At 63.8% G+C, this 57,671-nt stretch carries 42 protein-coding genes, 2 tRNA genes and 1 pseudogene (1 of these 45 cut by a window edge); 38 read left to right on the top strand and 7 right to left on the bottom strand.

Features of this window, described 5'->3' with window-relative positions; genetic code table 11:
* Both CAP13_RS00450 and CAP13_RS00445 read right to left on the bottom strand, forming a co-directional pair.
* Window positions 1-331: the 5' portion of a hypothetical protein gene (locus tag CAP13_RS00450; RefSeq protein ID WP_085829720.1), read on the bottom strand. The gene continues 749 nt to the left of window position 1, outside the view; 331 of the gene's 1,080 nt are visible here — the first part of the coding sequence; the start codon lies at window positions 329-331; its stop codon lies beyond the left edge, outside the window.
* A gap of 117 nt (window positions 332-448) precedes the next feature.
* Window positions 449-847: a NusG domain II-containing protein gene (locus CAP13_RS00445; RefSeq protein WP_085829719.1), complete on the bottom strand. Its 399-nt coding sequence runs from the start codon at window positions 845-847 to the stop codon at window positions 449-451.
* Window positions 848-1,222: 375 nt separating this feature from the next.
* Here CAP13_RS00445 and CAP13_RS00440 point away from each other — a divergent pair, with 375 nt between their 5' ends.
* Both CAP13_RS00440 and argJ read left to right on the top strand, forming a co-directional pair.
* Complete coding sequence (locus CAP13_RS00440) at window positions 1,223-2,437, top strand: iron-containing alcohol dehydrogenase (RefSeq protein ID WP_085829718.1); 1,215 nt, start codon at window positions 1,223-1,225, stop codon at window positions 2,435-2,437.
* Between the two features lie 266 nt (window positions 2,438-2,703).
* Window positions 2,704-3,966, top strand: coding sequence for a bifunctional glutamate N-acetyltransferase/amino-acid acetyltransferase ArgJ (gene argJ, locus CAP13_RS00435; protein WP_085829717.1), 1,263 nt, complete (start codon window positions 2,704-2,706; stop codon window positions 3,964-3,966).
* 133 nt (window positions 3,967-4,099) lie between these two features.
* Here argJ and CAP13_RS00430 read toward each other — a convergent pair whose 3' ends face one another.
* Together CAP13_RS00430 and CAP13_RS00425 are read right to left on the bottom strand one after the other, a co-directional pair.
* Window positions 4,100-5,776 (bottom strand): Mur ligase family protein, encoded by a 1,677-nt coding sequence (locus tag CAP13_RS00430; protein ID WP_085829716.1) that lies wholly within the window; start codon window positions 5,774-5,776, stop codon window positions 4,100-4,102.
* A gap of 275 nt (window positions 5,777-6,051) precedes the next feature.
* Window positions 6,052-6,124, bottom strand: a tRNA-Val gene (locus CAP13_RS00425).
* Between the two features lie 977 nt (window positions 6,125-7,101).
* Between CAP13_RS00425 and CAP13_RS00420 the strand changes: the two genes are divergently transcribed.
* From CAP13_RS00420 to CAP13_RS00275, 32 genes and pseudogenes are all read left to right on the top strand, one after another.
* A complete protein-coding gene (locus CAP13_RS00420) occupies window positions 7,102-8,007 on the top strand; it encodes an HAD family hydrolase (RefSeq protein ID WP_085829715.1) in 906 nt (301 codons plus the stop codon).
* A 70-nt stretch (window positions 8,008-8,077) separates the two neighbouring features.
* Window positions 8,078-8,965, top strand: coding sequence for a glutamate racemase (gene murI, locus CAP13_RS00415; protein ID WP_085829714.1), 888 nt, complete (start codon window positions 8,078-8,080; stop codon window positions 8,963-8,965).
* 107 nt (window positions 8,966-9,072) lie between these two features.
* Complete coding sequence (gene rph, locus CAP13_RS00410) at window positions 9,073-9,807, top strand: ribonuclease PH (RefSeq protein ID WP_085829713.1); 735 nt, start codon at window positions 9,073-9,075, stop codon at window positions 9,805-9,807.
* An 81-nt stretch (window positions 9,808-9,888) separates the two neighbouring features.
* A complete protein-coding gene (rdgB, locus tag CAP13_RS00405; RefSeq protein WP_085829941.1) occupies window positions 9,889-10,527 on the top strand; it encodes an RdgB/HAM1 family non-canonical purine NTP pyrophosphatase in 639 nt (212 codons plus the stop codon).
* The gene (gene dtd, locus CAP13_RS00400; RefSeq protein ID WP_085829712.1) at window positions 10,524-10,970 is read left to right on the top strand and encodes a D-aminoacyl-tRNA deacylase; all 447 of its coding nucleotides are present in this window, start codon (window positions 10,524-10,526) and stop codon (window positions 10,968-10,970) included. The genes rdgB and dtd overlap by 4 nt, the downstream gene beginning before the upstream one ends.
* 230 nt (window positions 10,971-11,200) lie before the next feature.
* Window positions 11,201-11,497, top strand: a complete 297-nt coding sequence (locus tag CAP13_RS00395) for a Veg family protein (RefSeq protein ID WP_085829711.1) — start codon at window positions 11,201-11,203, stop codon at window positions 11,495-11,497.
* 4 nt (window positions 11,498-11,501) lie between these two features.
* Window positions 11,502-12,401 carry a 4-(cytidine 5'-diphospho)-2-C-methyl-D-erythritol kinase gene (gene ispE / locus CAP13_RS00390; RefSeq protein WP_085829710.1) on the top strand — a complete coding sequence of 300 codons (900 nt, stop codon included), beginning with the start codon at window positions 11,502-11,504 and terminating at the stop codon, window positions 12,399-12,401.
* A 37-nt stretch (window positions 12,402-12,438) separates the two neighbouring features.
* Window positions 12,439-12,515, top strand: a tRNA-Pro gene (locus tag CAP13_RS00385).
* A 625-nt stretch (window positions 12,516-13,140) separates the two neighbouring features.
* Complete coding sequence (locus CAP13_RS00380) at window positions 13,141-16,062, top strand: AfsR/SARP family transcriptional regulator (RefSeq protein WP_179184862.1); 2,922 nt, start codon at window positions 13,141-13,143, stop codon at window positions 16,060-16,062.
* An 87-nt stretch (window positions 16,063-16,149) separates the two neighbouring features.
* Window positions 16,150-17,481, top strand: coding sequence for a coproporphyrinogen III oxidase family protein (locus CAP13_RS00375; protein ID WP_085829708.1), 1,332 nt, complete (start codon window positions 16,150-16,152; stop codon window positions 17,479-17,481).
* Window positions 17,482-17,705: 224 nt separating this feature from the next.
* Window positions 17,706-19,478 (top strand): aspartate--tRNA ligase, encoded by a 1,773-nt coding sequence (aspS, locus tag CAP13_RS00370; protein ID WP_085829707.1) that lies wholly within the window; start codon window positions 17,706-17,708, stop codon window positions 19,476-19,478.
* 652 nt (window positions 19,479-20,130) lie between these two features.
* On the top strand, window positions 20,131-21,594 hold the full coding sequence (locus tag CAP13_RS00365) for a purple acid phosphatase family protein (RefSeq protein WP_085829706.1): 1,464 nt from the start codon (window positions 20,131-20,133) through the stop codon (window positions 21,592-21,594).
* Window positions 21,595-21,606: 12 nt separating this feature from the next.
* A pseudogene (locus tag CAP13_RS10435) lies at window positions 21,607-21,693 on the top strand (immunoglobulin-like domain-containing protein); the annotation flags it as partial.
* Between the two features lie 3 nt (window positions 21,694-21,696).
* Window positions 21,697-22,095, top strand: a complete 399-nt coding sequence (locus tag CAP13_RS09785; RefSeq protein ID WP_245798840.1) for a hypothetical protein — start codon at window positions 21,697-21,699, stop codon at window positions 22,093-22,095.
* Window positions 22,007-26,818: a GH92 family glycosyl hydrolase gene (locus CAP13_RS00360; protein ID WP_425429814.1), complete on the top strand. Its 4,812-nt coding sequence runs from the start codon at window positions 22,007-22,009 to the stop codon at window positions 26,816-26,818. Before CAP13_RS09785 ends, CAP13_RS00360 begins: the two co-directional genes overlap by 89 nt.
* The gene (locus tag CAP13_RS09780; protein WP_085829704.1) at window positions 26,746-27,117 is read left to right on the top strand and encodes an FIVAR domain-containing protein; all 372 of its coding nucleotides are present in this window, start codon (window positions 26,746-26,748) and stop codon (window positions 27,115-27,117) included. Before CAP13_RS00360 ends, CAP13_RS09780 begins: the two co-directional genes overlap by 73 nt.
* Window positions 27,118-27,841: 724 nt before the next feature.
* A complete protein-coding gene (locus tag CAP13_RS00350; RefSeq protein ID WP_245798839.1) occupies window positions 27,842-30,463 on the top strand; it encodes a YhgE/Pip domain-containing protein in 2,622 nt (873 codons plus the stop codon).
* Window positions 30,460-32,619, top strand: coding sequence for a YhgE/Pip domain-containing protein (locus tag CAP13_RS00345; RefSeq protein ID WP_085829702.1), 2,160 nt, complete (start codon window positions 30,460-30,462; stop codon window positions 32,617-32,619). Before CAP13_RS00350 ends, CAP13_RS00345 begins: the two co-directional genes overlap by 4 nt.
* Before the next feature lie 637 nt (window positions 32,620-33,256).
* Window positions 33,257-34,351 carry a Gfo/Idh/MocA family protein gene (locus CAP13_RS00340; RefSeq protein ID WP_085829701.1) on the top strand — a complete coding sequence of 365 codons (1,095 nt, stop codon included), beginning with the start codon at window positions 33,257-33,259 and terminating at the stop codon, window positions 34,349-34,351.
* 5 nt (window positions 34,352-34,356) lie between these two features.
* Complete coding sequence (gene vsr, locus CAP13_RS00335; RefSeq protein ID WP_085829700.1) at window positions 34,357-35,178, top strand: DNA mismatch endonuclease Vsr; 822 nt, start codon at window positions 34,357-34,359, stop codon at window positions 35,176-35,178.
* Window positions 35,179-35,610: 432 nt separating this feature from the next.
* On the top strand, window positions 35,611-36,714 hold the full coding sequence (locus CAP13_RS00330; protein WP_085829699.1) for a DNA cytosine methyltransferase: 1,104 nt from the start codon (window positions 35,611-35,613) through the stop codon (window positions 36,712-36,714).
* The gene (locus CAP13_RS00325) at window positions 36,695-37,330 is read left to right on the top strand and encodes an Eco29kI family restriction endonuclease (protein WP_085829698.1); all 636 of its coding nucleotides are present in this window, start codon (window positions 36,695-36,697) and stop codon (window positions 37,328-37,330) included. Before CAP13_RS00330 ends, CAP13_RS00325 begins: the two co-directional genes overlap by 20 nt.
* Window positions 37,331-37,759: 429 nt before the next feature.
* Window positions 37,760-38,539 (top strand): ABC transporter ATP-binding protein, encoded by a 780-nt coding sequence (locus CAP13_RS00320; RefSeq protein WP_085829697.1) that lies wholly within the window; start codon window positions 37,760-37,762, stop codon window positions 38,537-38,539.
* A complete protein-coding gene (locus CAP13_RS00315) occupies window positions 38,529-40,682 on the top strand; it encodes an FtsX-like permease family protein (protein WP_085829696.1) in 2,154 nt (717 codons plus the stop codon). The genes CAP13_RS00320 and CAP13_RS00315 overlap by 11 nt, the downstream gene beginning before the upstream one ends.
* Before the next feature lie 695 nt (window positions 40,683-41,377).
* Window positions 41,378-43,495, top strand: coding sequence for a formate C-acetyltransferase (gene pflB / locus CAP13_RS00310; protein ID WP_085829695.1), 2,118 nt, complete (start codon window positions 41,378-41,380; stop codon window positions 43,493-43,495).
* A 90-nt stretch (window positions 43,496-43,585) separates the two neighbouring features.
* On the top strand, window positions 43,586-43,837 hold the full coding sequence (gene grcA3, locus CAP13_RS00305) for an autonomous glycyl radical cofactor GrcA3 (protein ID WP_085829694.1): 252 nt from the start codon (window positions 43,586-43,588) through the stop codon (window positions 43,835-43,837).
* 237 nt (window positions 43,838-44,074) lie between these two features.
* Window positions 44,075-45,133, top strand: a complete 1,059-nt coding sequence (locus tag CAP13_RS00300) for an NAD(P)-dependent alcohol dehydrogenase (protein WP_085829693.1) — start codon at window positions 44,075-44,077, stop codon at window positions 45,131-45,133.
* A 144-nt stretch (window positions 45,134-45,277) separates the two neighbouring features.
* Window positions 45,278-46,462 carry a GTP-binding protein gene (locus CAP13_RS00295; protein WP_085829692.1) on the top strand — a complete coding sequence of 395 codons (1,185 nt, stop codon included), beginning with the start codon at window positions 45,278-45,280 and terminating at the stop codon, window positions 46,460-46,462.
* A 153-nt stretch (window positions 46,463-46,615) separates the two neighbouring features.
* The gene (gene pflA / locus CAP13_RS00290) at window positions 46,616-47,401 is read left to right on the top strand and encodes a pyruvate formate-lyase-activating protein (RefSeq protein ID WP_425429813.1); all 786 of its coding nucleotides are present in this window, start codon (window positions 46,616-46,618) and stop codon (window positions 47,399-47,401) included.
* A 212-nt stretch (window positions 47,402-47,613) separates the two neighbouring features.
* Window positions 47,614-48,678: a GTP 3',8-cyclase MoaA gene (gene moaA / locus CAP13_RS00285; protein WP_085829690.1), complete on the top strand. Its 1,065-nt coding sequence runs from the start codon at window positions 47,614-47,616 to the stop codon at window positions 48,676-48,678.
* A 53-nt stretch (window positions 48,679-48,731) separates the two neighbouring features.
* The gene (moaC, locus tag CAP13_RS00280; RefSeq protein WP_085829689.1) at window positions 48,732-49,910 is read left to right on the top strand and encodes a cyclic pyranopterin monophosphate synthase MoaC; all 1,179 of its coding nucleotides are present in this window, start codon (window positions 48,732-48,734) and stop codon (window positions 49,908-49,910) included.
* 41 nt (window positions 49,911-49,951) lie between these two features.
* A complete protein-coding gene (locus tag CAP13_RS00275) occupies window positions 49,952-50,446 on the top strand; it encodes an S-ribosylhomocysteine lyase (protein ID WP_085829940.1) in 495 nt (164 codons plus the stop codon).
* Between the two features lie 597 nt (window positions 50,447-51,043).
* On the opposite strand, the gene CAP13_RS00270 is transcribed toward CAP13_RS00275, so the two are convergent.
* The 3 genes from CAP13_RS00270 to CAP13_RS00260 form a co-directional block, all read right to left on the bottom strand.
* Window positions 51,044-52,447, bottom strand: a complete 1,404-nt coding sequence (locus CAP13_RS00270; protein ID WP_085829688.1) for a PTS transporter subunit EIIC — start codon at window positions 52,445-52,447, stop codon at window positions 51,044-51,046.
* A gap of 73 nt (window positions 52,448-52,520) precedes the next feature.
* Window positions 52,521-53,933, bottom strand: coding sequence for a 6-phospho-beta-glucosidase (locus CAP13_RS00265; RefSeq protein ID WP_085829687.1), 1,413 nt, complete (start codon window positions 53,931-53,933; stop codon window positions 52,521-52,523).
* Between the two features lie 177 nt (window positions 53,934-54,110).
* On the bottom strand, window positions 54,111-55,013 hold the full coding sequence (locus CAP13_RS00260; RefSeq protein WP_245798838.1) for a MurR/RpiR family transcriptional regulator: 903 nt from the start codon (window positions 55,011-55,013) through the stop codon (window positions 54,111-54,113).
* Between the two features lie 825 nt (window positions 55,014-55,838).
* On the opposite strand from CAP13_RS00260, the gene CAP13_RS00255 reads away from it, so the two are divergent.
* From CAP13_RS00255 to CAP13_RS00240, 4 genes are all read left to right on the top strand, one after another.
* Window positions 55,839-56,168: a hypothetical protein gene (locus CAP13_RS00255; protein WP_085829685.1), complete on the top strand. Its 330-nt coding sequence runs from the start codon at window positions 55,839-55,841 to the stop codon at window positions 56,166-56,168.
* Between the two features lie 15 nt (window positions 56,169-56,183).
* Entirely contained in the window at window positions 56,184-56,369 is a 186-nt protein-coding gene (locus CAP13_RS00250) for a helix-turn-helix transcriptional regulator (protein ID WP_245798837.1), read from the top strand.
* Window positions 56,370-57,057: 688 nt separating this feature from the next.
* Window positions 57,058-57,369: an Asp-tRNA(Asn)/Glu-tRNA(Gln) amidotransferase subunit GatC gene (locus CAP13_RS00245; RefSeq protein WP_085829683.1), complete on the top strand. Its 312-nt coding sequence runs from the start codon at window positions 57,058-57,060 to the stop codon at window positions 57,367-57,369.
* The coding region (locus CAP13_RS00240; RefSeq protein WP_245798836.1) for an amidase family protein at window positions 57,369-57,671 on the top strand (303 nt) is incomplete at its 3' end. The genes CAP13_RS00245 and CAP13_RS00240, both read left to right, overlap by 1 nt.

Raw genomic sequence — 57,671 nt, 5'->3', positions numbered from 1 at the left:
ATTCGAGCTCAGCGAGCATACGCCGGGCATCCCAGTTGGAGCTGTCGAGGTTCACGGCCTCAGCGAGGTAGCCTTGGGCGAGGTCCTCCTGATGGGTGATCTCCTCCTCGGTGGCGGCGAATGGAGCCCGGTAGTCGATGACCTCGGCGGCACGGGCGGTGAGGTGGAAGGAACGGTCCCGATCCGTGCGTATGAGCCGGGCCGTGTCCTCTTGGAAGACCGTCATCGCGCGCTCGATGTAGAAGGGGTTCTCAAGAGGCAGCACGCGCTCACGGCGCATGTTCTCGAGTACGAGGCGCAGGCAGTCCTCCTGGATGGGGTCGAAGGCCACGACGCCTCCCTTCCGTCGCGACGGCGGAGTCGACATCCCCGCCGGTTAAGTTCGTTTACTATACCCCGTCATGCGGACGCGCACCGCGCCGCAGGGCCGCGACTTTCCGATGAATGCTCAGCTCAGGCGCGCGATGTCATCGGCGCGTTCGGCGACCTGCACGACCACGCCGTGCGGCAGGCAAACGATCTGCTCGCCGGCCTTACTGATGGGCGCATGCTGCACGCAGAGCTGGTTCTCGCAGTCCGCCTCGACGACCTCAACGTGGCCGTCATGAATGCGCACCACGTTCTCGCCATGATCGGCGTCCGCACCCTCGCCGGTGCCGGGGGTCTCGACCGTGAACTCAATATCATCCGTGATCTGGTTCACCTGGTAGAACCCGCTTTTCGATTGGGTGACCACAACGAGCGGAGAGGGGCTCGCGGCCGTGTTGCCGCCTAGGGCGAACCACAGGGCAGCGCCTGCGAGGACCACGCTGACCACCACGATGAGCACCCGGTCTCCGATCTTCATCTCGCCTCCGCTCCCTGGGGCCCTTGTGTGCCGATGACCCAAGATACTAGCAGCTGGCCATCGGTTGCTAGGCTTCGCAGCCAAGGACGAGGGCCGCGCATCGTATGAAACAACACCGGGAGTCGATGGGCCGATGGCCCAGCTCGGATCCGGGCATACGCCTATCCGGCAAAAGTGTGGGCACCTAACCGTACTTTGCAGGCAAATATGCCCACGGAGTAGCTATTTGTAGCGCCCCTAAACAACTATGGTGATACAATTTCTACACACATCGTGGGGGCGGAGCCGTTTCCGCCGCACCGCATTTGGTCATTACGGGGCCGCATCGGTGCCCCGTTTCTCAGGGGTTTCGCCCCTGGAGTGGAGGGGATCCATATGGGACAGTTCACCAACCCGCGCGACCTGTATTTCGGCGAGGGGGCGCGTCACGAGGTCAAGAAGCTCAAGGGCGAGCGCGCCATGATCGTCACCGGCGGCGGCTCCATGCGCCGCGGCGGGTTCCTGCAGGACATTGAGGCCGATCTCAAGGAGGCCGGTTTCGCGGTCGAGATCTTCGAGGGCGTCGAGTCCGACCCTTCAGTCGAGACGGTCATGAAGGGCGCCAAGGCCATGGAGGCCTTCCAGCCCGACTGGATCATCGGCCTCGGCGGCGGTTCGCCCATCGATGCGGCCAAGGCCATGTGGCTCTTCTACGAGTACCCGGAGGAGACCTTCGAGCAGGCCGTCGTCCCGTTCAGCTTCCCTGAGCTGCGCCAGAAGGCGAAGTTCTGTGCCGTCGCCTCCACCTCCGGCACGGCCACCGAGGTCACGGCCTTCTCCGTGATCACCGACTACGAGCGCGGCATCAAGTACCCGCTGGCCGACTTCAACATCACGCCCGACGTCGCCATCGTCGACCCCGAGCTCACCTACACCATGCCGCAGAAGCTCTGCGCCCACACCGGCATGGACGCCCTGACCCACGCCATCGAGGCCTACGTCTCCACCGCCGCCTCGATGTTCACCGATGCCAACGCGCTCCATGCCATCCGTGAGATCGTCGAGTGGCTGCCGAAGTCCTATCAGGGCGACCATGAGGCCCGTGCCCACATGCACGAGGCCCAGTGCATCGCCGGTATCGCCTTCTCCTCGGGCCTGCTCGGCATCGTGCACTCCATGGCGCACAAGACCGGCGCCGCCTTCTCGGGCGACCACATCATCCATGGCTGCGCGAACGCCATGTACCTCGGCAAGGTCATCCAGTTCAATGCCAAGGACGACCGCGCCCGCACCCGCTACGCCTACATCGCCCGCGAGGTCCTGCACCTTGCCGGTGAGACCGAGGATGAGCTCGTGGCCGCCCTCGTGCAGAAGATCCGCGAGCTGAACGACGCCCTGAACATCCCGCAGGGCATCAAGAATTACGGCGCCAGCGGCGTCAAGGCCGAGACGTCCGTCATCGACTACGAGGAGTTCGTGTCGAAGAAGGCCGAGATCGCCGAACTCGCCATCGCGGACGCCTGCACGCTCAGCAACCCGCGCACGCCCACGCAGGAGGAGATGGAGCAGCTCCTCGAGTGCGTCTACAACGATCAGGACGTGGACTTCTAAGGAACCCTCCAAAGAGGAACCTCCCCTGATTGGGTGTCGATGCCCTCCTTGCGCCCCGACTGCTTGCAGCCGGGGCGCTTTCTTACCGCAGCGCACCTGATCAGCGCTGATGGCCTCGTGGCAAGCCCGGTCGCCGCGCAAGCGGCCTCCCTCGGCTGAGGGGTGTTCGTGCGTGAGTTTTTTCGTCTACATATTTCTGTGCGCGCGTCTCGCTACACTGGAAGATGAGAGCCAACCGGCCCGCACCGATGAAGGAGTTCCGACATATGGATCTTGAACAGTTCGACAACGCGCTCAGGCCCGTCACCGATGGCGGCGTCACCTCGCCGGCGGGGTTCCGGGTCGGTGCGGTGGCGGCGGGGATCCGCGCGGGATCGTCCGCGCCCGATCTCGCGGTGCTCCTGACCGAGGAGCCGGTGCCCGCCTCGGCGGTCTTCACCACGAGCTCCTTCGCCGCCGCACCGGTGCGCGTGAGCCGCGCCAACCTTGCACATGGCGGGGGAGCGGGTCTGGTGCAGGCCGTGGTCCTGAACGCCGGTAACGCGAACGCCGCCACGGGGGAGGCGGGCCTTGCCTGCGCCCGCGAGACCTGTGAGATCGCCGCGCAGATCCTCGGCTGCGATCCCAGTCAGGTGCTCGTGGCCTCAACCGGCCCCATCGGCGTTCCGCTTGGCATCGAGCCGTTCGACACGATGCTGCCCGAGGTCATCGACGCAGCCGGCCCTCAGGGCGGAGCGGACGCCGCGCGGGCCATCATGACCACGGACACGCACCCCAAGGAGTGCGCGATCAGCTACGCGAGCAAGGTCCTCGCCTATGCGGACCGCACCTTCACGGTTGGTGGCATGTGCAAGGGCTCGGGCATGGTCATGCCGAATATGGCGACTCTGATCGCCGTCATCACCACGGATGCCCCGGTCTCGCAGTCCTCCCTGCAGCGGATCCTGAAGGAGTGCGTCGCGCGGACGTTCAACAAGGTGACGGTGGACTCCGATAGCTCCACGAACGACACCTGCATCATGCTGTCGAGCGGCGCGGCCGGAGCGGACGCGCCGACGATCGAGCCGGGCACGGAGGCCTTCGAGGAGCTCTCCTATGTCGCGCTCCAGGTTTGCGAGACCCTGGCCCGCCAGATCGCAGCCGACGGCACGGGGGCGTCCAAGCTTGTGACCGTCCGGGTGTCCGGCGCGGTGAACGCCGACGACGCCGACGCCACGGCCCGCGCGGTCGCCACCTCGCCGCTGGTGAAGGCACAGATCGCCGGGCGCGTCTGCGCTGTGGGGCCCGTGTTGGCAGCGCTTGGGCGCAGCGGGGCCACATTCGAGCAGGAGGATGTGGACGTCGACCTCATGGGGATTCCCGCCTGCCGCGCGGGCGTGGCGCTCGCCATCGATGCCGATGAGGCGGCGCGTCGTTTCGAGGCGGGGGAGATCGTGATCTCGATCGACCTCGGGGCCGGAGAGGCCGAGACGACGATCTGGACGTGCGACCTCACGGCCGGCTACGTGGAGCATGCCGCACGTCGTTAACCGTTTGAGGGCGTATCGGGCCCAGCGACGTGTGACCGTGCGTTGACCGACGCTGTATTGAAGACCGAGCGGTATCGAACGTCGGCGGCCGGCTGGATCCCGGTGGCAGTTCAGCGCCGTTGGTCGGTTCCGGCTAGGCCTCGAACTCCTCAAGCGCCTGCGCGAGCGTGATGCCGTCGGGAACATAGGGCTCGTGCACGCCGTTCCTGAGCATATAGGGATCGCTGCCCTTGCCGGTCACGATCACGAGGGCCGGTCGGGCCGTCTCGCGCACGCAGGTGCGGATGGCCTCGACGCGGTCAAGGATAATCTGGCAGGGCACCTTCCCTTGGCGGTGCACGGCAGCGGCGATGGCGTCTGCGATGGCAGCGGGGTCCTCTGGGCCAGGGTCGTCCTCGGTGATCACGATGCGGTCGGCCAACCGGCCGGCGGCTTCGCCCATGGTCTCGCGTCGATCTACGCCCTTGCCGCCCGTCGCTCCGAAGACCACGGCGAGCTCGCGATCGGGGAAGGTCTTGTGCAGGTCGGTGAGGAGGGTCTCGAGGCTCATGCCGTTATGCGCGTAATCGACCACACCGAGGATGCGCCCTGAGGCGATGGGGTAGAGCTCCATGCGGCCGGGTACGCGGACATCCTGGAAGCCATGAACGATGTCCTCCTCCTCGACGCCCAGCGCGAGGGCACAAGCGATCACCGCGAGGGCGTTTGAGACGTTGAAGGCAACGGGTGTGGCAATCTCGATCTCGCGGGTGAACGACGGGGTGCGGACGCGCGCCACGATTCCCCGCTCCGTTGCGGAGAGCGCTTCGGCGAAGACGTCGGCGCGGGGATCTTTGAGCGCGTAGGTGATCAGATCGGGGCAGGCGCGGGCAGCGCCGAGCACGCGGTCGACATGGTCCATATCGAGGTTCACCACGGCCGTGCGTGCCTGTTTGAAGAGCTTGAGCTTGCTTGTGAAATAGTCCTCGAAGTCAGGGTGCTCAATGGGGGAGATGTGGTCCTCGCCGATGTTGATGAAGGCTCCTACGGCGAAATCGACACCACGGGTGCGTTCGTATTTGAGGGCCTGGCTCGAGGCTTCCATGACCACGTAATCGAGGCCGGCCGTGCGGGCATTCGCGAGCTGGCGCTCGAGCTGGAACGATTCGGGTGTGGTGAGCGAGGACGACCCCGAGCCCACGCCATCGAAGTAGTCAACGGTTGAGAAGAGGCCGGCGGGCGTCGCGTGGATGCGGCGTGCCCGGGCGTCCAGGAGGTGCTTCAGGTAGTAGGCGCAGGTGGTCTTACCCTTGGTTCCGGTGAATGCGCAGACCGAGAGGTCGCCGGAGGGATGGTCGTAGGCGGCGTCGGCGAGGAGGCCCAGGGTGATGCGGATATCGGTGACGCGCACGAGAGGGATGCCGACGTGGTAGTCAACCTCAGACACGTAGGCCACCGCCCCGGCCTCGATGGCGGAGAGCAGGTAGGCGCGTTTGAAGGTCGCCCCCTTGCACACGAAGAGGGTGTGCGGACACACCTCGCGCGAGTCGTCGGTAGCGAAGTCGATGAGCAGGTCTTGAAGCCCCTCCACGTTGGCGCGGCGTGCCTTGTCGCTCTCGTGCGCATCGGGGGCGCCGGCATGAGCGGTATCCGAGGGGGATGCACCGCGTCCGTTGCCTATGGTGTCGCCGACGGCGCCGTCTTTTCCCGCCGCGCCGCAGATTCCGCTTTCTGGGTGTGCGGGGAGCGAGATGTCCGCAAGGATGCCTTCAGTATCCAGCAGCCGCACATATGAGGCGAGGCTTCGGGGGATCTGCGTGGCTGCGGGCATAGGCCCTCCTTCAGGGGAAGCGGTTGCGATCCTTCAAGGATACCGCGTGCGATTTCAAGATGCGGCATCATCCGATTCCCGCCATCGGCGATCCATGACGGGACGGCCCGCGCGCGTGGAGGCAGGGGGCATTGGCCTGCGTCGGCGGCCTGCGTCGGTCTGCACGACCTGGTGACCGGGATGGCCCGCGCACGTGGGCCGAGTGGCTGTTGCGCCGGATATTGGTGCGAAGGCATGAGAAAGGCCCCCGTGTGGGGGCCGTGTTCTTCAGAGGGTGGGCGATGAGGGATTCGAACCCCCAGCCTTGTGCGTGTAAAGCACCTGCGCTAACCGTTGCGCCAATCGCCCGGGCCCCGACAGTATACCTGAACCGGATGAGCAGGTGGATGGCCATACGGTTGGCGGTGGGGCCTCGCCCCCCTTGACCCCAGTTTCATCGCTACGTTTTCTCCGGGCTTGTCACAACGCGTTGTACGGGCTCGGGCAGGCACCACATCGAGGGCCGGATGGGCCGGCACGGCGCGGGCGCAGCCTGCTTGCTGGTGCCGGGTCCATATCCTAGATGCAGGGGGCGTCACACAGATTGCCCTCGCGTTGGTATGTCCTCAGATGCACAGAGGTATCTGCAATCACCTATACGTGTGGATGCCTGAAGAAGCACCGAATCAAGCTGGATTCGAAGCTGCGGGAGGGTCGTCTAGTAGAAAATGTCAGATCTGAGTCTATGCAAGGCATGGTTCGGCTGAGATGGCGTACATTCGCGTGTCTGGCCCTAGAAGGAAGATCAAAATGAGAGACATATGCTTATAGTTATTTCTTTGCGACGCGCGGTTCAGTGACTGGAAGCCAAACTTTCCCCGCCCCGGTCTCTGGGATGACGCAGATCTGACATTTTCTACTACTAAACTCGTGCCTGTAAAAATCGAGAATTATAGAACAAAATATTATGAATTAAAAACTTATAAATTTGAATAATAAACCATTCAATTAGATATGACTATTTGTTCTAGGAACCCGATGCCGGTGGCATACGCAAGCGCAGCGCCACCGGCAATAGCCCAAACCAATGACCTGTCTATAGTGGTCCAAACCGAACCGATGCGACTACCTTTGGTAGTCTTTGGTAGTTCAAGCTGGTGGTGTCATAACCATTCCATTCCGCCTTCCGCCTCCGAGGGCCATCACTTAGATTGCCCAACCCGTGCAAGTCGAAGGCACCTCCTGTTCAGTCGGTTGTTTCGCTGCCCGGATGGATCGACCGTCTATAAAGCGCGTGTCCCGTGCAATCCGGGTATGATGGTGGGCCGAACCCAAAAGGAGGATCCATGCCGTATTCCGTCTTGCCAGAGCGCGCCGACGGTGAGCTCCGTGCGCGCCTGTCAAAAGTCCGCTATGTCTTCACCGATATGGACGGCACCATGCTCGCACCCGGCTCGACCGCTCTCGCCGATGCCGATGGCCAACCGAGCCTCGCGCTCGTCCAGGTGCTCGTCGATCTCAAGCGCGCTGGGATCGAGGTCATCCCCTGTTCAGGCCGTAACCGGTCGATGCTCCACGAGGACGTCCGCATCCTTGGGCTCAACGCCTACATCGGGGAGATGGGCGGCCTCCTCATGATCGACCATAAGAAGAACGACTGGCGCTATTTCACCGCCGACATGGCGTACGACCCTTCGTGCGGGCTTTCCCCGCACGAGGTCATCGAGCGAACCGGGATCTGCGAGGTCTTCGCCACTCGCTGGCCCGGCCTGCTCGAATACCACAACGACATGTCAAACGGCTACAAGCACCGCGAGGTCACCGTCGGGCTGCGCGGCGAGATCCCCGATGAGGAGGCTGAGGCCGTTCTAGCCGAGGCCGGGGTCGGCCTCGATTGGGGGGACAACGGTTTTCTGAACTACATCTCGGCCCCCACCACGCTCCGGCTGCCCGCAGGCGTCCGCGGGCGCGCCTTCAATATCTCTCCCGCGGGCCTCACCAAGGGTCGCGGCATAGAACGCTTCTGCGAGCTGCGCGGCATCGATCCCGAGACGGCCGTCGCCCTGGGAGATGCCCGCTCCGATTTCGCCATGGCAGATGCTGTGGGGACGTTCCTCCTGGTGGAAAATGGCCTCAAGAATCCTGGCGCCGCGGAGTTCATGGCGGAGCGCAAGAACGCCTACGTGACCCGCGGCCGCATCGTCGACGGTTGGGTGAGCGCGATGCGGACCATCCTCGAGGCCCAGGCGTAGGGCCGGCCGGGGCGATATGCGGTTACGTGGCCGTATCGCGCCTCCGCCCCCTGTCTGGAAAGGAGCGAGCATGAACACAGCCGCAGCCGGTGATTCCCGGCCCATCGGCGTCTTCGATTCGGGCCTCGGCGGCCTCACGGTGGCACGGTCCATCGCGACGGGCCTGCCACGGGAGTCCATCCGCTACTTCGGTGACACCGCGCGTTGCCCATACGGCATCCGCTCTGCGGACGAGGTTCGCACCTTCGCCCTCGAGGCTGCTCGGTGGCTCGAGACCCGCGACGTGAAGATCATCGTCATCGCCTGCAACACGGCCACAGCCGCGGCCTTGAGCACGCTCCAGCGCCTGCTGCCCGTACCGGTCATCGGCGTCATCGCGCCGGGCGCGCGGGCGGCCATCAACAGCACGCGGACGCGCCGCGTGGGAGTCCTCGCGACCGAGCTCACGGTTGCGAGCGGGGCATACGCCTGCGCTATTCAGGAGCGCGATGCAGGCGTCACGGTCTCGAGCTGCGCCGCCTCGAGTTTCGTCGACATCGTCGAGCGCGAGCTCGCGACCGGCGCCCATGTGCAGGAGCGGTGGCTCGAGGGCCGCGACATTTTCGATGTCCCCTCCGTGCACGATGAGGTGGCACGCACCGTCGCTCCGCTTCGCGAGGCGGGGGTGGACACCGTCGTGCTTGGCTGCACGCATTTCCCGCTGCTCGCCGGTCCCATCGGTCGGGCCCTTGGCCCGGGGGTGCGCGTGGTGAGCTCGGCGGAGGAGACCACCGTCGAGCTCGAGGATATCCTCGCCCGCCGTGATCAGCTCGCGCCGGCGGACGCCGCGCCGGAGCACCGGTTCGCCACCACGGCAGACAACATCGCCGCTTTCGCCGCAGCGGGGAGCTTCATCTTCGGCAAGCCGTTGAAGAGTGTCGAGCAGGTGGGTATCACCGAGCTTGAGGAGCTCCGGTGAGTTCGCGGCCAGAGCGGCACAGTGCCGGCGGGCTTGCGCCAGAAGGCCCGAGTGCAACGAGATCATCAGCCGGCCGGCGTTCCGGCCGCACATAGGAAGGAAGATGCATGGAGAGGATCGAGGTGCCCCGCGCGGACGGTCGCGCGGTTGACGAGATGAGGAAGGTCACGCTCACCCGCGACGTCATGAAGCACGCGCTCGGTTCGTGCCTCGTGGAGTTCGGCGACACGCGCGTGCTCTGCGCCGCCACAGTTGAGGAGGGCTTGCCGGCTTGGCGCCGTGCGAGCCATGCCGGATGGGTCACGGCCGAGTACGCCATGCTGCCCGCATCGACGAACCGCCGCACCCGCCGTGAGACGGGATCGCGCAAGGGACGGTCCATGGAGATCGAGCGGTTGATCGGGCGAAGCCTGCGCGCGGTGGTGAACCTCAAGGCCCTCGGCGAGCACACGGTCACAGTCGACTGCGATGTGCTCCAGGCCGATGGCGGCACGCGCACGGCGAGTGTGACCGGTGCCTGGGTGGCCCTCCACGACGCCCTCATGGCCTGGGTCGAGGCGGGCAAGATCGCGCGCCTCCCGCTCATCGGCCAGGTCGCCGCCGTCTCCGTGGGTGTGGTCGACGGCGCGTGCCTGCTCGACCTCGACTACGCCGAGGACTCGCGCGCTGAGGTGGATATGAACGTCGTCGCGACCGATACCGGCGAGATGGTTGAGCTCCAAGGCACCGGCGAGCGCATCACCTTCGACCGCGCCCGTCTGGGCACCCTGCTCGACCTCGGCGATGCGGGGATCAGGAAGCTCATCGCCCTGCAGAACGAGGTCACCGCTTTCCAGGAGTAACAGTATCAGGATGCGCCGATCGCACCCGACCGCCCGCGCAATGGGCCACCTAAGAAGGAGTCAGCTGTGGAGGCTGTTGACATGAGCACCCTCGACCCGGCCCGCACGGTCGTGGTCGCCACCGGCAACGCCCATAAGCTTGTTGAGATCGAATCCATCCTCGCGCAGGTCCTCCCGGATGTGCGCTTCGTCGCCTTAGGGCAGCTCGGGGACTTTCCCGATCCGGAGGAGACGGGGGAGACCTTCCTCGAGAACGCGCTGATCAAGGCTGAGTCGGCTGTTGCCGAGACGGGCCTCACGGCTATCGCCGACGACTCCGGTCTTGTGGTGGACGCCCTTGACGGAGCGCCCGGTGTGTACTCGGCGCGCTATGCCGGCGTCCACGGCGATGACGCCGCGAACAACGAGAAGCTCCTGTGGAACCTGGCGGATGTCGCTGATTCCGAGCGGACCGCGCGCTTCATGAGCGTGATCGCCCTCATCAGCTCCGATGGCATGGTGCTCACGGGAACGGGCTCATGCGAGGGAAGGATCGGCTATGTGCCGCAGGGCGAGAACGGTTTCGGCTATGATCCCCTGTTCCTGCCGGATGAGACACCGGGACGGACGATGGCCGAGCTGGAGCCTGCGGAGAAGAACGCCATCAGCCATCGTTTCCACGCGCTCACAGACCTTGCGGCCAGGCTCGCGCCAGGTGGCGCGGTGGGACCGACGGCATGAGGGCCCACGTCCAGCGTGTGAGAAGCGCATCTGTTGAGATCGCAGGAGAGACGGTCGGCTCCATCGGCCGCGGCTACCTGGTTCTGCTCGGCGTGGGCGCCGGGGACACCGAGGCCGCAGCGGACAAGCTCTGGTCAAAGCTCCGAGACCTGCGCATCAACGAGGATGATGAGGGGAAGACCAACCGCTCCCTGGCGGAGGCGGCGGGGGAGGTCCTCGTGGTGTCGCAGTTCACGCTGTATGCGGACTGCCGGCGTGGTCGCCGCCCCTCCTTCACCGCAGCCGCTCCGCCTGCTGAGGCCGAGCGTTTGTACGAGCACTTCGTCTCACTGGTGCGGGCGGACCTGGGGACGGTTGAGACAGGGCGTTTCGGAGCGAATATGCAGGTGAGCCTTGTGAACGATGGCCCGTTCACGGTCTTGCTCGATACCGCCGAGCTTTGAGCGGCAGGTACGCGCGCGGTCCTGTCTCTGAGAGGCGCCCCGCGCATTCAGCGGCAACCGTCGACGAGCAGATGATGCAGGAGGCCGTAGACATGAACCCCCGTGCATTCAGCGGCAACCGGCCCCTATGATCTTGACGTGCAGTTGACCACATCCATATACAGCCCTGTTATACTGATTAGCTACCAAAACTATAGTAAGGCGTATTCTGCCTGTATGGAGGCTTGTCTATGGAGGAGCAGGAAGTAAACCACGTTGAAGACATCCACGAGCGCTTGGCTGAGATGGTCGGCGATCGCGTGCGCGTGAAGGCCAACATGGGGCGCACCCGTGTGATCGAGCGCATGGGCGTCATCAAGAACGTGCACCCTGCGGTGTTCATCGTCGAGGTCGACGAGCGCCGTGGTCGCAAATCTCGCCAGTCCTACCAGTACGTGGATATTCTCACGGGTACGGTTGAGCTGTTTGATCCCGAGAGCGGCGAGCACCTGTTCACCCCGCTGGGCAACCAGCTCGAGGAGCACTAAGCCGATGCCCCGAAAATTCCTCCTGATCACCGCGCCCGCGAAGATCAACCTGTACCTCGGCGTGCATCCGGGGTGCGAGGAGGACGGTTACCACCGGGTCGATACCGTCATGACGGCGATCGACCTTGCGGATACCGTGGCGATCTCCCCTTCCCATGAGCTTGCTGTGCATACGGTTCCGCCGGCGGATTTCCCCATGGAGTCCAACACGGCGTATCGTGCGGCGCGGGCGATGGGGGAGGCCTTCGAGCGCGAGGCCTCGTTCACGATCCTCATCGACAAGCACATTCCCATCCGTGCGGGCCTCGGCGGACCATCCACCGATGCGGCCGCCGTGATCCTCGGCATCTGCCAGCTTTGGGATATCGACCCCGCCGATCCTCGCATCGAGGAGGTTGCCCGCGCCATCGGCGCTGACGTGCCGTTCTTCCTCTATGGCCCCCCGGCGTATCTAGACGGGCGGGGAGACACCCTACGGGAGCTCTTCCGCCCGCTCACAGGCACGCCGGTGGCGCTTGTGAAGCCGAGCGCCGACGGCAGCGGCGTCACCGCCGTCGCGGCATACCGCGCCTTCGATGAGGACCCTGCGGAACCATCGCCTCTGGAGCCGCTGCTCACCGCCATGCGCGAGCACGATGAGACGGCTATTTTCGAGCATGTCGCGAACAACCTGGGACCGGCCGCGGTGCGCGTTTCACCCGAGGTGGGTGAGGTCCTCACCTGGCTGCGCGAGCAGCCGGGGGTCCGCGTCGCGGATGTCTGCGGTTCCGGTTCGATGAGCTTCGCCGTCTGCGAGACGCAGATGGACGCCGAGCGCATCGCGATCGCGGCCCTCGATGAGATGGGCTGGTGGGGCCAAGCGGCGAAGATGGAGAAATCCGGTCCGTATATTGCCGTCGGCTAGCATCGCCAGGCGTCTTCTGCTACTATATTCGGGCTTTCGGGTTGTGGCTCAGTTTGGTAGAGCACCGCGTTCGGGACGCGGGGGTCGCTGGTTCAAATCCAGTCAACCCGACCATTGTTTGTATACGGTCTGGCAGAGCAGCTGCCGGACCGTTTTTTCTTGGCGGTGCAGATCGAGCGGTGCCGGTGCGCATGCCATCGGCTTGCTCCGGACAGCACATATGGCTATCTGTTGTCAACAGGATTCCGAGAAACTGGGCTATATCTAACAGATAGTCGTTCATTTTCTTCTATTTTGTAGTACGTATATAATTAGCAACACAGATGCTCCCATTCATCGCTCAAAACCGTCCTGCCACCGGTTCCCTCAGGAGGGGTTGGCAAAGCATCAGGTAGAGTGGTGTTGCGCAACAGTGCGCATACACGAAGACCGAAAAGGGGAATCAGCCGTGTGATGAAAAGCCAATCTTGCCCTTTGCGCTTAGATTGCGATTGATCTGGCTCAGACCTGACAAAGCCACCTTCAGGAGAGAACTTCTTCCCTCAGATCTCGTGTGCGTGCCGTAGCGTTCTGTACACGTCACACGGAGGAGGTCTCGATGGGCAAGGGTGCGAACACGCGGTGTCAGTCAAAAGGGACTGGCGCGCAGCGTCGGGAAACTGTTCGGGAAGCGGGGAGCGAGAACGCGCTGCCGCCTCCGTTTCAGGGCGCTCCTGTTTCCGTTGCACGCGAGGAGCTGGTGGGAGATGTCATTCGCCAGTCCGCTGCGGCCGGTATCGCATTCATCTGCGCGCCAGAGGGGTTTGGGAAGACCTCGTTGCTGTTGCAGGTGGCCGATGCGGTGCGCGCGGACCTCACGCGCGGCACGGTCCGGCTCATCAGCGGGGCCCGCAAGGAGACGGCTGATCTCATCTGCGAGCTCAAGTCCCTCGGGCAGGAGCTTTCCGGCGCCCGTGAGCCGTTTCTCCTGGTGGATGAAGTTCCCCCGCTTTCCGGTGCGGAAATCAAGGCCTTCGTAGCGGAGCTTCGCGATCTTCGCGAAGGCGGGGTCATCGCTGTGGTGTCGTGCACCCCTGCCAATCGGGCCCTTGTGAATGCCTTGGGGGATTCCCATAAGGCCGGCAGCGCCGCACTTCTCGTGAAGCCGGGTGAGTATGCTCGATGGGCGAAGGCGTTCTCCATATCCGGCGCGATCGATGGCTACGGGCTCACTCGCGGGATCCCCCTGTTGATGCCTGCCCTTGCGGCGCTGTCCCGCGGAGAGGGCGGGGAAGCTCCGTTAGATGAACGCACGGCCACGCTGTACCGCGCGGTCGTTGAGGAGGCGGACCGTAGCCGCGGGGCGCTGAGCAGACTCATCACCTTGCTGCTGCTGATCGGCGATGGGTCCTTCGCCGACCTCGAGCGGTGCGGCATGCGGGTGCACGGCGGCGTGCTCAGCAGGCTGCAGCGCGAGTACCCGGTGTTCTTGGTTGGTTCCGAGGAGCGCACCTTCTCGTGTTTGGGCAAGGGGAGCGGCCCCGCCCTGAGGGCCCTGCGGCGGGATCTGGCGAAATCCCATCCCGACATGCTGCTCAAGGCGGTGCGCATCGAGATTAAAGCGCGACGGGTCGATCGCGCGATCGCGCTCATGGAGATGGCATTCGACCTCGAGCAGGCGCTCGAGGTCATCGGGGGCTCGCCGGCCGCGTTCGCCTGCGCCGGGCGCGCCGACTTCGTTCGCATGGTGATAGGCGGTATCAGCGCTGAGCGCGCGGCGAGCGTCGATGTCGGCACGGTGCTCGCCCTTCACCTCTCATCGCTTTTGGTGGGTGAGTACCGCATGGCCCGTTCGACCTGCCGGGAGCTCAGCCGTCGGGCCCATGAGATCGAGGAACAGGTTCCAGCTGCCGACTGGGGAATCGCGCTCGCCTTTCGGAAGGTATGGGGGTCCTGCGCGCGTATCGACCTGCCGCAGCTTGGCGAGGACTATCTGCGGCAGGCTCACGGCAAAGTTGAGCAGCAGCTGCTGGAACACGTCCGCACCTATCGTGGCTTCTTGGAGGGGCTAGGCGGCCGGTCTCTCGAGGCGCCTATCGTGGCGACAGGGTCTTCAGGCGGGCAGACGGGCTCCGTGGACGTCCCGCAGCTCCTTCGTGAGATCGACGCCGTGCTCATCGGTGCTCTCAGCCAGGATCCGCCAGACGGCCGTATCGAGAATCGTAGTCTTGAGCACATGGTCAGCATGCTGACCGAGCGGAGGCTCATACCGCTTGCGACCCGCGTTCGTGCGGCCGCCTCGCTCAAACGCTTGCTTGCCGGCCTTCCCGTGGTCGATGAGCGCGCGTTCAGCGACATGGTCACCGTGGCGGTTCGGGAATCCGATGTGAGCACGCAGCTGCTGTACATGATCGCAGAGGGCTGGCAGTGCGCCGTGTTGGGGCAGTTGGTGAACGCGCGGTTCAGAGGGCAGCAGGTGCTGAAATTCGCTGAGCCGCACCAGGGTTTCCTGAGAGGGTGGGCGAGCCTGCTCGAGCAGGTCGCCACCTTGCTCAACAGCTCCCGCGTGATGATCCGCGAGGAGGCTGATGTCCTGGATCTTTCGAGGACGACGGATGACCCGGCTGAGGCGTGGTCCATCGCGCTGATGCTGTCCGCGGCGGATTACGATTCTGATCTCTCGGTCTGGTACTCGGTGCATCGGGAGGTGCTGCTCGAAGCCGGCTTCAGGCCGCTCGCGCGCCTCGCCCTGAGCGTCATGGGTAAGCGTGCCGACCCTATGCGCCGCCTGCTGCCGAGCGCGATAGCGGCCCAGTACCTATTCGCGCATGAGCGTGCGGAAGGGGGAGGGCTCCCGGCATCGCCCGCACGGCTCACCGTGGTTGAGGGCCTGGCAGACCTCGGTCAGGTGAGCATCAGGCTGCTCGGCGGATTCCAGGTGAGCAAGAACGGCCACCATCTGACAGAGCGGTTATGGGGGAGGAAGCGCTCCGGCGTCCTGGCCGCGCGCCTCACCCTTGCGCTCGGCGCCTTCGTCGGCAGGCATGTCCTGGCAGACGAGCTGTGGCCTTCAACCGAGCAGCGCCGGGCGCTTCAGAACCTCTACACCGCGACCTCGGCGCTGCGATCAGCGTTCGGCCAGGCGAAAGGAGGTCCGCAGTACATCCTCTCGCAAGGTGACGGCATCGGTCTCAACACCGAGTACATCGCATCGGACGTCGCCGAGTTCGACCTCCTCGTGCGGAGCATCCTGCTGCAGCGGGCGGGCACATCCCCGCAGGTGGTCATCGATGCTTGCTTGAAGCTGGAGAAGCTCTACCTCGGTCCCCTGTACACGCCCGGGTTTGGGGAGATCGCGTTTTTCACGCGCATGCGGAGGGTCTATGAGTCGAAGTACATCGACTGCTTGATCCAGGGTATCGACGCCGCGATGGGGGAGGGGGACACGGCCGTCGCGTCGTGGCTCGCGGATGCCGCCCTCGGCCAGTGCCCGGGACGCGAAGACGTCCTGCGCCGTTCGATGCAGGTCCTCGATAAGACGGGACGCCGCCGCGAGGTCGTTGATCTGTACTCGTCCCACCTGTACTATCTGCGCGAGGACCGCGCCGGCGAACCTGAGCAGGAGACGCAGCGGCTCTACGAGGAGATCATCAACACATCGGGTCTGAAGGCGTTCGTATGATGTCCCGCTGAGGAGAGCCTTGCGGCATGCCGTGGTGGAAGAGGTACCATACCAAGCGTTGCGAATGAGATGCTGAATGGAGCAGATGTGATTTCCGAGCGCATGCTGACACGGGTGATCAAGACGATGGCCAAACGCGAGCTGAGGCTCGAGCCTGCGACCGAGCGCACGCTTCCGGGCCCGAAGCCCGGCCTGCGCTACATGCTCTACATGCACATCCCGTTTTGCCAACGGCTCTGCCCCTACTGCAGCTTCAACCGCTACCCCTTCCGCGAGGAGGTGGCACGGCCGTACTTCAAGAACCTCCGCCGCGAGATGCTCATGCTCAAGGATCTCGGTTACGACTTCGAGAGCATCTACTGCGGCGGTGGCACGCCGACCATCATGATCGACGAGCTCTGCGAGACCCTCGACCTCGCTCGCGACACCTTCTCTATCAAAGAGGTCTGCTCTGAGACGAACCCCAACCATCTGACGGGACCCTACCTGGAGAAGATGGAGGGCCGCATCCAACGGCTCTCCGTCGGCGTGCAGAGTTTCGATGACACCCTGCTCAAGCAGATGGACCGCTATGAGAAGTACGGGAGCGGCGAGGAGATCTTCGAGCGCATCCAAGAGGCGCGGGAGCACTTCGACATCTTGAACGTGGACATGATCTTCAACTTTCCATCGCAGACGGAGGAGGTTCTTCGCCGCGATATCGAGCGGATTCGGGAGAGCGGATGCCAGCAGACCACCTTCAGCCCCCTGTATTTCTCGAACGCCACCACCAGGCACATGCTGGATACGCTCGGTCACCCCAACTACGAGCGGGAGTACGAGTACTACAAGATCCTCGACGAGGAGCTCGCCGGCGGATCTGATCCCGCCTTTGAGCGGCGTACGGTCTGGACGTTCAACCGTACGGGGCGGAACCTCCATGCATGCGGTGAGAGCGCGGCGTCTGTCGATGAGTTCGGTGTCTCCTACGAGGAGTACCCGGCGATCGGTTCGGGGTCGGTCACGCACCTCGATGGAACCATCTACGTGAACACCTTCTCGATCAAGGAGTACAACGAGGCCATCGAGTCAGGCCGGATGTCGCTCATGGGCAAGACGAAGATGAGCCGCCGTGATCTCATGCGCTACCGGTTCATGCAGGACCTCTACGCCCTGCGCCTGGACAAGGAGCGGTTCAAGCGTGATTTCGGGGTGAGCGTGGAGCGTGGCCTGCCGATGGAGATGGCCTTCATGCAGGCGAACGGCGCGTTCCAAACGAACAACGACCGCGAGCTGACGCTCACGCGCCGCGGCCGCTACTACGCCCTCGTCATGCAGCGCCAGTTCCTCTCCGGATTGAATGAGCTGCGTGACCAGGCAAGATCCCAGCTCACCGGGCCGGAGCGCGAACTCGTTTTCGCTGACGGCACGGTGCGTTAGGCCCGGCGGGCGCAAGGAGGCGGGCGTCGAGCGCGATTCGCACGGTGCTCTCATTGCGCCCGCCGCAATGTTAAAACTGGGCCGTGGGTCCGGCGGGGGTGTCGCTCACAGGCCGCCCGCGCTATCATAGGCGGTCATGTGCGGCTCCGCTGTCTACGCAGCCGCGCGGTCTGTAACATCGTCGCCCGCACCGGCACGGGGCGGCACGGACTTCGGAGGTATCCATGGCGGACACCCATGCAATGCACACGCACACCTGCGGCGAGCTCACGGCCGAGCACATCGGGAGCACGGTCACACTCACCGGTTGGGTGTGGCGTCGCCGCGATCACGGCGGCCTCATCTTCGTCGACCTGCGTGACCGCGCGGGCGTCACGCAGATCTCCTTCGATCCCGAGCACTCCGGCGGCACCGCGTTCCACACCGCCGAGACCATCCGCTCCGAGTGGCCCGTCAAGGTCCGGGGTACCGTGCGCCGCCGACCCGAGGGCATGGAGAATGCGAAGCTCGCCACGGGGGACATCGAGGTCCTCATCTCCGAGATCGAGATCCTAAACCGCTCCAAGACCCCTCCGTTCCAGATCGAGGACCACATCGAGGCCGGTGAGGACATTCGCCTGCGCTACCGCTACCTCGATATCCGTCGTCCAAAGATGATGGCCAACCTGAAGCTGCGCTCCGATTTCATCTTCGCCATCCGCGAGGCCCTGCACCGTCGTGCCTTCATGGAGGTCGAGACCCCGAGCCTCTTCAAGTCAACGCCCGAGGGTGCCCGCGACTTCCTCGTACCCAGTCGTATCCAGCCTGGTCACTTCTACGCCCTGCCCCAGAGCCCCCAGCTCCTGAAGCAGCTCCTCATGGTGGGCGGCGTCGAGCGCTACTACCAGGTGGCGAAGTGCTTCCGCGATGAGGATCTCCGTGCCGACCGCCAGCCCGAGTTCACGCAGGTGGACATCGAGATGAGCTTCGTCAACCAGGATGACGTCATGGCGGAGCTCGAGGATGTCCTCTCGGACGCCTTCGCCGCGATGGGCGTCGAGATGCCCACGCCGCTGCGCCGCCTGAGCTACTGGGACGCGATGGAGACCTACGGTATCGACAAGCCCGACACCCGCTACGGTATGCACCTGGTCGACGTCACCGATATCTTCAAGGGCTCGTCGTTCAAGGTCTTCGCGAGCGCGGCGAACACCGAGGGTTCGGTTGTCAAGTGCATCAACGCCAAGGGTGCCGGCACCTGGGCCCGTGCCAAGATCGACAAGCTCGAGCCCGTTGCCCGCGAGCTCGGCGCCCGCGGCCTCGCTTGGATCGCCTTCCGCGAGGACGGCAGCATCAACAGCCCCATCGTCAAGTTCTTCTCCGAGGAGGAGATGGCTGCCCTGCGCGAGCGCGCTGAGGTGGAGCCCGGCGACCTTGTGATGTTCGCCGCCGGTCCGCGCCTCGAGAGCTGCGAGATCCTGGGCGGCATGCGCTGCCATATGGCGGATGCCCTCGACATCCCGCGCGAGGGCCACGATTTCCTCTGGGTCGTGGACTTCCCGCTCTTCCACTGGGACGAGGACCGCGGCGCCTATGCGGCCGAGCACCAGCCCTTCACGCAGCCTGTCGAGGACGATATCGACCGTCTGGACACCGATCCGCTCTCCGTGGGGTCTCGCACGTACGACTTCGTGATGGACGGATTCGAGGCGGGCGGCGGCGGCATGCGTATCCACGACGCCGCGCTCCAGGAGCGCATCCTCGAGAAACTCGGCTTCACCCCTGAGGGCGCCCGCGAGCAGTTTGGCTTCCTGATGGACGCCCTCGAGTTCGGCGCTCCCCCGATGGGCGGCTTCGCCCTCGGCCTCGACCGCGTCTGCATGTTGCTCGCCGGCGCGGACTCCATCCGCGAGGTCATGGCCTTCCCCAAGACGAGCTCAGGCTCCGACCTGATGAGCGACGCTCCGAGCGAGGTCTCGGCGCGCCAGCTCAAGGAGGTCTCGCTGCGTCTGCTGTAGGGACGTCTGTGCGCAAAACCCGTCTGTGCGGCGCCGGGGACAACACCCTGGCGCCGCATCTTTTGAAGGCGCGTGCTGCCAACCTGAATACGCTCGATCCCGCTCGCGGCGATGCACCCGGCGCATGCGGATACGTTGCCGCGGCGCGGCGCGGAGGGTGGGGCGGAGGCCGGATCTGAGCGGTCTTAAACCATCCGTCGTGCGCGGGGTTGGCTGCTGGGCCGAGGATCCGGCGTCGAATCGCCGCTCGGCACCGGAATGGAAACTTATGACTTCCTAAAGAACAGCCATGCGCCGAACCGTATGGATGTCCGATAAATTATCCCGGAATATCGATGCGGCATAGCCCGTATTTCACGTGGTCTATGCCGTGTACATGATCTCAATACGGTTGCGCAACAAATAAATAAACACGAACTATTTCAGGGCAAGGTAGCCTCCATCTGCAGAAACGCTGAAGTATCGCTGATGATTCCCTTACGTCTGGTCACCAGACTTGAGCACGCACATGTTCAGTTGAGGCGCGTGGTCGATATCGCGATGTCCGCGTGCCGCAGTAAGGGGGTCATATGAGGTTGCAAGAGGACGGCGTGCTGGATCCACGAGGGTCTGGATCGGCGTCCTGGTCATTCTGGCGCTTGCGCTCACCGCCGTGGGTGCTGGGTCATTGCTCGGTCCTGAGCGGGCTGGAGCAGACATCGCCGCAACCTCCGCAACCGAAGAGTCCAACCCGTCTATCGATGCCCCGAATGTTCGCGACGTCTCCCTTGAGGTGGGCGCCACCGAGACCTCGCGGAACCTTTCCTGGTTGAGCACCTCAAGCGAGACCTCCTATGTCGAGTTCGTCGCTAAGCCGGCGGCCTATGAGGACGGAAGCTCGTTCCCCGAGGAAGGGGCCGTGCGCGTTGCGGCCACGGGCACGGAGGCGCAGCGGACCGGGTACACCGCCTACAAGGCGACCATCACCGATATCCAGGAGAACACCACCTACCTCTACCGCGTCGGTAATGATGCGGCGTGGTCGCCGATCGCGGAGTTCACGAGCAGCGCCCAAGGGGCCTCGTCCACGTTCACCTTCCTGCTCGCCGGCGACCCGCAGATCGGTGCGAACTCGACCAGCAGCGATACCGCTGGCTGGTCCGACACGCTCAGCCTTGCCGACGCGCTCAATCCCGCGTTCATGATCTCCGTCGGCGATCAGGTGAACGATAAACAAAGCGACGATCAGTACGACAACTACTTCTCAGCGGCGGGCCTCACCTCACTCGCCCAGGCGGTGAGCGTGGGAAACCACGACGTCGGCAACACCCGCTACTCCGACTACTTCAACCTGCCGAACGTCTCGAGCCTTGGCGCTCGGACGGACACGGGCTCGATGTCCGGTGACTACTGGTTCACCTACAACGGGGTCCTGTTTATGGTGCTGAACTCCAACAACGAGGGCGTGGCGATGCACCGCCAGTTCATGCAGGAGGCGATCGCCCAGAATCCCGACGCCACGTGGAAGATCGTCGCCTTCCACCACTCGGTGTTCAGTCTTGCGCGGCATTACGGGGACAAGGACGTCGTGGATCTCCGCAACACACTTCCCCAGATCTTCTCCGAGCTGGGTATCGACGCGGTCCTCATGGGCCACGACCACTATTTCACGCGGACCTACATGATGAACGGCACGACGCCGGTCGTCCCCGAGGGCAACGACGTCTCCGCCGGTGAGCCCGTCCCGACCGAGGTTCGCAACCCGGCGGCTGGCGAGGTGCTCTACCTCACCGCGAACTCGTCCTCAGGCTCCAAGTACTACCCGATGAACGAGAATCTCTCCACTTCGGCGCTTCCCGGGTATGTGGCCGCGCAGGACCAGTCAAGCCGTAAGAGCATCACAAGCGTCATCGTCAGCGCGCAATCGCTCTCGCTTGACACGTACTACGCAGACAACGGCGAGCTCACGAAGATGGACAGCTTCACGATCAAGCGGACCGATGCCCCGGCGATCACCGCGCCCGCCGACGGTACGCTTGAGGCGTCCTCAACCTTCGACCCCATGGAGGGCGTGAGCGCGGCGAGCGCCGAGGGGGATGATCTTACCGACCTCGTGCATGTGAGCGTGACCGATTAGGACGGATCCGAGATTCGTTATGTCGACACCGATGAGCCGGGTGTCTACACCATCACCTACACGGTCACCTTCGAGGGGCAGACCCAGACCGCGACTCGCACGGTGACCGTTCCCGCCGCGAGCGACGGCTCGGGCACGGGTGGTGACACCGACAACGGCAATGGCACGGATAACGGCGGCGACACCGGCGGCAACACCGGTGGTACGGACGATGGCACCGGCACCAACGGCAGCACCGATAGCGGTACGGATAACGGCGGCAACACCGGTAACGGCACGGATGATGGCACGGGCTCATCGGATGCAGGCGCCGGCAACGCGGACTCCGGTTCCGCCGACACGGGGTCTGACACCGCGTCTTCCACGAGCTCCGCGCAGAAGACCACCAAGCGCGATCTGCCGAAGACGGCCGATGCAACCCCGATCGTCGTTCTCGCCACCCTCGCCACGGCGATCATCTTCATCGCCCTCGGCTCCCGGCGCCGCGCCGTGCGCCGCTAACGAAGCGAAAGGAACCTCCATGACGCTTTCATCCAGGACGTTCAAGCGCCGCATCCTGCCGGTTGCCATCGTCCTCGCACTTGTCGCCCTTGCCGGCACCGCGGTCCGCACCTGGGCCCAGCCGGTGAGCCTCACCTCGCTCGTCGACCCCTTCATGGGCACCGAGGTGGACAACGGGCAGCAGACGCCGGCGGCGATCTCACCGTACGGTATTGTGAAGCTGAGCCCCGACACCTACCCGCATGCGACCGACGATCATGCCGGTTACGATTACAGCAAGGACAAGATCTCGGGTTTCTCGCACACGCGCATCGAGGGCGTGGGCGGCCAGGGTGCCGGCGGCGACGTGCTGATCACGCCCACCTACGTCACCTACACCGGGAAGCCGACACTCGAGAGCCGCGCCCAGTCGTTCAGTCACGATCAGGAGGAGGCGTCGCCCGGATACTATGCGGTGGACCTCACGCCCAACACGGGCCAAGACGAGGGCACCGCACAGTCCTCGATGGGATCGATCAAAGCTGAGATGACCACGACGACGCGAACGGGCTTCCAGCGCTACACCTTCCCCTCAGCGGGAACGGCCTCGATCGTCCTCGACCTCAACTACACCTACCACGGCACCGACGTGCGCGACGCCATCCTGAACGTCGAGACGCTCGATGACGGGACGGTGGCCCTCTCCGGTCGGTTCTCCGGCCGCAACGTAAGCGGCCATGGAAAGTACACCATGTACTTCTACACGGTGATCGACACGCCCGTCACCAGCGTGCGCACCTGGAACGGCAACACGCTGACGGACAGTCGCGAGCTCACCGGCAACGATCTCGGTGCCGTGCTCGAGCTTGCGGTCTCCAAGGGCCAGCAGGTCCAGGTGAAGACCGCCATCTCGCCGATCAGCGCGGAGCAGGCCAAGATCGATATGAAGACCGAGGACTCCTCATGGGACTTCGACCAGGTGCGCTCGCAGGCCGACACCGCGTGGAATGAGATGCTCGGCAAGGTCTCCATCCAGAGCAGCCAGACGAGCGACCCGGACGGCACACGGCTTCGCCTCTTCTACACCGAGCTGTACCGCATGTTCACGACGCCGGTGAACGCCACGAGCACGAGCGGAACCTACCGCGGCACGGATGGCAAGGTCTACACGGCCGCGGGCTACACGCATTACGACTCCTGGACCATGTGGGACGACTTCCGCAAGTACCCGATGATCGGCCTCATCGCCCCGGACGTGTACGCCGATATCATCAGGTCCGTCGCCGACATGTTCGTGACGGGCATCAGCACCTGGGGCAACGACACCCAACCGGTGCTCACGGTGCGAAACGAGCATGCGATCGCCATCCTCGCGGACGGCATCGCGAAGGGCTACATGGACATCCCCAACCTCGAGGCGGCATACGAGGCGGCAAAGGCGTTCGTCGCCTCGTCGTACGATTCCGTCGCCGACACCCTGGGTTACGTGCCGGGGCGCGTCGACAAGACCGTCGAGTGCGCTTACGACTACTGGGCCCTTGCGAAGATCGCCACGGCTCTCGGCCACACCGACGAGGCGGCGCAGTTCTCCGAGTACGCGATGAGCTACAAGAACATCTACCGCGCCGATGCCGTCACAGCGGCGGACGGGACTTCGGTCGGCCTGCTCTGGCCGAAGGACGCCTCGGGTGCCTGGATGAACGCCGATCCCGAGAGCTATAGGGCGAACGGCCTCTACCAGGGCACGATCTGGCAGTACACCTGGTGGGATTCGAACGATGTGGGCGGGCTCATGGAGCTCATGGGTGGGCAGAGCCAGATGCTCTCTGCCCTCTCCACCCTCTACGGCGCCAAGGGCGAGGACGCCGACGGCAGCAGGATGCTGCACTCGAACACCAACGAGATCGACCTGCAGACCCCGTACTACTTCAACATCGCCGGCAAGCCCAGTGAGACTCAGTACTGGGTGCGCCAGATCTACACGGGCAAGACCTGGAACCGCTATAGCGGGACCGGCGAGTACCGCCCCGCAAGCTATGAGCAGGTCTACCGCTTGGCACCCGACGGGCTCCTGGAGACCATGGACGACGACGCGGGCACGATGGCCGCGATGTACGTGGCCGCGGGCATGGGCATCTTCCCGCTTGCGCCCGGCGATACCACCTTCCAGATCGGCTCCCCGTTCTTCGAGAGCATGACGCTCGACGTGGGTGATGGGAAGACCTTCACGATCCGCGCCGAGGGAACCTCGCCCACGGCGATGTACATTCAGTCGGCGCAGCTGAACGGCTCCTCGTTCGATCGCACCTGGTTGGATACGGGGGAGATCTCCCGTGGCGGCAAGCTGGTCCTCCAGATGGGCGAGCAGCCCAGCGACTGGGCGTCCGATGGCGCTGCGGCCCCCTCTGCCTCGAACTCCGACACCGTATCCGCCTACACCTCGTCGCTCTCGCTCGACGCGAGCACGATCGAGGCTGCCGACGGCGTGGTGGACGCCAGCGTCAAGGCCACCCTGTCCGGTGAGGCGGCCTTCGCCGATGCTGACGCGGTGGCTGCAGGCGTCACCCTCTCGGGTGTGCCCGAGGGTGTTGAGGCCACGGTCACCCGCACCTCCGACACTGAGGTGTCGATACACCTCGCAGGGACGATACGCGACATGACATCTGAGAACGAGACCTTCCCCGTGCGCATCTCCCTCGCCGACGAGGCCCTCGCAGGCGCTGCCGCGGCGGAAGTCGAGAACCGCGCCGACACCGCGCTCGGCGCCCTCAGGATCGTGTCCCGCCTGACGCCGACGTCCCTGACCGTCACCGCGCCCACGACCGTCGACTACCGCGTGGGCGACACCCTCGACCTCACGGGCGGTTCGGTGAGCATCGCGTACGGCACCTCGTCCTACACGCGGACGCTTGCCCTCTCGAGCGACGAGCTCGAGATCGGCCAGCTGCCTCGTGAGACAGGGAAGGGGACCGTCTCCGTCTCCTACCAGGGAGTGAGCGCAGGCTTCGAGGTCAACGTCAGCTCAGGCACCTTGGGCGCGAACGGCGAGGTCGCCTCGTACACCTTTGATAGCTCCGCCGGCGGTCGCGTGTCCGACACGAGCGGCAACGGCTACGATGCGACGCTCGTCAACGGGGCTCAGGTCTCGAATGGCGTCCTCAAGCTTGATGCCGACGCGAGCCAGTACCTGAACGTGCCGGTGGGGGTCCTCGGATCCCTCGGTGACGACGCGACGATCTCCGCGTGGGTGAACCTCGCCTCGACGGAGAACAACCAGATGCTTATCGGGGCCGGGTCCGACAAGAGCAACTTCTTCGTCGTGGCCCTGAACAACCTGCTGCGCAGCGGTCTCAATCTGGCGGGCGCCGGTGAACGCCGCACGGCAGCGCAGAACGGCGTCTCAGCTGGGTTTGGGGCGTATGTGACGTACGTTCAGAGCGGCCAGGTCGCGAAGCTTTACCTGAACGGGAAGCTTGCGGCAACCGGCACCGCCGACAGCAGCCTCGCCGGGGCCGTGGCGGATCCCAGCTCGTTCTTCCGCGTCGGCGGCATCGACTTCTGGGGCGACCCGTATTTCGATGGGTCCATCTCGAGCTTCACCGTCTACGGAAAGGCGCTGAGCGATCAGGAGGTCGCCTCTGAGATGGCGCGCACCGACAGCCGCCTCGCCGATCTTATCGCCGAGGCCCAGTCCCTGCTCGACGGCGGCACCCTCGGCGCCGATCAGGCTGCAGCCTTGACATCCGCCCAGGACGCGGCCGCAGCGGTCGCGAGCTTCGACGGTGCCACATCAGACCAGGTGGACGCTGCGGCTGAGGCGCTGGCGACGGCGATCTCCCGGGCCACCTCGGGTGTGACCGCGCAGCGCTCGGCCTATGAGACCCTGCAGGCCGAGGAGCGCGACTCCTGGAGTGGTGGCAACCTCAAGACGGAGACGAGCACGGATTCGACCTCGAACACGACGATCAACAATGTCGGGGCGACCTACGACGGCGCCTGGCTCGGCTACGCAGGTCTCGATTTCGGTTCCAAGGGCGCCTCGACGCTCACGGTGCGCTATGTGAACAACTCGGCGCGCTGCGGGAAGAACGGCCGCATCGAGATCCGCCTGGATTTGCTTGACAGCGATCCGATCACGACGGTGTCGATCCCGGCGACAGGCACCAATTGGAACGCGTACGAGCAGGTGACCGCCGCGCTTCCCGAGACGGTGACGGGCACCCACACCGTGTACTTCACCCTGCGGACGGACGGCGGCAACGGTGGGTTCGTGGCAAATGTGGACTGGTTCGCCTTCGGCCGCAACGACGCCTTGGAGCGGCTCACCTCAGTGCTCACGCGTGCCCGCGCCCTGCTTGCGAACGGCACCTCCTACCTTGATGCCGACGTGAGCAGGCTCAACGCGGCGATCGGCGTGGGCGAGGCGCTGCTGTCCAAGGATGGCCCCGCCGCTTCCGAGCTCGACGCCGCGCGCCTCGCGATCGAGACGGCGATGGGCCGCATGCATGCCGCCGTTGACCTCACAGCGCTCGCGACCGCTCTCGCCNAAGGGGTGCCCCCGCCGCTTCCGAGCTCGACGCCGCGCGCCTCGCGATCGAGACGGCGATGGGCCGCATGCATGCCGCCGTTGACCTCACAGCGCTCGCGACCGCTCTCGCCGACGCGAAGGCGGTGGACTCCTCCCACTGGACGAAGGCGTCGGCTGACGCGCTCAGCGCCGCGATCTCCTTCGCGGAGAGCGTGACCGCCCAGGGCGACGCCGCCTCGCAAGCCGCGGCCGACCTCGCGAAGACGGCGCTCGAATCTGCGATGAGCGGCGGAACCGAGGTCGCGGAGGCGGACAAGCTCGTGCTCGACGCGCTCATCTCCCAGACCTGGGCCATCGGACCGCGCGGGTTCGCCGCTGAGCCCTACGCGGCCCTGCAGACCGCCATCGATGCGGCTAAGAACGTGTATGGGGATCGCTGGGCGAGCCAAGATGAGGTCGACGCCGCAGTGGCCGCGCTCAAGGATGCCCGCGCGGCGCTGACGGCGGGGCAGTAAGCCGGGATGTGATGCGGCGCGGGCTTGCGTGAGGTGCGTCCAAGCCCCCGCCGCCCATCGAGGGCGAAGCCGCCGTGCCAGGCGACGAGTTGGGCGAGCGCAGCCCTGAACGGCTTCTGCGCGTCGAGCATCTCGGTGCCTGGCGGTGCGCACGGTGTTTGTTTCCGTGCCATGTGCAGGCCCGATCATGCAGGTGGCATGATCGGGCCACGTGCGTCGAGAGGCGCGTGCAGCAATCGATATGCGTGAATCGGGCGGCCGCCGAGGTCGCCCGATTTGCATTTTTGAGAGATATGCCTAGGGGGATCGCGCGCCCTTAAAGTATCGGCGAGGAATACGCAGGTCAGAACAGGTGCATTTTTTCGAGCTATGCACCGTGGGATTCATAGCTCGCCCGTTTCACCCGCAAATCTATGCATAGCGGCAAAAAATGCAAAACAGGTTCACCTGTTGCCGCCACTGTTTGTGGGTATCAAGGTAGCGACCCACTGTTTCGCATGACCTCAAGTCCAGAACTCAAGGTGGACGTACGGATAACGAGGATGCCCTTACGTCGTCCACCTCGCGTTTCTCTGAGTAAAAATACATTTGTTCATTTTCTTGAGGAGCATGAGGAGGTGCTATATTCTGGCATTATCGCGCCGTCGCTCGAACGGGCCTTGCGCGACCCAAGCGACGTCGGACGCACGCACCGGCACAGCGAGTCTAATCAGGATGGTTGACCGTGAACAAAGCAGGCAGGATCTTCAAGCGCGATATCGGCCGCCTTCTGCGCAACCCCGTCGCGCTCATCGTGACCATCGGCGTCTGCGTCATACCCTCGCTGTACGCGTGGTACAACATCGCGGCAAACTGGGATCCGTATGCGAACACGGCGGGTATCAAGATCGCCGTGGCCAACGAGGACGCAGGCGTCTCCAACCAGTACGTTGGCGAGCTCAACGCCGGTGCCGAGGTGGTCGACGAGCTGCACGACAACCACCAGCTGGGCTGGACCTTCGTTGACGCCGACGAGGCCCGCACGGGCGTGGAGCGTGGAGACTACTATGCGGCGGTGATCATCCCCGCTGATTTCAGCGAGAACCTGACGAGTATGCTCACGGGTACCTTCACGCAGCCCACACTCACCTACTACGTCAACGAGAAGAAAAACGCCATCGCGCCGAAGGTGACGGGCACGGGCGCCTCCACCATCCAAGAGCAGGTGAACGCCACCTTCGTCTCTACGGTAAGCGGGACGGTTGTCGAGCGCCTGAAGGCGGTCGGGGCCGATGCTGAAGCCTCGGGTGATGCGGCCGTCACGGGCCTCGCCGACAGCGTCTCCTCAGCGCGCACATCCCTGCAGGATATCAGGAGCTCGCTCTTCGATATGCAGGGCACCGTGGGGGCCACGAAGGAGGCCATCTCCTCGGCGAAGGACACGCTTACCTCCCTCAACGGGCAGTTGCCCGGCCTGCGCGACGCCCTCACGCAGGGGGACACCCTGCTCACGAGCACGCGGACGAGCGCACGAACCTTCTCAACGTCGCTCGCGGCCGCCCTTGCCGACGGCGGCGTGGCGCTCGGACAGGCCTCGGCACGAACGAACACCGCGGTGGGGAAGATCAGCGGCACCATCATGCAGGCCGGGGCTACAGTCGATGCCCATCTCGAGCAGACCCAGGGGGCCGTGGACGATCTGAGCGCGCTCATCGCCCGCATCGAGGCGTCCCCCGCCGCCTCGCTACCTGCGGTCGAGCGGCTCGTCTCCGATCTCACGGCGGCCCGCGATGAGATGCAGTCCGTTCACGACGCCGCGGCCACGCAGAGCGCCGACATCACGCGGGTGGCGTCGTCGGTTGCTCAAGCCTCAGATTCCGTCAACACTGCCGTGTCAAGCGGACTCGATCGCATCTCCGCTGCGAACGCCACCTTGAGCACATCTGTGCTCCCGCAGATCTCAAACGGGCTCGATGCCTTCGCTGACACATCGGCCGATCTCGCTGGGGCGGTCTCCTCGCTCGGCCCGGTGATCGAGCAGGCCGAAGGCATCTTAGATCAGCTCTCCACCACGCTCGACCAGGCGTCCGCAGCCCTCTCCGAGACCGACGGAAGCTTGGCCGCGCTAGACGAAGCCCTGGCGAACGCATCAACTGATCTCACGGCGCTCTGCTCCTCACAGGCCCGTGCCGATCTCGAGCAGCTCCTCGGGATCGACGGGGATCAGGTTGCCTCGCTCATGGCCGCACCGGTGACCTTGGAGACCCAGGCGGTCTATCCCGTCGCCACCTACGGCTCCGGTGTGGCACCCTTCTACACCAACCTCGCGCTCTGGGTGGGCGGCTTCGTGTTGATCGCCATCTTCAAGTTGGAGGTCGATCGCGAGGGCTTCGTACAGATGACGGCCACCGAACGGTACTTTGGGCGCTGGCTGCTGCTCGTGCTGCTCGGCGCCGTGCAGGCCGTCATAGCCTGCGTGGGCGACCTGGTGATTGGCGTTCAGTGCGGCCATCCGGTGCTCTTTGTGCTCGCAGGTATCTGGATCAGCTTCGTGTACGTGAACATCATCTACGCGCTCTCCATCGCCTTCAAGCACATCGGCAAGGCCCTCGGCGTGATCCTTGTGATCGTGCAGATCCCCGGGTCGTCGGGCATGTATCCGATCGAGATGATGCCCGGCTTCTTCCAGGCGATCCATCCGCTGCTGCCCTTCACCTACGGCATCAACGCCATGCGCGAGACCATAGGCGGTCTCTACGGCATGGCGTACGTGCGGGATCTCGCGATACTCGGCATCTTCCTCGTCATCGCCCTCGTCATCGGCGTGGGCCTCCGCCCGCTTCTGCTCAACCTGAATCTCCTGTTCGACCGGCAGCTGGCAACCACCGGCGTGATGATCAGCGAGCGCGACACCCCCGCCAACGAGCGGCTCTCGGTGCGGCTGGCCCTGCGCGCCCTGCTCGATGTGGGCGGGTTCCGCACGGGCCTCGTCGCACGGGCGACGCGCTTCGAGGCGCGCTACCCGCTGTTGATCCGGATCGGGTTCTGCCTGGTCTTCGGGCTTCCCATCGTCCTGTTCGTGCTCACGGCCGCCCTCGACCTGTCGGTGGACGGGAAGATCGCGATGCTCGTTGTCTGGATCGCGGCGGTCGTGCTGGCGGACGCCTACCTCATCGTCGTTGAGTATCTGCGGCAGGATCTGAACATGCAAATGCGGGTCACCGCGCTCTCCGATGAGGAGCTGCGCGCCGAGATCCGCAGGCAGGCGGCGGGGTCGCCCGCGGCGCAGGTGTTCGGCGTGGTGACCGAGGGGCCTGATGCGCCCTCAGGGCAGGCACCTCGGCAGAATGGCGGTGATGAGGCATGAGAAACATCCTGCGCATCTTCCGGCACGATATCGCGCGCCTGCGCCGGAGCGTGATCGGCCTTATCGTGGTCGTCGGCCTGGTCATCATCCCGTGCCTCTACGCGTGGTTCAACATCGCGGGCAGCTGGGATCCGTACGGCAACACCGGGAACCTGAAGGTGGCCGTCGCCAACACCGACGCGGGCTACCAGAGCGACCTCATCCCGATCAAGGTCAGCATGGGCGATTCCGTGGTGAACTCGCTCAGGTCGAACGATCAGATGGACTGGGTCTTCGTCAGCGAGGACGAGGCGGTTGAGGGGGTGCGCTCCGGAGCCTACTACGCCGCCGTGGTCATCCCCGCTGATTTCAGCGAGAGCATGATGACGCTCTTCACCCCCGAGGCCCAGCACGCGAAGCTCATCTACTACGAGAACCAGAAGGCGAACGCGATCGCCCCGCGCGTGACCGACAAGGGCGCGAGCACCATCGCACAGCAGGTGGACGAGACCTTCACGGAGACGATCGGCGACGTGGGCCTGGCCGCCACCTCGAGCCTGCTTAAATACATGGATTCAGATCAGGTCGGCACCTATGTGGCAAATCTGAGCAGGTCGCTCGGGACGGGGATCGTCAGTCTGCGCGATGCATCATCCCTCACGGGCTCATACGCGCGTCTGCTGGGGTCAACTGCAGACCTGGTCACCTCGACGGGGGATCTGCTCTCGAAGACGGGCACGGCCTCGGAGGCGGCCAAGGGAACGCTCGCCGATGCCGAGGGTGCGCTCAAAAAGACCGCAGACGGGCTTGCCGATGGGCGCGCCGCTGTGCAGCAGTCGCTTGACGAGGGCGCGGCGGGTTTCGACGCGGTCTCAAAGAGTGTCGAGGATGCGTTCGCCGCGGGCACGACGCATGCGGAGGACACCGCCGCGCAGCTCAACGCCATCGCCGACCGGGTCGACGCTGAGGTGGAGGAAAACGAGGGGATCCTTGCGACCATCAAGGAGCTCTTCCCGGATCTCAGCGACCTGCAGGCGCTCGAGGCCGGTGTCATCGCGCGGCAGCGGGCGCTTTCCTCAGGTCTGCGGTCCGCAGCGAGCAGCCTGTCCACCGGGGCGGCGGACGCGAACGAGACGCTCGCCTCCGTGCGCACGATGATCTCGGGCGCGAAGGCGAGCGTGGACGGGCTCAAGGCCGATGAGGCGGGGACCCTGCGCGATCAGGCGAATCAGCTCAGCTCGACGGTCTCTGGTGTCGCGAATTCGGCAGGTGAGGTCTCCGCCAGTCTGGATGAAACGGTAGGTAAGCTCTCCGGGGCAACCTCCTCGCTCTCGCGCGATCTGCAGCGGGTGACCGGGACCTTGGATGGTGCCGGAACCTCGCTGGCCGCTTCAGCGGACAGCCTGCAGCAGCTCAAGGACCGGCTTGACAGCGCGGTGCGAGACGGCGACCTCGCGCAGATCCGCGCACTTATCGGATCTGATCCGGCCGGTCTCGCCGAGGCCCTTGCCGCACCGGTCGCCCTCGATACGCACGCGGTCTACCATATCGAGAACTATGGTTCCGCGATGGCCCCGTTCTACACGGCGGTCTCGCTCTGGGTTGGCGGCATCGTTCTTGCGGCCATGATGCGGGTGGATGTGGCCGACGACCTCGTACGCGATCTCGCGCCCGTGCGCCTGCACGAGATCTACCTGGGACGGTTCTGCCTGTTCGGGGCGCTCTCCCTCTGCCAGAGCACGCTGATGCTCGCCGGAGAGCTCCTGTTCTTCGGGATTCAATGCGAGCAACCGCTCCTGTACCTGTTAGCCGGATGGACAGGCGGGCTCATGTTCTGCCTGTTCGTCTACACGTTGACGGTCTCGTTTGGCGACATCGGCAAAGCGCTCGCCGTGGTGCTCCTGGTGATGCAGGTGGGTGGCTCGGGCGGAACCTTCCCGATCGAGATGACGGCCCCCTTCTTCCAGGCGATCTATCCTTTCCTGCCGGCCGCTCACCTCATCAACGCGCTGCATACTGCTATGGCCGGTGGTTGGGGCGCTGAGTATTGGTGGGAGCTTGGGACCCTTGCCCTCTACTTCGTGCCGATTCTCGCGCTCGGGTTGGCGCTCCGGCGTCCCGTGATCCGCGTGAATGCTTGGATCATCGAGAAGCTCGAGGAGACGAAGCTTATGTAGGGACGGGCCCAGCTTGTCTATGGGATGCTGTCCCGTGCATTCGGGGCAGCATCCCATCAGCTCGGTGTCGAAGAGGACGTAACGGCCTCAACCGTGCATCCAAAGAAAAAACCCGCCCTCCCGAAGGAAGGCGGGCCGAGTCGCCAAGGGGGTTGGTGAATCTCAGATCGCAGGGGCCGGTTCTAAGAACGCGAGCAGTCGGGAGAAGCTCCGTTTCAGGTTCAGGCACTGGTCCTGTGAACGAGACGAGGCGGTGGGGGAGGCGAGGAGGCCAGATCTCTGCGTTGGGGGGAAGGAGAAATGGTTCGCACGTTGGGAAGGTCGCACTGAAGAAGTGCGTGTTGCATCTTTGGAAGAATACATGCGCGGCCTCCTCGCTCGTCCACCTGTTGGGCGCGACGAAGGTGCTGCAACTCCATCGCGCTGATGCCATTATGTCCCGCTCCTCGGAAGCTAACCATAAAGAAAGACTTATATGTCTTTGCAAAGGGGATGAACAGGCAGGTAGATAGTAAAAAACGTCTAATTTTGAACCACCTTTTCCAAACCGACGCTCCACATTTGACGCGCGCTGCTCCACAGAGGCTGCACGCCATGCGACAATACGGGGCGCGTTCACCTACCAAAGGAGGTCCTTATGGGAGAGAACAAGGCAACCACAACGGCGGGCGGCCCCATCGACGCGGCGGCTGCGGCCAGGGCCGCGTTCGCATCCGTTGCGGGCAAGCCTTTCCCAGCAGATATCTTCACGGCACCTGAGCTGCGCTGGGCGGTGATCGGCTGCGGTGTCATCGCCAATCAGATGGCCGAGTCCCTGGCGCTCGCCGGCCGCAGGCTCGCCGGTGTGGCGAACCGCACACGGGAGAAGGCCGAGGCTTTCGCGCAGGCTCATAACGTGGGGCGCGTCTACGACTCCTTCGAGGATCTGTATCGCGATCCTGAGATCGACGCCATCTACATCACCACGCCGCACAACACGCACATCACGTATCTGCGCCCGGCGCTCGCTGCCGGCAAGCACGTCCTGTGCGAGAAGGCCATCACGCTGAACGGTGAGGAGCTCGCCGAGGCCCGACACATCGCCGAGGCCAACGATGTGGTCCTCATGGACGCCACGACCATCCTTCACATGCCGCTCTACACCGAGCTGTGTCGGCGCGCGGAGGCCGGCGAGTTCGGTTGCATGAACCTTGCGCAGGTGAATTTCGGCAGCTTCAAGCCGTATGGCGACCTCACAAACCGCTTCTACAATCCCAAGCTCGCGGGTGGCGCCATGCTCGATATCGGCGTCTACGCGCTCTCCATCGCGCGGCTCTTCATGGCGAGCCAGCCCGATGAGGTCGTCTCCCTCGCCAACCTCGCGAGCACCGGTGTCGATGAAACCAGCGGCTTCATCACGCGCAACGCCGAGGGCCAGCTCGGCGTCTTCTCGCTCTCGCTCCACTCCAAGCAGCCCAAGCGCGCGGTCATCAGCTTCGAGCGCTGCTACATCGAGGTCAACGAGTACCCGCGCGCCGACCGCGCCACGATCGTGTGGACCGACAACGGCCGCCGCGAGGAGATCACGGTGGGGGAGGAGGCCTACGCGCTCTGCTACGAGCTCGCCGATCTCGAGGCAGCCGTCGCCGGCGACAGCTCCAAGCGCGAGCTTCTGGACTACGCCACAGATGTCATGGCCCTGATGGATCGTCTGCGCGGTGACTGGGGCGTCGTCTACCCCGAGGAGCGCTAGGACCCGTGCGTGTCGTGCATGTGGCCGCGGGCGTCATCTGCCGCGGCGACGAGGTGCTCTGCGCCCGGCGGGGGTACGGTCCGCTGACAGGGCGCTGGGAGTTTCCGGGCGGCAAGGTCGAGCGGCATGAGACTGCCGAGGAGGCCTGCCGCCGAGAGCTCCTTGAGGAGCTCTCGGTGAGCGTCACCGACCTCAGGTCCTGCTACACCGTCGAGTACGACTACGAGGATTTCCACCTCTCGATGGAGTGCTTCCTCTGCGAACTCGAGGGCCCCACGGCAGAGCCGGTGCTCGCCGATCGCCAGCAGGATCTCCGCTGGGTGGCCCGCGCCGACCTCATGGACCTTGCCTGGATGGACGCGGACGTCGAATTCGTGCGGCATCTTGCTGCAGGCGATGACCTGGTTGGCCGCCGGCGCGCCATCCGCCGCTCCATGAAGGGGAACACCCGGTCGGACACCAAGCCCGAGCTGCTGGTGCGGCAGCGCTTGCGGGCAGCGGGCCTCACCGGCTACCGCCTGCAGTGGAAGAAGGCGCCGGGTCGGCCGGACATCGCGTTCCCCGGTCGGCGCGTGGCGATCTTCGTGAACGGTTGCTTCTGGCACCGGTGCCCGCGCTGCAGCCCGCGCGTGCCCAAGCGCAACACCGCGTTTTGGGAGGCTAAGTTCGCCCGAAACCAGGAGCGCGACGCGCGGGCCCTTGCCGAGCTCGAGGACCTCGGCTGGACCACGATCGTCATCTGGGAATGCGAGCTCAAGCGGGACCGCGTCGACGAGACGATGGTCCGCGTCGTCGAGCGGGTCCGCGCGGCGGGGTCCGTGCGCTGACGCACGGGTTCCCGTGCATGCGGCGACGCCCGTACTGTCCAGGTGCGGCATCGTACCGCTTACGACACACGCCTGCCGCACCGCCGCCACTCGCGGTCGCCCGTGAGCTGACAGGTCAAAATACTGCCTTTCATTCCGTCAAAAGCGCGAATCTTGCACGGTCAGCGGTTCATACGCACGAGACTTCGAGAGGGGCGGTGTCGCTGCCTGTGCCCATACACTTGGCCTCATGGGCGTAGGCTGCAGCCTTATCCAGCCATGCGAGAGAGAAAGCATTTTAGCATGCAGTCGTCCCTCCGCATCGATGGGGTAGCACCCGTAGCATTAGTTCGCTTTTTGTCCGCACAGTAGGAGATAATTTGATCATGTTGCTCGTGCACGGGCTTGCCCTATCATGCTATCAGGCTAACTGTTTTGATCGGAAGGTGTGTAATGGACTCCAACGGCGACCTCACCGCTGTCGAGTTGTTCGCGGGGGCGGGTGGCTTACTGCTTGGCACCTCGCTTGCGGGGTTCAGACACCTTGCGGCCGCTGAGTGGGAGCACAACTGCTGCGACACCCTCAGGCTCAATCAGGCGAAAGGCTTTCCTCTGATTGACGAGGACATGCGCATCATCGAGGGAGACGTTCGCGACGTTGACTGGTCGTTCCTGCCGCGTGGCATTGACCTCCTGGCAGGCGGGCCACCGTGCCAGCCGTTCTCACTCGGCGGGCTCTCCCGTGCCGAGGCGGATAAGCGGGATATGTTTCCCGCATACACCGCGATCCTTGCCGCGCTCAAACCACGTGCGTTTATCTGCGAGAACGTGAAAGGGCTCACGCGCGAGAGCTTCCATCAATACTACGAGTACATTCTTCTCAGGCTCCAGCACCCGTCGCTCGCAAAACACGATGAGGAAACATGGGAGCAACATGCAGTTCGCCTTTCTCGCAGTCACACCAGTGCAAACCACGAAGCGGTCCGGTACGAGGTCGTTCCCACCGTCATAGACGCGGCCGACTATGGTGTGCCACAGCACCGTCACAGGGTCATCATCGTCGGATTTCGCTCAGACGTCGAGGCATTATGGGCGTTCCCCCGGCGTACACATGGGCACGGGCTTCTCCCTTGGTCCACGCTCGGCGATGCGATAAAGAACGCCCCACCTCTCAATAACGAGTCTCGTGGCGGTGAGGCGCGTGCCTACCCGGGGCACACTGGATCAGAGCTTGGCAAACCGAGCAAAGCAATTAAGGCCGGCGTTCATGGGGTGCCTGGTGGCGAGAACATGATCCGCTATCCCGATGGATCTCTCCGCTACATGACTGCTCGCGAGGCTGCGCGCGTTCAGACGTTCCCGGACGGCTACGAGTTCTGTGGGTCATGGACTGAGGCCTTGCGCCAGATCGGCAACGCTGTCCCTGTTGAGCTTGCTCGTACTATCGCCGCCTCAGTGGCGTGCGCCCTGCGTGAGGACACGGCGCGGAAGCTGATGAACTCCATGCTTATAGCAGAGACCGACGGGGTGGTGAGGCATGAGACCGCGCTCGTATAACCCGCTCGACTACTCCTCGCTTTCAGAGTCCCTTGCCCGCGAGCTGATGACCTCTGAGCTGATGCCCCTCGCCGACATTGAGAGGTTTTACGGCGACGGGGTGTATGCGCTGTTCTACGCCGGTGACTTTCCGGCGTATGCGGAGCTATCCGACATCAATATGTGCAACCCTGGCGCGTTTCCGATCTACATCGGCAAGGCTGGCCCGAAGACCCTCACCGGTTCCGAGCTGGACACGAGGGCCGTTGACACACCTCTTGCTGGATCACGTCTATATGACCGTGTCTCAAATGACCATCGCAAGTCAATAGAGCAGGCAGTTAACCTTGACGTGGCTCACTTTTACTGCCGGATGCTGGTGCTCAACGCGGTGTGGGTACCGCTTACCGAGTCCGCGCTCATTGCCCGTTACGTGCCAGTCTGGAACTCTATCGTTCCGGGTTTCGGCAATCACGCCCCTGGTAAGGGCCGTGCTGCGGGGCGCATATCCCGGTGGGATATCCTGCACCCGGGTCGCGGACGTGAAACGGAAACCGATCCCGGCGCGGAGTTCGATGACTTGTGCGCGCAGGCAATGTCGGCGATATCTGAGCGAGCGCGTGTGCTGGGGTTGTAGTTAGCTAATAATCCAATTTAATAGTACCTATCAGATAATATTTATCTGATAGGTACTTATTTCTCTAATAAGTTGCTATATAGAGATGCTGCCATGCAGGGATAGTCCTTTTCAGAATCATAACTTAATGTATATAGTCCTCTATGTATTTCAACTCATCCCTTTTTAATGGAGTGGATTCTGAACTGACGAAAAGATCTCAGCCATATTCCAGGCCTCGTTTTATCTACACTTTGGTTTCCATGCTTGAAGCATACTTGTGGGAAGCAGATGTGCTCGAACGCACAATACTAACCTTACAAAAGCGCAAGCCGCCTGTAAGCCAAATCGATGGCGGCCCTGCGTACCTCCTGCCACCATGGGATCATGGATAGTCAACCAGGCCGTGCCGGCCAAACGGCTCGCGCGGCCAACGACAAGGAGGTTCCCATGCCAACATCGGAGCGCCCAGTCCTAGAGGTGCGCCATATCGAGAAGGTCTTCGGCTCACGCGGCAACGTCGTGCATGCCCTTGCGGATGTGTCGTTCACCATCGAGCGCGGTGAGTTCGTGGCCATCATGGGGCCGTCGGGCTCCGGCAAGTCCACGCTGCTGAACTGCATCTCCACCATCGACAGCGTCACCAGCGGCAAGGTCCTTGTGAACGGGGTCGACGTCGCCGCGCTCAGATCGGAGAAGCTCACGCGCTTCCGCCGCGAGCAGCTGGGTTTCATCTTCCAGGACTCCAATCTGCTCGACACGCTTACCGCCCGTGAGAACATCGCCCTGCCGCTCACGATCGCGCGGCGTCCGGCCCGCGAGGTGCTCGAGCGCGTGGATGCCGTGGCCGCGCACCTCTCCATAGCCGAGGCCCTCGACCGCTATCCCTATCAGCTCTCAGGCGGTCAACAGCAGCGTGTGGCCGCCGCCCGCGCCCTCGTGACGAACCCGGCCGTCATCATGGCCGACGAGCCCACCGGCGCCCTCGACTCCAAGAACGCGCGCCTGCTGCTTGAGAGCATGGAGACCATGAACGAGCGCGACCGCGCGACCGTCCTCATGGTCACGCATGACAGCTTCGCCGCGAGCTACACCTCCCGCGTGCTCTTCATCCGCGACGGCCACCTCTTCACCGAGCTCCGCCGCGGCGACGCGCCGCGCCGCGCCTTCTTCGACCGTATCATGGAGGTTGTGGCCATGATGGGCGGTGACAACGCCGATGCTCTGTAAACTCGCTTGGGGCAACGTGCGTCGCGCCGGCAGGGACTACCTGGTCTACCTGCTCACGCTCACGTTCGCCGTCATCATGTTCTACGCCTTCAACACCATCTCGATGCAGATCGACTACGCCGGTATCGACAACGCGGATATGGCGGAGTTTCTTGGTGGCCTCATCCGAGGGGTGACGATCTTCCTCGCCTTCGTGATGGGCTTCCTCATGGTGTACGCGAACAACTTCATCATGAAGCGCCGCAAGAAGGAATTCGGCCTCTACCAGGTGCTCGGCATGGGGCGCGGCCAGGTGGCGCGCATCATGGCCCTCGAGACGCTGCTCGTCTCGGCCACGGCGCTCGTGCTCGGCATCGTGTTCGGCGTCGCCCTGTCGCAGGTCATGACCTTCTTCACCGCCTCGCTGTTCAAGACGCAGATCGCCAATTTCCGCTTCTTCTTCTCCACCAGCGCCCTCCTCATGACCGTGGCGTGCCTGGCCGTGATCTTCCTGGTCACGCTCGTGTTCAACCTACGGGTGGTGGCACGGGCGAAGATCGCCGACCTCATGGGCGCGGGCCGTGTGAACGAGGCCATCAAGGTGCGCAATCCTTGGATCGCGGCCATCCTGTTTGTGGTCGGCATCGCGCTGGTCGGCGTTGCCTATGCCCGTCTTCTGGAAGACGGCCTGCCACTCGGTGGCACCACAGAGCAGTTCAACGCCTTCCTGATCACAACCGGCATCGTTATCGCCGGCACCCTGCTGCTCTTCTTCGGCCTCTCGGGCTTCCTGCTCCGGATCCTCGCCTTCATGCGGGGCCTCTACTGGCGCGGGCTCAACATGTTCACCCTGCGGCAGCTCGCTGCGAAGGTGAACACGGTATCGCTCTCGATGGCGGTGATCGCGATGATCCTCTTCCTCGCCATCACCTCGGTGACCGGCGGCATGTCGATCGTGAATGCGATGAACACCGCTGCAGAGAGCTCGTGTCCGGCAGACTTCTCAATGAACGCCATCTATGCTGGGAACCGCGTGGTGGCCGCCGATGGAACGTCCGAGACCGAGTGGGTGCAGGTGACCGAGCCGTTGGACCTCATGAAGAATGTGCGGGACGAGAGCGGCGCATCCGTTGACATGAGCCGGATCGTGGGCAGCTCGACGCAGGTGAACGCCTACTCCTCGACCCCCATCGGAGAGGATACGCCGCAGGTGACCCTGCTTGACCTGCTTCAGGCGATCGGCCGCGACCTGCCTGCCGGCATGGAGTACGCCGACGTGGTCACCCAGGGCATCATGCTGGTCCGTCAGAGCGATTTCAACGCGTACCTGGCGTTTCGCGGCAAGGATGCGATCGACCTCGGCGAGGACGGATACCTGATCACCTCGGACATGGGGACGTCAGTGGCCGATATCTACCGCACGACAATGGGTCAGGGCGTCCCTCTCACGCTGAACGGGAACACCCTGCACCCGGTCACCTCCAACCTCGCGGAGGAGCGGATCGCCTTCTCCAACGCGCAGGTCTCCAACTCCGGCAGCATCGTCGTGCCCGACCGTGTGATCGACGAGTCCCAGTTCCCGGTGGAGACGAGCTACCTGCTCGCCAACTACCGCGAGGGCCTTTCGGTTGAAGAGGGCGACAAGGCCGTCGAAGATCTCAGCTACAGCGCTGAGTGGACGCCGCGGGAGGATGGCAGGTATGTCGCCTTCATGGGCCTGGCCGCCACGCGCACCTCGATCTACGAATCCACGAACAGCATGAACGGCATGGTGAGCTACCTGGCGATCTACATCGGGTTCGTGCTTGTGATCTCCTGCGCGGCCATCCTCACGATCCAGCAGCTCTCGGGTGTGTCCGATGCGAGCCCCAGCTGCCGCGTGCTCTCTGAGCTCGGCACCCCGCGACGGCAGATCATGCACTCGGTCCTCACCCAGCAGACGATCTTCTTCCTCTTTCCCCTTATCGTCGGCCTCGCCCATTCGATGATCGCCCTACGGGTGGTCGTGAGGATGGTTGAGCTGCTCGGCGGCGTGTCGATCGGGTCGATCATCGGGCTCGCGGTGCTGATCTTCGTGTTGGCCTACGGTGGGTACTTCCTCGTCACCTACCTCATGAGCAAGGCCATCGTGCGCGACGCGATCCGTGCGCGCCGCAGGATGTAGGCGGGGCGCACCTGCCTGGCAGGGCAGATCCGCGGACATAACAGGCTCCAGCCGTCGGTCGCATGCGGAGACGTGTGCGGCCGGCGGCCTGCTGTGCACCGGTGCAGCGACTGAGCCACGCACAAGGCGAAAGCTCGGCGGTTTGGTACAGGTTTTGCTCGCTCAGGAGAAAACCTCGTCAGTTTGGTACAGCTTTTCACGCGTGCGTGGAGTATACGGCCTCTGGGTGCTCCTAGATCCGCTGGTCAGGGCGATGCAGTATACCGGGCTACTACGCCCGAACATAAAAACCTGTACCAAACTGACGAGGTTTAGAAGCAGGTAGCTGAAACCCGTACCAAGCCGGCGAGAATTTGAATTGGAAGGCCGGGGCGCGCGCCGGGCTGACCTGCGCGCCGAGCTGACCTGCGTGCCGGGGCCTTTGGCCCCCATCCCCGGCCTCACCCGCGCCAAACCGGCCAGCCTGTCTCGCACACTCGTTCCTTTGAACCCCGCGCACGTGCGTCCGCGCTTATTCGGTGAACGGTGCCGAGCCTAATGTTAGCCCGTGGTATCATTTCCGGGCAGATTTCTGTCGGCATGACCGCACTCTAGGCGGTGCGGCGGCGCTTCCAGCGCCCATGCCGGTTCAACTCAACGGCGGAGCACGGGTTCCGTGGGCCGCACAACGTGACGACAAGGAGCGTGGTCACAGAATGCAGCAGGCATGGGACGGTTTCGAGGGCGGCACCTGGGAGCAGGAGGTTGACGTCCGCGACTTCATCCAAAAGAACTACACCCCGTATGAGGGCGACGACGCCTTCCTCGCCGGGCCGACCGAGCGCACGAAAGACCTGTGGAGCCAGGTCCTCGATCTCCTGCTGAAGGAGCGCGAGCAGGGTGGCGTGCTCGACATGGACACCAAGACGGTCACCGGTATCTGCAGCCATCCGGCGGGCTACATCGACAACGCGCACCCCGACAAGGAGACCATCGTCGGTCTTCAGACGGAGAAGCCGCTCAAGCGCGCCCTGCATGTTAACGGCGGCATCCGCATCTCCGTGCAGGCGGCTGCGCAGCACGGCTACAAGGTCGATGACGAGGTCGTCGAGACCTACACCTACCGCCGCAAGACCCACAACGCAGGCGTTTTCGACGCCTACACCGATGAGATGCGCGCCTGCCGTTCGGCGCATATCATCACGGGCCTGCCCGACGGCTACGGCCGCGGCCGCATCATCGGCGACTACCGCCGTGTCGCCCTCTACGGCGTGGACTACCTCATCCGCGACAAGCAGGCTCAGAAGGCCTCCACGCCCGTCATCATGACCGAGGAGAACATCCGCGATCGCGAGGAGCTGTCCGAGCAGATCCGCGCCCTCGGCGAGCTCAAGATGATGGCCGACTTCTACGGTTACGACATCTCCGGCCCGGCCACCAACACGCAGGAGGCCATCCAGTGGATGTACTTCGCGTTCCTGGCCGCCGTGAAGGAGCAGAACGGCGCCGCGATGTCCATCGGCCGCACGAGCACCTTCATCGACATCTACGCCGAGCGCGACCTCGCCCGCGGCACCTTCACCGAGGAGCAGATTCAGGAGTTCGTCGACCACTTCATCATGAAGCTCCGCATGGTCAAATTCGCCCGTACTCCTGAGTACCAGGCGCTCTTCACCGGCGATCCGCAGTGGGTGACCGAGTCCATCGGCGGCATGGGCGTGGACGGCCGCACGCTCGTCACCAAGATGAGCTTCCGCTACCTGCACACCTTGGAGAACATGGGCACCTCGCCCGAGCCCAACCTCACGGTGCTCTGGAGCACGGCCCTGCCTCAGAACTTCAAGGAGTTCTGCGCCAAGACCTCGATCGCGAGCTCGTCGATCCAGTACGAGAACGACGATCTCATGCGCGTCTACCACGGCGACGACTACGCGATCGCCTGCTGCGTGTCCTCGATGCGCGTGGGCAAGGAGATGCAGTTCTTCGGCGCCCGTGCGAACCTGGCGAAGTGCCTGCTCTACGCGCTGAACGGCGGCGTCGACGAGGTCTCCAAGAAGCAGGTCGGTCCGAAGTACCGCGTGGTCGAGGGCGACACCCTCGATTTCGACGACGTCATGCAGAAGTACGAGGACATGATGAAGTGGCTGGCGGGCGTCTACGTGAACTCGCTGAACATCATCCACTACATGCACGACAAGTACTGCTACGAGCGGATTCAGATGGCGCTCCACGACAAGCACGTGCACCGTTGGTTCGCCACGGGCATCGCGGGCCTCTCCGTTGTGGCGGACTCGCTCTCGGCGATCAAGTACGCCAAGGTGCACCCCGTCCGCGATGAGGACGGCGTCATCGTCGACTTCGAGATCGAGGGCGACTTCCCGAAGTACGGCAACGACGACGACCGTGTAGACGCCCTCGCGCACGACATCGTGCACCGTTTCATGGAGTTCATCCGCATGAACGACACCTACCGCAACTCCGTGCCCACCACCTCGGTGCTGACGATCACCTCGAACGTGGTCTACGGCAAGAAGACCGGCGCCACCCCCGACGGCCGCGCCGCCGGTGTGCCCTTCGCCCCGGGTGCGAACCCCATGCACAAGCGCGACAGCCACGGTGCCATCGCCTCGCTGTCCTCCGTCTCCAAGCTGCCGTTCCGCGACGCGCAGGACGGCATCTCCAACACCTTCTCCATCGTGCCGGGTGCGCTCGGCAAGGACGGCGAGGTCATGTTCAACGAGATCGACCTCGATGACATCCTCATCGAGAACCCGGTCGACTGCGCCTGCGCAGCCGACGCCTCGGCGCCTGCGGGTGCCGTGGACGGCGAGTAGCCGCAGCGCACGTTTCAGCACACGCGGTGCCGGCAGTTCCCGGGGCGAGTCCGTCCCGCTGCCGGCGCCCATCCCCACAAGGAGGAACCCATGAAGGTCCAGGACGTACCCCAGGCCCAGGCTGATAACCTGGTCGGCATGCTCGACGCGTACGCTGAGAAGGGCGGTCACCACCTGAACGTCAACGTGTTCAACCGCGACACCCTGCTCGACGCCCAGGAGCATCCCGAGAAGTACCCGCAGCTCACCATCCGCGTGTCGGGCTATGCGGTGAACTTCCACACCCTCACCCGCGAGCAGCAGGACGAGGTCATCGCCCGCACGTTCCACCACAGCATGTAGTGCGAACAACCAGGTAGATCGCCATCAAGGGCGGCTCCTTATCTCATTGGGATAAGAAGCCGCCCTATTTGTATAAAAAATGTCAACTTATGGCCGTTTATCCCCCTGGGCCCACCGTTCGGCAGAACCCCTCCGTCACCCACGGGGGTCCTCAGGGAAAATGTGGTTGAGGCCTCCTAGCGAGGCCCTGTCTTGTGGTGCCAACCGAGGGCACCGACCCGATGAGAAGGGAACCTTATGAAGGGTTACGCAATGCTCAGGATCGGCGAATCCGGCTGGATCGAGAAGGAGGTCCCCGCCTGCGGCCCGATGGATGCCATCGTCAAGCCGCTCGCCGTTGCGATCTGCACGTCCGATGTCCATACGCTGTGGGAGGGCGCCATCGGCGACCGCCACAACATGATCCTCGGCCACGAGGGCTGCGGCGAGGTCGTCGAGGTCGGCGAGCTCGTGAAGGATTTCAAGCCCGGCGATCGCGTGCTCGTGCCCGCCATTACCCCCGACTGGAACTCCCTCGAGGCCCAGGCCGGGTACTCCATGCACTCCGGCGGCATGCTCGCCGGTTGGAAGTTCTCCAACTTCAAGGACGGCGTCTTCTCCGAGTTCTTCCACGTGAACGACGCGGACGGCAACCTCGCCCTGCTGCCCGAGAACATCAACCCGGTTGACGCCTGCATGCTCTCTGACATGGTCCCCACCGGTTTCCACGGCGTCGAGCTCGCCGACGTCCAGTTCGGTGACACCGTGCTCGTGATCGGCATCGGACCCGTGGGCCTCATGAGCGTGGCCGGCGCCGCCCTGCGCGGTGCGTCCCGCATCATCGCCGTGGGCACCCGTCCCAAGTGCGTCGAGGCCGCGCGCGGCTACGGTGCCACGGAGTTCATCTCCTACAAGGACGGCCCCATCGCCGAGCAGGCCCTCGCCATGACCGACGGCAAGGGCGTCGACCGCGTGATCGTGGCCGGCGGCGGCGTCGAGACCTTCGAGGACGCCGTCAAGGCGCTCAAACCCGGTGGTAAGATCGGCAACGTCAACTACCTCGGCAACGGCGAGTTCGTCACGATCCCGCGCGTCGAGTGGGGCGTCGGCATGGGCCACAAGGACATCCGTGGCGGCCTCATGCCCGGTGGCCGCCTGCGCATGGAGAAGCTCGGTGCCCTCGTGGCCTCCGGCCGCCTGGACGTCTCCCCGCTGGCCAGCCATGTCTTCCACGGCTGGGACCACCTCGAGGAGGCGCTGTTCCTCATGCGCGACAAGCCGGCTGACCTCATCAAGCCGGTCGTCGTGATCGATTAGCACGGTTGAATCGGGGCCCTGCGGGTCCCATGCTCGCATTGTCAGGGCTGCGGACGGGATCTCGGTTCCGTCCGCAGCCCTCTGCTCACGGGCGGGTGCGCTCTGTGCCCGCGCGATGCGATGCCCCACAGCGGAAGGACGAACATGCGCATCCTGGTGGTCTCGGGCTTTCTCGGGGCGGGGAAGACGACCTTCATCCAAGAGCTTGCTCGCCGGTCGGGTCGCGATTTCGTGGTCTATGAGAACGAGTACGGCCAGGCCGATATCGATGCCCAGGTGCTCGCTCAGACCGACGAGCTCTCCGTCTGGGAGAGCACGGAGAACTGCATCTGCTGCACGGGCAAGCAGGACTTCGCCACGGCGGTGCTGACGATCTCGAACACCCTTGATCCGGCCTATCTGGTGGTGGAGCCCACTGGCGTGGCGCGGCTCTCGAGTGTGCTCGACAACGTGCGCCAGGTGAGCTACGAGCGCATCGCGCTCCTCGAGCCGCTCGCCATCGTGGATGCCACCGCATGGGTGCGCCAGCGCGAGCGCTTCCAGGACATCTACCTCGATCAGGTGCGGACCGCCCCGGTGGTGGTCGTGTCGAAGGCGCAGCTGGCCGGTGTGGGGGAGCTTGAGGAGGTTGTGGCTTGGGTGCGCTCGGTGAACCCCGATGCCCGCATAGAGGCGCGGCCTTGGGACGAGCTCGAGGACGCGTGGTTCAGTGAGCTGCTCACGCACGCCCTCGATCCGGGTGCGGCCGCCCCCGCTGAGGAGGCTGATGCTGCCGAGGACGCGTTCGAGAGCCTGTCGCTCTCCGGTATCGAGCTGCCGACGGAGAACCATTTGATCTGGTTTCTGGATGCCCTCTCTGCCGGGGTGTTCGGGGAGATCGTTCGCGCGAAGGGGATGCTCCGTGCCGGCGGGCAGCGCCTGCGTTTCGATATGGTCGACCGCATGTGGTCTGTCACCGGGGCCGAGGACCCTGAAGGGGAGGCTTCCGACGAGGGCACGGGCGACGGGGGCAAAGCTGCTGCGAGCGATGCGGGCGTCGGCGTCTTCATCGGACCGACGATCCATCGACCGTGGCTACGTGAGGCGCTGTTGCCGCTTGTGCGGGAGGCTGTTGCCGCAGGCAACGCCCGCGCGGCCCTTGACGAGGGTAATGACGTGCGCGGACACGATTATAGCGGGCATGGTGAACACGAGCACGAGCACGATGGCATTTGCGAGCACGGGTGCGATGACGCATGCGCATGCGGGCACGGGCACGGGCACGGCGGCGATGATTCAAGTGATTACGGATGCAGCCACGAACATGGGCACGACGTCGTGCGCTTGTGACTCCGCACACCACTGCCCCCGATAATTAACACCATCAAGTCGCATATCTCCTGTCTCGATTGGCGTCGCTGGGGTAGGGTAGGGGCCTACAGAAAAGACCGGCGCCCATAGCCTCGTGGGTGCTGTGGGGCGCGGGAGGTTGCCATGGCCAAGATGGCGTTCACAGAGGATCCCTATCTGGCGACGAGCGCCTACTCGCTCGGCCGGCTCCATTCCGTCGAGACCATGGGCACCGTTGACGGCCCGGGTATCCGGTTCGTGGCGTTCACGCAGGGCTGTCCCATGCGATGCGCCTATTGCCACAACCCGGACACCTGGGATGTCAACGCGGGCGAACCGGTGAGCGTCGAGTACCTGGTCGAGCAGTTCGAGAGCAACCGCTCCTTTTACAAGACGGGCGGCGTGACGGTCTCGGGCGGGGAGCCCCTCCTACAGCCGGAGTTCCTCGCTGACTTCTTCCAGGCCATGCACGAGCAGCCGCGGGGGCGGGTGCATACCTGCCTCGACAGCTGCGGATACGCGTTCGATCCGTCCCACCCCGAGCGCTTCGACGCCCTCCTGCGTGAGACGGATCTCGTACTGCTCGACATCAAGCACAGCGACCCCGAGGGGCATCGGCGCCTGACGGGCCGCTCCTTCGAGCGGATTCTCGCGTTCGGCGACGAGCTGGCGCGGCGCGGCATCAAAGTGATTATCCGACACGTGGTGGTCCCTGGCATCACTGATACCGTGGAGGAATGCGAGGAGCTCGGCCGCCTGATCGGCCCCTGGCGCAACGTGGTCGGCTTGGAGCTCTTGCCGTACCACACGATGGGCGTGGCCAAATACGAGCAGCTGGGTTTGGCGTACCGGCTCGCTGATGTTCCCCCGATGGACAAAGAGCGCATCCCGGAGCTTCGCCGGGCGGTGCTGCGCGGCATGAAGCGCGCGCGAGGCTGAGGCCTGGTAACGCTTGCTGTAGAAGCCGGCTCCGTGCCTCCGTCTCGTTCGCCTCGGTGTCGTGTCCCTGTCATACGTTTTTCACTGTCGCCGGCATCGCTGCACGTCAGGCGCGTTGGCACCGCGCTCGCTGACATCTCGTATGCGTGCCCCGGCTGTTTAGCGTTACTATGCTCTCACGAGAATAGTCGGCAGCATGCGAAAGGGGTGCCATGGCTCGTGATCAGCGGCGCGATGCCTTCGGGCGCGAGATCTCCTATCTGCGCATCGCGGTCACCGACAAATGCAATTTCCGCTGCGTGTACTGCATGCCGAAGGACGGCGTGGCCCCGCGTGCCCACGGCGAGCTGCTCACCGTGGAGGAGATGGCCCATTTCGTTGCGCTTGCGGCGGGGGAGGGCATCCGCCGGGTGCGCCTCACCGGCGGCGAGCCGCTCGTCTCGAACCGTCTGCTCCCCCTCATGCGCGCCATCCGCGCGATTCCCGAGATAGAGGACATCTCGCTGACCACCAACGGGGCCCTGCTCCCCAAGCTTGCGCCCGAGCTCAAGAAGGCCGGCCTCAACCGGGTGAACATCTCCCTCGACACCCTCGACGCGGCGCAGTTCGTCCAGATCACGCGCCTAGGGCGCCTCGAGCAGACCCTGCGTGGTATCGACGCCGCTCTGACCTGGGGATTCACACCAGTGAAGGTCAACTGCGTGGTGGTTAGACGGCTTGGGCAGGACGTCTTCGGCCTCGCGCGGCTCTCAGTCGACCGCCCCATTCACCTGCGCTTCATCGAGTACATGCCCATCGGCGACGAAAGCGCCCGCAACCTGCATGCGGCTGATGCGGCCTCCGGCGAGGACGGCGGCCTGCGCCCGGATCAGTGGGATGCGAGCGACACCGTCCCCTCGTCGGAGCTGCGGGACCGTATCAACGCGGCCGCGCGCGCCGCGAGTCTCGGTGAGCTCGAGCCCCTCGCCGAGACCGACGCCCCCTCAGGCGCCGGTCCCGCCCGCTACTGGCGCTTCCCGGGCGCCGCGGGAACCGTGGGCTTCATCTCGGCGATGTCGAACCATTTCTGCAGTGCCTGCAACCGGGTGCGCTTGACCGCCGATGGTGCAATCAGGCCCTGCCTGTTCAGCGATACCGAGTACCAGCTCCGCGATGCCCTGCGCGCCGGCGATGATGCCCGTGTGCTCGAGACCTACCGCGCGGCCGTCGCCCATAAGCCTGAGGAACATGAGGTCATCGAAGGCACCGCGCGCGCGATGTCGCAGATCGGCGGCTGAGGCCCGCCGATCGGCCGCGTGGTACCATGACGGCAGCTGAATCGGAGGAGCACATGGCAGATACGAACACCCCGGCCCCGCGCGACGCCTACCGCGATGAGCTCACGCATGTTGATGCGAAGGGCGAGGTGCGGATGGTCGACGTCTCCGAGAAAGACGAGACGCGACGCATCGCCATCGCCGAGGGGACGATTCTCATGCACCCGGAGACCCAGGCCATGGTGCTTGAGGACCGCGCCAAGAAGGGCGACGTTCTCGCCTGTGCCCGGGTAGCCGGTGTCATGGCCTGCAAGCGCACGAGCGACCTCATCCCGATGTGCCATCCGCTTATGATCACGAAGGCAAAGGTCGAGATAGACCCGATTCCCGCAGCGGGGGAGGGCTCCCGTTCTGACGCCCGCGTGGGTTTTCATGTGACGGTGACCTGCGGCGTCACCGGCAAGACCGGGATCGAGATGGAAGCGCTCACCGGGGCTTCGGTGGCCTGCCTCACGATCTACGACATGTGCAAGGCTGTGGACCGTGGCATGGAGATCGTCGATGTGCGCCTGCTGCGCAAGGAAGGCGGTCACTCGGGGCTGTGGGAGCGGGATGCGGCGGTGGGTTTCGCGGAGGGTGCGGACGTGCCTGCTCTTGCTGGGGGGCACGGTGCCGATGAATCCGGTGAGCCGTCTGTGTCGGACAGCGCGGGCGAACCGTCTCATCACCCCGCACCCGCCCTCGCCTTCATCGGTTACCAGAACTCGGGCAAGACGACCCTCGTCGAGAAGGTCATCGCCGAGCTCACGGCGCGTGGGCTCCGGGTGGGATCGCTCAAGCACCATGGGCACCACGGGTTCGACATCGACGTGCCTGGCAAGGACTCCTGGCGCCATGCCCAGGCGGGCAGCCGGCATGTGGGGCTCGTCTGTGCGACGCGGGTGGCCGAGTACGCAGACACGGATGCCGAGGTGCCCGTCTCGGAGCTGCTGAGCCACTATACGGACGTTGATGTGGTGATTGTCGAGGGCTACAAGGCAGCTGGCCTGCCCAACGTGGTGGTGGCACGCTCCGGGGTCGATCGCCTGCGCGGCCAGAGCTCGCTTGACCTTGTGGACGACGGCACGGTGGCCATCGCCTGCAACGACGTGATGGCGTCGCGGGTGCAGCTCGCCCTGCCGGTTCTCGACATCAACGATGCCCGGCAGGTTGCCGATACGGTCGAGGCCTGGCTTGAGGATCGGCGCCGGTAGCCTGCACCATGAATATGAGAGGGGATGCGTCCATGTCTGATATGGAGAAGATCGCAAGCTTCACGGTGAACCACCTGACGCTCATGCCGGGCGTCTACGTGTCACGGCGTGACACCGACCCGGTGACGGGCGCGGTTGTCACGACCTTCGACCTGCGCCTCACGGCACCCAATCGGGAGCCGGTCATGAACACCGCTGAGTGCCATACCATCGAGCATCTGGGGGCGACGTTCCTGCGCAATCACGCCATCTGGTCGAAGCGGGTGGTGTACTTTGGACCCATGGGCTGTCGAACCGGGTTTTACCTGGTGGTGTTCGGTGAGGTGGAGAGCGAGGAGATCTTGCCGCTCGTATGCGAGCTCTTCGAGTTCGTACGCGACTTCACCGGGGAGATCCCCGGGGCGAAGGCAGACGAATGCGGCAACTACCTGGACCAGAACCTGCCCATGGCGAGCTGGCTTGCGAAACGCTACCTCGAACGCGACCTCTCGCTCGCGTTGGCTGGCGACGAGACCCGCCTGATGTACCAGCCCTAGGGGGCTGTCCTGCTGGCCGGACCGCAGTGTGGCCTGAGCGCGCGAGTTAGGTGACAGACCCCGCGCCGTTGCTGCCGATGGTGCGAGAACGCCGTGGTCGTGATGCGCTGCTGCACCTTGCCAAGGTGGAACTCACGCGTATGTGCAGGTGGCGAGATCCACACGGAGGCCCAATCCTAGGCGGAAATCCTTGTAGGCGTCCCGTCGGCCGGATATCTGACAGTGCCTGTTGGCAAACCTCGCGCCTTTGGTACAGGTTTCACCGCCCTGTGCGCAAACCTCCTCAGTTTGGTACGGGTTTTCGTGACACGGTGCAGTAGAGGGAAAAGCGGAGGCCCTCCCACCTGCGATTTCGAAGGTGGGAGGGCCTCGTCCACTCGGGCATCAGGGCAAAACCTGTACCAAACTGAGGAGGTTTATCTCTACGAGTCCAGAACCCGTACCAAAGGCGCGAGGTTTGCAGTGCGCTGCACAAACTCACACGGGCCAAGAGACTTGGGGCGCGAGCATGATTCGCCGAGAAGGAGCAGCCTATGCGGGCCAAGGGGTCCAGGGGGGGGCGAATCACGCGCGGGCCATCCGGTAGCAGTGGATTCCTTACGCCCCAAGCGCTTCCATGGGGTCATCGACGGTCTGCTCGGCGGGGATATCTTCGAACCCGATGAACCACATGACCGCAAAGGTGATCACGAATGAAATCGCGCAGGAGATGAGCGCGTTGATGACGTTCATCGGATCGGGGCCCACGTAGAGGCCGATGGCCGCAAGGCCCGCACCGCCGCCACCGAAACGGAGCACGCCGGTGACGCCTGCGTAAAGTCCGCCAAGACCGCCACCGATCGCCATGGCGATCAGCGGTCGCTTAAGGCGCAGGTTGACACCGAACAGCGCGGGCTCAGTGACGCCGAGCAGAGCCGTGACACCAGACGAAACGGCAAGCTGGCGGAAATCGCGGTTGCGTGTTTTCAGGGCCACACAGAGCGCTGCGGCTCCCTGCGCGATGTTGGACGGCAGGTTGCCCGGGCCGATGATCGTCTCATAGCCGAGCGCGGACAGCGAGTTCACATAGGCGGGCAGCAGGCTGTAGTGCATGCCGGTCATGACAAGGAAGGGCATGAAGGCGCCGATGACGGTGGGCAGGACCCAGGGCGCGACGTTTTGGATGCTGAGGAGTACCGAGACGAGTCCGTCGCCGATGACGCTGCCGAGGGGCCCGAGGACGCAGAAGGAGATCGGCGCCATGATGAGCAGCGAGAGCAGCGGCTTCGCGATGAATGTGATCACCGATGGGACGATCTTCCCCACAAACCGTTCGACATAGGAGTACGCCCAGATGATCAACAGGATCGGGATGACCGATGACGAGTAGGTCACGATGCGCACGGGAAGGCCGATGACGCTCACGATGTCGCCGCTCTCACCAAGGGCTGAGAACTGGGGGTGCAGCAGCATGGCGCCGAGCAGCATAGACATAAACATATTGCAGCGGAATTTGCGCGCCGCTGAGGCCGCGAGGTAGATGGGCAGGAAATAATATCCCGCATCGGCGATGAAGCTCAGGAAGTAGTAGAGCTGGCTCTCGGGGTCGATCAGGGCGAAGAGCTTCAAGATGGAAAGCAGGGCCTTGATCATGCCGACGCCGGCGATGACGGGCATGATCGGGGAGAAGATGCCCGCGATGGTGTCGAGCACGCGGTTGACGACGCCCTTGCGCTCACCGCTCTCCGCCACCATGCCCTTTCCCGCGTCGGCGCGCACCGCGCCGAGCTGGATCAGGGCGTCGTACATGGCGCCGACGGTCTGGCCGATGATGACCTGAAACTGCCCGCCCTGGTCGACGACACCGAGCACACCGGGGATGGCCTTGACGGCCTCCTCGTCCACGCGGTCCTTTGTAACCAGGGTGAAACGCAACCTGGTCACGCAGTGCGTCAGTCCCTCGATGTTATCCGGTCCGCCCACGGCGTCCAATATCTGCTGTGCGATCTCCTGCGTAGACATACGGTTCCCTTCTTTCGTTTCTTCTTGATGCTGTCATATAAGACGACTCGTGCGATCCTGTCTGTGTCGTTCCCTACAGCGGCGATATGTCCGCTCCGTTGGTCGCGATGACGCGTCGGTACCAGGAGAATGACTTCTTCCGCGTCCGCGCCAGGGTGCCATGCCCCTCGTCATCTTTGTCAACATAGATGAAGCCATAACGTTTGCGCATCTCCCCGGTCCCAACGGACACGATGTCGATCGGTCCCCAGCTGGTGTAGCCGATGACGTCCACGAAATCGAGTTCGACCGCTGCTTTGAGCGCCTCGATATGGCTGCTGAGGTAGGAGATGCGGTAATCATCCTCGATGATGCCGTCGCGATTGGGGGTGTCGATGGCCCCGAGGCCATTTTCAACGACGAACAGCGGCATCTGATAGCGGTCGTAGAGTTCGTTCAGGCCGATGCGCAGCCCCATCGGGTCGATGGGCCAGTCCCATGCGCTGCGCTCAAGATAGGGGTTGTCCCGTTTGACGCCGATGCGGTCATCACCCGTGCTTGAGGCCACGGATGAGAAGTAGTAGCTGAGTGCGATGAAGTCGACCGTGCCGGCAGCCAGCAGTTCGCAGTCCCCTTTCTCGAAGGGAATCCCAGCGACGCCGAGGCGCTTGAGCTGGGCACGGCAGAGATTCGTGTAGCGCCCGCGGCATATGACATCGGTGTAGTAGTAGTCCGGCATCATATGGAACCGCTGGGCCAAGACGTCGCGCGGGTCACAAGTCCTCGCGTAGGTCGTCGGGTACTGCACCATGCACCCGATCTTGAAAGCCGGGTTCACCTCATGCCCAATCTGGACTGCCCGGGCGCTCGCCAGGAGCATATGGTGGCTGGCGCGGACCTTAACCTCCTCGGCCCGTTCACCCGGTTGCAGACGGATACCCGCTTGGTGGTACGGTTCCGCCTGGTTCATCGTCTCGTTGATCTCGTTGAACGTCATCCAGTAGGTGACCTTGTCGCGGTACCGACGGAAGACCGTCTCGGCGAATCGGGCGAAGTGGTCGATGAGCGCCCGATTGCGCCAGGACCCGTATTCCTGGACGAGGTGCAGCGGGGTCTCGTAATGACTAAGCGTCACCACGGGCTGGATGCCGTGCGCCAGCAGCTCATCGAAGACATGGTCGTAGAAGGCGAGGCCCTCCTCGTTGGGTTCGGCCTCATCGCCGTTGGGGAAGATCCGCGGCCAGTTGATGGAGAGGCGAAAGCAGGTGAACCCCATCTCGGCCATGAGGGCGATGTCCTCACGGTAGCGGTGGTAGAAGTCGATGCCCTCGTGGCTCGGATAGTAGGATCCTGCATGCACCGCGTCATGGATCTCCCGGGGGACGCCATGGCGCGACCCCATCTCCACGTCGGCGATGGAGAGACCTTTGCCCCCGGCGAGGTACGCCCCCTCCATCTGGTTCGCGGCGGTTGCTCCGCCCCATAGGAAATCATCTGGCAACGCCATGCCGGCCTCCCGTTCTCGGTTATGTGCCCGCATTCAGATATACCGGGCGGCCAGTCGAGGTGGAAGGGCTTGGCGGATGCTGGGAACGGCGTTTCTCAGATCCGGGCCATCGACAGCCCGGAAGCGAAATCGCGTTTCCAATCGGATGGACGGTTTGAAATGGCCGGCGAGCGGTTTTTACCGCGCCGCTTCCGGTCCTGTGCGCCCTTGCGGCACGGAACCATCCACATCTGTGGGGGTCGGCATGATGAGGGGGCTATCAGAGTGTCGACCGGATTCAAGCTGCCTGGTGAAAGCGAGCTTGCGCCGGTAGTTGCCGTCGTAGTCGAGGAGGAATACCGAGGAGTACAAGATGTCGAGTAGCAGGTTCACAGACACGTGCGTACTGAAGTCGGCCGTGTTCTCGAAGAGCCGCTCGCGGGTCGAGAGCGTGAGCTTGCAGTCGGCGAGCGCGGTGAGGGAGTTCTCGCCATATGAGGTGAGCGCCAGGATCGGGACATGGCGGCCCCGGCAGATCTCGGCGACGGTGAGGATCTTCTCCGTCTCCCCCGAATAGGAGATGAGGATCGCAAGGTCATCGGGGGTCAGGCAGTTTGCCTCATAGAGCTGGTAGTTCAAGTTGCTCGAAAGCGACACCCGGCGGCCGATCTTCAGCATCTTCTCGCGGAAGGACTCCGCTTGGTTGAGTGCGGTTCCGAAGGAGAGCACCTGCACGCGATGGCAGCGGTCGAGCAGGCGGGTTGCCTTCTGCAGGTCTCGGTACCGCAGGAGAGACATGGTGTCCTCGATGGTCTGCGCATGGAGCTGGGCGATCCGATTGGCCGTCCGCATCCCGGTGTCTTCCTTGGTGAAGGGGAAGTTCGCGTCGACCTCATCGGCGCGCTGCTCAAGGTAGTGGTGCTCAGCGAGAAGCTTCTCCTTGAACTCGTTGAAGCCGGAGAACCCGAGTTTCTTGCAGAGGCGCACCACGGTGGCAGGGGAGGTGTATGTCGCATCGGAGAGGTCGCGCGTGGAGTAACGGGCGAGGTCGCGTCCGTGCGCAAGCAGGTAGTCGGCGATGCTCGCCTCGGCAACCGACATGTCTTTTCGGGCGGCAAGCTTCTCTCTGATGAGCATGGGTGCCTTTCGACGGATGTGGGCGCGGGAACGAAGCGCGTTGATGCCGATTGTACGCGAAGGCTGTGATTAAGATGCGTCGCCGCGCCGCGCCGAGGTGGGGCTCGCTCGCCTTGCCAGGTGACGAGACTCGCCTGGCATTCCAGCTCTAGGTGGATACCCCAGCGGGCGCATTGCCGTCCAGGTGCTGACAGCGTCGGTTGGTGAACCTCGCGCCCTTGGTACGGGTTTTACCGTTCTGCGCGCAAACCTCCTCAGTTTGGTACAGGTTTTGTCCCGATGTCCGAGTAGGCGAGGTCTTTCCACCTGGGAAATCGCAGGTGAAAGGGCCGTTGCGTTTCCTGCTACGTTGCTGTGCCGCGAAAACCTGTACCAAACTGAGGAGGTTTGTTCCCGCGGGTGCAGAACCCGTACCAAGGTCGCGAGGTTTGCTGCGTTCCGCACAAGCTGTATGGGCATTGGAGCCCGGCCTGAAGAAGATCACGAGGGTCTCGTTGAGAAAGCGAAGCTGCGCGATCCAGGGGGTGGCTTCGAAACCTGTGCCGCGCGCCTGGACATAGCAAAGAGGGGCACGGAAACGATGGAGGCCCGTCGCTCTATGACGGTATGTGGGCGTAGGCTTGATGCATAGCCCTAACGGGTCGATCGGCTGGCACCCCAGCGTCCAAAAATATTATCGGCAGAATGTCAAAAACTTTTGACATTCCCGTTTCGGCCAGTATAATCAAAAATGTAAAAAGATCTTGACATCAAAGATCTCAGTTACATCTCTGCGGGAAGGAACATGCTATGAAGAAGATGGATGAGATGGATAGGAACATCCAGCTGCGTTCGGAGGAGCTGGGCTATAAAGCCGTGCTAATAGCCCTGTGCGCATGGGCGCTGTTCAACGTGTATCAGACACGTGCGAACGGTGCGCAATTCGAAATACTTCCTTGTTTAATCCTGTGTCTCGCTGTGAGCGTGCAGGGGTTCTCGCAGCTCGCGATGAAGACAAAAATGATCGACGGCGATGAAGAATACAAAGAGCCAAATCAATTTGCCCAGGCAGTCCTCGTAGCCGTCGTATCTATCGTGGTTATCTTGTCCGTTGGCATGTATCTTTTTCTGAAATGGTAATGCTCTATGAGGAACATGATCAAGCAATTAAGAAAGGACGCGGGGTTGCGTCAGGAAGATATGGCGAATGAGCTGGGTGTAAGCCGACAGACGATCATCGCCATTGAGAATGACAAATACAATCCCTCGCTTGAGCTCGCAATGAAGATGGCGAAACTTCTGAACCTCCATGTAGATGAGATATTCTTCTTGGATGCGTAGGAAGCGCGGCAAGTTGTAAGCCATCAGATGAATGCAAAATGCCTTTTCATTCCATACAAACGAGTGCGTGAGGCTTGTTGTGTGGAACGCCTGGCGATGCTGACGTAGATTGCCTCGAGACGAACGTAACTGATGCCGTCAACGATCACGCCGCCAACGATTGCTGCGAGGTGGGCGCGCCCGCGCTGTCGAAGATCGCCGTGTGCGCATCTCGCCTCACCGAGGTGGATATTAGCCGGTTTGGCGTGGGTTCTCGCATTGCCAGGAATAGTCTCGTCAGTTTAGTGTGGGTTCTTGGCTTCCCCTGACGTAGCAGACCTTTTTCAACTTGCGAAATAGCAGGTACAGAGCGTAAGGCCATTCGCTCTACCTTGCGTTATGTCGAAAACCCACACCAAACCGACGAGTTTTTTTCAGCCGAATGCACAACCCACACCAAACCGGAGAAAATCGTCCGCACGGTTTTGGAGATGACGGCAACACGCGCTCGCGCCCGGATATCCGGGCTGCCCGCGCCCACATCCCGCAGCGCGAATGTCTTGCGACAGCGTGCGTAGGCCTAGACAGACCCTCGCCCCATCCGACTCGTTAAAACCTCGTACCGCTCCGGCCCCGGGTGCGTGCGTCATCTGCTCCCACCTATAATGAGGAGCCTATAGATCGCAGTATGGAATCGGAAGGGAGTGCCATGGCACTCAGCGAAGACGAGGTCCGCGACCTCGCGGTGTACGCGCATATCGCCTTGGAGCCCGATGAGCTCATCGAGATGACTGCATACCTGAACGACGCCATCCAGGTGATCGAGCCGATTGAGCGATATCTCGATGAGGATATCTCCCCAATGTTCCATCCTACGGGAGCCCTCGCGAACGTGATGCGCGAGGATATTGTGGACGCTGAGCGCGCCCTCGACCTTGATGACGCTCTTGAGAATGCCGGCGCCTTTCGAGACCGCATGTTCCGCGTTCCCTCCATCCTGGGGGAAGGGGGTGAGTCCTGATGACGCTCAACCTGGATTCCCTGACCGCAGCTGACATCGCAGCAGGCGTTCGCGCGGGCACGTTCACTGCTACCGAGATCGCGAACGCGGCACTTGCCGCCATCGAGACGCGCGATGACGCCATCGGCGCGTACCTGCAGGTCACCCCTGACCTTGCCCTCGCCGCCGCAGCCCGCATCGACGAGGCCCGCGCCGCCGGAGACGAGCTGCCCCCGCTCGCCGGCGTCCCCCTCGCCATGAAGGACAACCTGAACCTGGTCGGCACCCGCACGACCTGCGCCTCCCGGATGCTCGAGACCTAT

This window comes from Collinsella vaginalis, from assembly GCF_900176655.1.
Taxonomy (GTDB): domain Bacteria; phylum Actinomycetota; class Coriobacteriia; order Coriobacteriales; family Coriobacteriaceae; genus Collinsella; species Collinsella vaginalis.
This window is presented reverse-complemented; position numbering and strand designations above follow the sequence as displayed.

Excerpts from the sequence above, each read along its gene's own strand:
- CAP13_RS00325 (WP_085829698.1), top strand. The coding sequence starts at position 36,695 with ATGAGACCGCGCTCGTATAACCCGCTCGACTACTCCTCGCTTTCAGAG.
- pflA (WP_425429813.1), top strand. The coding sequence starts at position 46,616 with ATGGCGTTCACAGAGGATCCCTATCTGGCGACGAGCGCCTACTCGCTC.
- CAP13_RS00395 (WP_085829711.1), top strand. The coding sequence starts at position 11,201 with ATGGAGGAGCAGGAAGTAAACCACGTTGAAGACATCCACGAGCGCTTG.
- rdgB (WP_085829941.1), top strand. The coding sequence starts at position 9,889 with ATGAGCACCCTCGACCCGGCCCGCACGGTCGTGGTCGCCACCGGCAAC.
- moaC (WP_085829689.1), top strand. The coding sequence starts at position 48,732 with ATGGCAGATACGAACACCCCGGCCCCGCGCGACGCCTACCGCGATGAG.
- argJ (WP_085829717.1), top strand. The coding sequence starts at position 2,704 with ATGGATCTTGAACAGTTCGACAACGCGCTCAGGCCCGTCACCGATGGC.
- CAP13_RS00440 (WP_085829718.1), top strand. The coding sequence starts at position 1,223 with ATGGGACAGTTCACCAACCCGCGCGACCTGTATTTCGGCGAGGGGGCG.
- moaA (WP_085829690.1), top strand. The coding sequence starts at position 47,614 with ATGGCTCGTGATCAGCGGCGCGATGCCTTCGGGCGCGAGATCTCCTAT.
- CAP13_RS00345 (WP_085829702.1), top strand. The coding sequence starts at position 30,460 with ATGAGAAACATCCTGCGCATCTTCCGGCACGATATCGCGCGCCTGCGC.
- pflB (WP_085829695.1), top strand. The coding sequence starts at position 41,378 with ATGCAGCAGGCATGGGACGGTTTCGAGGGCGGCACCTGGGAGCAGGAG.
- CAP13_RS00430 (WP_085829716.1), bottom strand. The coding sequence starts at position 5,776 with ATGCCCGCAGCCACGCAGATCCCCCGAAGCCTCGCCTCATATGTGCGG.
- CAP13_RS00270 (WP_085829688.1), bottom strand. The coding sequence starts at position 52,447 with ATGTCTACGCAGGAGATCGCACAGCAGATATTGGACGCCGTGGGCGGA.
- CAP13_RS00315 (WP_085829696.1), top strand. The coding sequence starts at position 38,529 with ATGCTCTGTAAACTCGCTTGGGGCAACGTGCGTCGCGCCGGCAGGGAC.
- CAP13_RS00265 (WP_085829687.1), bottom strand. The coding sequence starts at position 53,933 with ATGGCGTTGCCAGATGATTTCCTATGGGGCGGAGCAACCGCCGCGAAC.
- ispE (WP_085829710.1), top strand. The coding sequence starts at position 11,502 with ATGCCCCGAAAATTCCTCCTGATCACCGCGCCCGCGAAGATCAACCTG.
- aspS (WP_085829707.1), top strand. The coding sequence starts at position 17,706 with ATGGCGGACACCCATGCAATGCACACGCACACCTGCGGCGAGCTCACG.
- CAP13_RS00300 (WP_085829693.1), top strand. The coding sequence starts at position 44,075 with ATGAAGGGTTACGCAATGCTCAGGATCGGCGAATCCGGCTGGATCGAG.
- CAP13_RS00320 (WP_085829697.1), top strand. The coding sequence starts at position 37,760 with ATGCCAACATCGGAGCGCCCAGTCCTAGAGGTGCGCCATATCGAGAAG.
- CAP13_RS00445 (WP_085829719.1), bottom strand. The coding sequence starts at position 847 with ATGAAGATCGGAGACCGGGTGCTCATCGTGGTGGTCAGCGTGGTCCTC.
- dtd (WP_085829712.1), top strand. The coding sequence starts at position 10,524 with ATGAGGGCCCACGTCCAGCGTGTGAGAAGCGCATCTGTTGAGATCGCA.
- CAP13_RS00255 (WP_085829685.1), top strand. The coding sequence starts at position 55,839 with ATGAAGAAGATGGATGAGATGGATAGGAACATCCAGCTGCGTTCGGAG.
- rph (WP_085829713.1), top strand. The coding sequence starts at position 9,073 with ATGGAGAGGATCGAGGTGCCCCGCGCGGACGGTCGCGCGGTTGACGAG.
- grcA3 (WP_085829694.1), top strand. The coding sequence starts at position 43,586 with ATGAAGGTCCAGGACGTACCCCAGGCCCAGGCTGATAACCTGGTCGGC.
- CAP13_RS00420 (WP_085829715.1), top strand. The coding sequence starts at position 7,102 with ATGCCGTATTCCGTCTTGCCAGAGCGCGCCGACGGTGAGCTCCGTGCG.
- CAP13_RS00340 (WP_085829701.1), top strand. The coding sequence starts at position 33,257 with ATGGGAGAGAACAAGGCAACCACAACGGCGGGCGGCCCCATCGACGCG.
- murI (WP_085829714.1), top strand. The coding sequence starts at position 8,078 with ATGAACACAGCCGCAGCCGGTGATTCCCGGCCCATCGGCGTCTTCGAT.
- CAP13_RS00245 (WP_085829683.1), top strand. The coding sequence starts at position 57,058 with ATGGCACTCAGCGAAGACGAGGTCCGCGACCTCGCGGTGTACGCGCAT.
- CAP13_RS00330 (WP_085829699.1), top strand. The coding sequence starts at position 35,611 with ATGGACTCCAACGGCGACCTCACCGCTGTCGAGTTGTTCGCGGGGGCG.
- CAP13_RS00275 (WP_085829940.1), top strand. The coding sequence starts at position 49,952 with ATGGAGAAGATCGCAAGCTTCACGGTGAACCACCTGACGCTCATGCCG.
- CAP13_RS00260 (WP_245798838.1), bottom strand. The coding sequence starts at position 55,013 with ATGTCGGTTGCCGAGGCGAGCATCGCCGACTACCTGCTTGCGCACGGA.
- CAP13_RS00295 (WP_085829692.1), top strand. The coding sequence starts at position 45,278 with ATGCGCATCCTGGTGGTCTCGGGCTTTCTCGGGGCGGGGAAGACGACC.
- CAP13_RS00250 (WP_245798837.1), top strand. The coding sequence starts at position 56,184 with ATGATCAAGCAATTAAGAAAGGACGCGGGGTTGCGTCAGGAAGATATG.